This is a genomic window from Streptomyces sp. NPDC016845, from assembly GCF_044332585.1.
GTDB lineage: Bacteria > Actinomycetota > Actinomycetes > Streptomycetales > Streptomycetaceae > Streptomyces.
On the sequence record NZ_JBIRPI010000039.1, the window covers coordinates 1 to 41,397 of the forward strand.

General features: G+C 72.4%; 31 protein-coding genes and 1 pseudogene. 14 read left to right on the plus strand and 18 right to left on the minus strand.

Going from position 1 to position 41,397, the window contains the following annotated elements; genetic code table 11:
• Nucleotides 1-147: 147 nt before the first annotated feature.
• The 4 genes from ACH4RC_RS40310 to ACH4RC_RS40325 all read right to left on the minus strand — a co-directional run bounded on the left by ACH4RC_RS40310 (nt 148) and on the right by ACH4RC_RS40325 (nt 3,702).
• Nucleotides 148-522, minus strand: coding sequence for an RNA polymerase-binding protein RbpA (locus ACH4RC_RS40310; protein ID WP_003977404.1), 375 nt, complete (start codon nt 520-522; stop codon nt 148-150).
• 254 nt (nt 523-776) lie between these two features.
• Nucleotides 777-2,135: an MFS transporter gene (locus ACH4RC_RS40315; protein ID WP_398209674.1), complete on the minus strand. Its 1,359-nt coding sequence runs from the start codon at nt 2,133-2,135 to the stop codon at nt 777-779.
• Between the two features lie 47 nt (nt 2,136-2,182).
• A complete protein-coding gene (locus ACH4RC_RS40320; protein ID WP_398209676.1) occupies nt 2,183-2,950 on the minus strand; it encodes a glycerophosphodiester phosphodiesterase in 768 nt (255 codons plus the stop codon).
• Nucleotides 2,947-3,702 (minus strand): YitT family protein, encoded by a 756-nt coding sequence (locus ACH4RC_RS40325; RefSeq protein WP_398209677.1) that lies wholly within the window; start codon nt 3,700-3,702, stop codon nt 2,947-2,949. Before ACH4RC_RS40325 ends, ACH4RC_RS40320 begins: the two co-directional genes overlap by 4 nt.
• A 99-nt stretch (nt 3,703-3,801) precedes the next feature.
• On the opposite strand from ACH4RC_RS40325, the gene ACH4RC_RS40330 reads away from it, so the two are divergent.
• Nucleotides 3,802-5,301 (plus strand): PLP-dependent aminotransferase family protein, encoded by a 1,500-nt coding sequence (locus ACH4RC_RS40330; protein WP_398209679.1) that lies wholly within the window; start codon nt 3,802-3,804, stop codon nt 5,299-5,301.
• 336 nt (nt 5,302-5,637) lie between these two features.
• Here the strand turns inward: ACH4RC_RS40330 and ACH4RC_RS40335 are convergent, their stop codons facing one another.
• On the minus strand, nt 5,638-7,419 hold the full coding sequence (locus tag ACH4RC_RS40335) for a hypothetical protein (RefSeq protein WP_398209681.1): 1,782 nt from the start codon (nt 7,417-7,419) through the stop codon (nt 5,638-5,640).
• Between the two features lie 37 nt (nt 7,420-7,456).
• Nucleotides 7,457-7,651, minus strand: coding sequence for a hypothetical protein (locus ACH4RC_RS40340; protein WP_324767692.1), 195 nt, complete (start codon nt 7,649-7,651; stop codon nt 7,457-7,459).
• Between the two features lie 287 nt (nt 7,652-7,938).
• Between ACH4RC_RS40340 and ACH4RC_RS40345 the strand changes: the two genes are divergently transcribed.
• The gene (locus ACH4RC_RS40345; protein ID WP_398209682.1) at nt 7,939-8,331 is read left to right on the plus strand and encodes an ankyrin repeat domain-containing protein; all 393 of its coding nucleotides are present in this window, start codon (nt 7,939-7,941) and stop codon (nt 8,329-8,331) included.
• 278 nt (nt 8,332-8,609) lie between these two features.
• Nucleotides 8,610-10,016, plus strand: a complete 1,407-nt coding sequence (locus ACH4RC_RS40350; protein ID WP_398209684.1) for a HEAT repeat domain-containing protein — start codon at nt 8,610-8,612, stop codon at nt 10,014-10,016.
• Nucleotides 10,017-10,020: 4 nt separating this feature from the next.
• On the opposite strand, the gene ACH4RC_RS40355 is transcribed toward ACH4RC_RS40350, so the two are convergent.
• Both ACH4RC_RS40355 and ACH4RC_RS40360 read right to left on the minus strand, forming a co-directional pair.
• Complete coding sequence (locus tag ACH4RC_RS40355; protein WP_398209718.1) at nt 10,021-10,836, minus strand: putative hydro-lyase; 816 nt, start codon at nt 10,834-10,836, stop codon at nt 10,021-10,023.
• Nucleotides 10,837-11,003: 167 nt separating this feature from the next.
• Nucleotides 11,004-12,326 (minus strand): MFS transporter, encoded by a 1,323-nt coding sequence (locus ACH4RC_RS40360; RefSeq protein WP_398209686.1) that lies wholly within the window; start codon nt 12,324-12,326, stop codon nt 11,004-11,006.
• 167 nt (nt 12,327-12,493) lie between these two features.
• Between ACH4RC_RS40360 and ACH4RC_RS40365 the strand changes: the two genes are divergently transcribed.
• The 4 genes from ACH4RC_RS40365 (at nt 12,494) to ACH4RC_RS40380 (ending at nt 20,542) form a co-directional block, all read left to right on the plus strand.
• A complete protein-coding gene (locus ACH4RC_RS40365; RefSeq protein ID WP_398209687.1) occupies nt 12,494-13,192 on the plus strand; it encodes a GntR family transcriptional regulator in 699 nt (232 codons plus the stop codon).
• Nucleotides 13,193-13,260: 68 nt separating this feature from the next.
• Entirely contained in the window at nt 13,261-14,787 is a 1,527-nt protein-coding gene (locus tag ACH4RC_RS40370) for a hypothetical protein (protein ID WP_398209689.1), read from the plus strand.
• A 127-nt stretch (nt 14,788-14,914) separates the two neighbouring features.
• Complete coding sequence (locus ACH4RC_RS40375; RefSeq protein ID WP_398209691.1) at nt 14,915-15,820, plus strand: hypothetical protein; 906 nt, start codon at nt 14,915-14,917, stop codon at nt 15,818-15,820.
• A gap of 72 nt (nt 15,821-15,892) precedes the next feature.
• Nucleotides 15,893-20,542, plus strand: a complete 4,650-nt coding sequence (locus tag ACH4RC_RS40380) for a hypothetical protein (RefSeq protein WP_398209692.1) — start codon at nt 15,893-15,895, stop codon at nt 20,540-20,542.
• A 235-nt stretch (nt 20,543-20,777) separates the two neighbouring features.
• On the opposite strand, the pseudogene ACH4RC_RS40385 reads toward ACH4RC_RS40380, so the two are convergent.
• Together ACH4RC_RS40385 and ACH4RC_RS40390 are read right to left on the minus strand one after the other, a co-directional pair.
• A pseudogene (locus ACH4RC_RS40385) lies at nt 20,778-21,324 on the minus strand (glycine cleavage T C-terminal barrel domain-containing protein); the annotation flags it as partial.
• A gap of 140 nt (nt 21,325-21,464) precedes the next feature.
• The gene (locus ACH4RC_RS40390) at nt 21,465-21,887 is read right to left on the minus strand and encodes a hypothetical protein (RefSeq protein ID WP_398209719.1); all 423 of its coding nucleotides are present in this window, start codon (nt 21,885-21,887) and stop codon (nt 21,465-21,467) included.
• Between the two features lie 436 nt (nt 21,888-22,323).
• Here ACH4RC_RS40390 and ACH4RC_RS40395 point away from each other — a divergent pair, with 436 nt between their 5' ends.
• The 4 genes from ACH4RC_RS40395 to ACH4RC_RS40410 all read left to right on the plus strand — a co-directional run bounded on the left by ACH4RC_RS40395 (nt 22,324) and on the right by ACH4RC_RS40410 (nt 26,680).
• Nucleotides 22,324-25,086 (plus strand): nitrate- and nitrite sensing domain-containing protein, encoded by a 2,763-nt coding sequence (locus ACH4RC_RS40395; RefSeq protein ID WP_398209694.1) that lies wholly within the window; start codon nt 22,324-22,326, stop codon nt 25,084-25,086.
• On the plus strand, nt 25,083-25,520 hold the full coding sequence (locus tag ACH4RC_RS40400; protein ID WP_398209695.1) for a roadblock/LC7 domain-containing protein: 438 nt from the start codon (nt 25,083-25,085) through the stop codon (nt 25,518-25,520). The genes ACH4RC_RS40395 and ACH4RC_RS40400 overlap by 4 nt, the downstream gene beginning before the upstream one ends.
• Nucleotides 25,521-25,529: 9 nt before the next feature.
• Nucleotides 25,530-25,934, plus strand: coding sequence for a DUF742 domain-containing protein (locus ACH4RC_RS40405; RefSeq protein WP_398209697.1), 405 nt, complete (start codon nt 25,530-25,532; stop codon nt 25,932-25,934).
• Between the two features lie 140 nt (nt 25,935-26,074).
• Nucleotides 26,075-26,680 carry a GTP-binding protein gene (locus ACH4RC_RS40410; protein ID WP_398209699.1) on the plus strand — a complete coding sequence of 202 codons (606 nt, stop codon included), beginning with the start codon at nt 26,075-26,077 and terminating at the stop codon, nt 26,678-26,680.
• A gap of 131 nt (nt 26,681-26,811) precedes the next feature.
• On the opposite strand, the gene glpK is transcribed toward ACH4RC_RS40410, so the two are convergent.
• The 5 genes from glpK to ACH4RC_RS40435 all read right to left on the minus strand — a co-directional run bounded on the left by glpK (nt 26,812) and on the right by ACH4RC_RS40435 (nt 32,160).
• Nucleotides 26,812-28,341 carry a glycerol kinase GlpK gene (glpK, locus tag ACH4RC_RS40415; RefSeq protein ID WP_398209701.1) on the minus strand — a complete coding sequence of 510 codons (1,530 nt, stop codon included), beginning with the start codon at nt 28,339-28,341 and terminating at the stop codon, nt 26,812-26,814.
• Between the two features lie 47 nt (nt 28,342-28,388).
• Nucleotides 28,389-29,171, minus strand: coding sequence for an MIP/aquaporin family protein (locus ACH4RC_RS40420; protein ID WP_398209702.1), 783 nt, complete (start codon nt 29,169-29,171; stop codon nt 28,389-28,391).
• A 349-nt stretch (nt 29,172-29,520) separates the two neighbouring features.
• Nucleotides 29,521-30,711, minus strand: a complete 1,191-nt coding sequence (locus ACH4RC_RS40425) for a lipid-transfer protein (RefSeq protein WP_398209704.1) — start codon at nt 30,709-30,711, stop codon at nt 29,521-29,523.
• Nucleotides 30,712-30,727: 16 nt separating this feature from the next.
• The gene (locus ACH4RC_RS40430; RefSeq protein ID WP_398209706.1) at nt 30,728-31,186 is read right to left on the minus strand and encodes a Zn-ribbon domain-containing OB-fold protein; all 459 of its coding nucleotides are present in this window, start codon (nt 31,184-31,186) and stop codon (nt 30,728-30,730) included.
• A gap of 164 nt (nt 31,187-31,350) precedes the next feature.
• Nucleotides 31,351-32,160 (minus strand): M15 family metallopeptidase, encoded by an 810-nt coding sequence (locus ACH4RC_RS40435; RefSeq protein WP_398209708.1) that lies wholly within the window; start codon nt 32,158-32,160, stop codon nt 31,351-31,353.
• 93 nt (nt 32,161-32,253) lie between these two features.
• Here ACH4RC_RS40435 and ACH4RC_RS40440 point away from each other — a divergent pair, with 93 nt between their 5' ends.
• Nucleotides 32,254-32,778, plus strand: a complete 525-nt coding sequence (locus tag ACH4RC_RS40440) for an NUDIX domain-containing protein (protein WP_398209721.1) — start codon at nt 32,254-32,256, stop codon at nt 32,776-32,778.
• 414 nt (nt 32,779-33,192) lie between these two features.
• Here ACH4RC_RS40440 and ACH4RC_RS40445 read toward each other — a convergent pair whose 3' ends face one another.
• Nucleotides 33,193-35,409 (minus strand): glycoside hydrolase family 31 protein, encoded by a 2,217-nt coding sequence (locus ACH4RC_RS40445; RefSeq protein WP_398209710.1) that lies wholly within the window; start codon nt 35,407-35,409, stop codon nt 33,193-33,195.
• A 214-nt stretch (nt 35,410-35,623) separates the two neighbouring features.
• Here ACH4RC_RS40445 and ACH4RC_RS40450 point away from each other — a divergent pair, with 214 nt between their 5' ends.
• Together ACH4RC_RS40450 and ACH4RC_RS40455 are read left to right on the plus strand one after the other, a co-directional pair.
• Nucleotides 35,624-37,597: an acetoacetate--CoA ligase gene (locus ACH4RC_RS40450; RefSeq protein ID WP_398209712.1), complete on the plus strand. Its 1,974-nt coding sequence runs from the start codon at nt 35,624-35,626 to the stop codon at nt 37,595-37,597.
• Between the two features lie 103 nt (nt 37,598-37,700).
• Nucleotides 37,701-38,603, plus strand: a complete 903-nt coding sequence (locus ACH4RC_RS40455) for a hypothetical protein (RefSeq protein WP_398209713.1) — start codon at nt 37,701-37,703, stop codon at nt 38,601-38,603.
• Nucleotides 38,604-38,724: 121 nt separating this feature from the next.
• On the opposite strand, the gene ptsP is transcribed toward ACH4RC_RS40455, so the two are convergent.
• Both ptsP and ACH4RC_RS40465 read right to left on the minus strand, forming a co-directional pair.
• The gene (gene ptsP, locus ACH4RC_RS40460) at nt 38,725-40,395 is read right to left on the minus strand and encodes a phosphoenolpyruvate--protein phosphotransferase (protein ID WP_398209715.1); all 1,671 of its coding nucleotides are present in this window, start codon (nt 40,393-40,395) and stop codon (nt 38,725-38,727) included.
• 79 nt (nt 40,396-40,474) lie between these two features.
• Nucleotides 40,475-40,924: a PTS glucose transporter subunit IIA gene (locus ACH4RC_RS40465; protein WP_398209717.1), complete on the minus strand. Its 450-nt coding sequence runs from the start codon at nt 40,922-40,924 to the stop codon at nt 40,475-40,477.
• Nucleotides 40,925-41,397: the final 473 nt, after the last annotated feature.

Here is a 41,397-nt window from a genome sequence, read left to right on the forward strand (position 1 = left end):
GCACCGCCCCTGCCCCCAGCCGCGCCCCCCCCCCCCGGGGCCGACCCTGGCCCGCCCCTTATTCGGCCCGCACCCAAACGGGCGGGGGCCGGACACACGGTGTGTGTCCGGCCCCGGCCGTCTCACGTGTTGCCGTGGACCCTCGGGTCAGGCCGACTTGCGGCTGTCCCTCGGGTGGACCGCGATATTCATCGCGCCCGAACGCAGGACGGCCAGACGCTCCTCGAGAACCTCTTCGAGCTCCTCGCGGGTGCGCCGCTCCATCAGCATGTCCCAATGCGTACGGGCCGGCTTGGCCTTCTTCTCCTCAGGGCCGTCACCGTCCACGAGAAGTGCCTGGGCCCCGCAGACCTTGCACTCCCACTCCGGCGGAATTTCGGCCTCCACCGAGAAGGGCATCTCGAAGCGATGGCCCTTCTCGCATGCGTACTCCACGGCCTGGCGCGGAGCCAGGTCGATGCCGCGGTCCGTCTCGTAGCTCGTCACTACGAGACGCGTTCCGCGAAGAGCTCGCTCACTCATGAATCGTGCCTCCCGGGCTTGTCGCCCACAGGACAGGTGTCGCTGTCGTCGTCATCCGGTCAACGTCCGGTCGGCGGTAAAGATTCCCGTTCCGGGCAATGCGTCGCCGTCGTAGCCGCCCCTTGTTGTACCCACCAACGCCCGGTTTGTCACATCTGACACCAGATGTCACCTAGCGTCTGGCAATGTTGACGTGCAGTAACGGTACGCCTGGCAGGCCAACCGCGTACACTACCGGCCTTTGCCTTCAGGTGCTAAATCCGGGTCGGTACGGGATTGCCCGCGTCGCGCACCGCCTGCCGCACCGGAACGCGCGCGAGCAGGGCGAAACCGACCAGGAAGAACAGCACCAGGGACACGATCGCGTCCCGGTAATCCCCGGTCAGCTGGTACGCGAGGCCGAACACCAGGGGCCCCAGCCAGCTCATGCCGCGGTCGCTCATCTCGTACGCGGAGAAGTACTCCGCCTCCTTCCCGGCCGGCACGAGATGCGAGAACAGTGACCGTGACAGGGCCTGGGTACCCCCGAGCACGAGTCCGATGCCGACCGCGAGGGCGAAGAACCACACGGGTGACTTCGGCGGCAGGAAAAAGCCCGCCCCGATCGTCACCGTCCAGGCCACGAGCGAGCCCAGGATCGTGTACTTGGCGCCGTACGCGCGCGCGAAGCGGCCCATGGCGAGGGCTCCGGCCACCGCGAGGACCTGGACGAGCAGCACGGCCACGATGAGCGTCGACTGGCCGAGGCCGAGCTCCTCGGAGCCGTACACGGACGCCTGCGAGATCACCGTCTGGACGCCGTCGTTGTAGACGAGGTAGGCGAGCAGGAAGGAGAGCGTCAGCGGATAGCGGCGCATGTCCTTGACCGTGGCGGCGAAGTGGCGAAAGCCCGGCGCCGTACGGCCCGGGCCGGGTGCCGTACGCCGGTCGCGCAGGCGGCGTAGGGGCACCACGGTGAACGCACCCCACCACACACCGGCCGACGCGAGACAGATCCGCACCGCTGTCGACTCCGAGACACCGAAGGTGTCGTGTGCCGTGTACAGCCACAGGTTCGCCAGGAGGACCAGCGCGCCCGACGCGTAACCGAGGGCCCACCCGCGCGAGGAGACCGCGTCGCGCTCCTCCGGCGGCGCGATCTGCGGCAGGTAGCTGTTGTAGAGCACCATCGAGACGGCGAGCGACGCGTTCGCGATCACGAGCAGCGCCCCGCCGAGCAGGTAGCGGTCGCCGGACAGGAAGAACATGCCGGCCGTCGCCGCCGCGCCCACATAGGCCGAGGCGGCGAGCAGCGGCTTCTTGCGGCCCGTACGGTCGGCGGCCGCGCCCGCGAGCGGCATCACGAAGAGCGCGAGGATCACCGACAGGGAGACCGTGTAGGCGAAGAAGGACCCGGCGCGGACCGGGATGCCGAGCGGGTGCACGAAGCCGTCCGCGTCGGCCGCCGCCTTCGCGACCGAGGTGAGGTACGGCCCCAGGAACACGGTCAGGACGCTCGTCGAATAGACCGAGCAGGCCCAGTCGTAGACGTACCAGCCGCGCTGTTCGCGCCTGCGGTCGGTGAGGGCGCTACTGGCCCCGCTCGCCGTCTCCCGCACGGTGTCGGTGCCCACCCGTGTCCCCTTGCGTTCCCCGTGGTCCGGCGCCGCGCGGCCGGCCCTCAGGCCCAGGTGCCCCGGTCCTTGAGGACGTCGCGCAGCGTCTCGATGTGATCGGAAACTATGCCATCGACCCCGAGGTCGAGAAGCCGTCGCATCTCGTCCTCGTCGTTGACCGTCCAGACGTGGACCTGCATCCCGCGCGCGTGGGCGGCCCGCACGAAGCGGCGGTCGACGACCCGGACCCCGTACTGCCCGACGGGCACCTGTGCGCACACGGCAGTGCCGCGCAGCGGGAAGGGCAGCCCGTACGACCGCAGGCGCAGGCCCAGGACGCCCTTCGTGCCGAGCGATGTGGCGAGCCGCGGCCCCGCGAGAGCCTGGGCCCTGGCGACGCGCGCCTCCGAGAACGAGCCGACGCAGACGCGGTCCCACGCGCGCGTGCGCTCGATCAGACCGAGGAGGGGGAGCAGCGCGGGCTCCGCCTTGACGTCGACGTTCCAGCGCGCGTCGGGGAAGGTCGCCAGCAACTCCTCGAACAGCGGGACCGGTTCGCGGCCCGCCACGCGCGCGTGCCGTACGTCGTCCCAGGGCAGGTCGGCGATGAGTCCGTTGCCGTCGGTGATCCGGTCGAGCGTGGCGTCGTGGAACGCCACGAGCCGCCCGTCGGCCGTGGCGTGCACGTCCGTCTCGAGGTAGCGGTAGCCGAGGTCGATGGCGCGGCGGAACGCGGCGACGGTGTTCTCCAGGCCGTCCGCCGCCCCGCCGCGGTGCGCGAAGGGGAGCGGGCCAGGATGGTCGAGGTAGGGATGGCGTACGGGCTCGGTCACCGTCGCAGTATCGCCTTGCGCGACGAGGCGCGGGCCACCACGGTCGACTCGGCGCGCGGCCCCGCGGGTACGGCGAGGACCCGCAGGAAGAACTGGGCCAGCGGGCCGATCGCGAGCGCGTACACGACCGTGCCCGCGCCGATCGTGCCGCCCAGCAGGAAGCCCGTGGCGACGACCGCGACCTCGACGGCGGTGCGCATCAGGCGGATCGAGCGGCCCGTGCGGTGGTGCAGGCCGGTCATCAGCCCGTCGCGCGGTCCGGGGCCGAACCTTGCCGCGATGTAGAGGCCCGTCGCGACCCCGTTGAGCAGGATCGCCACCACCATCAGCGGGACGCGTACCGCGTAGGCGTGGATGTCCGGCACGACGGCCAGGGTGGCGTCCATGGCGAGGCCGACGACGAAGACGTTCGAGACCGTGCCCAGGCCGGGGCGCTGGCGCAGCGGGATCCACAGGAGCAGCACGATCGCGCCGACGATGATCGAAACGACACCGATGGAGATCCCGGTCCGCTCCGCCAGCCCTTGGTGCAGCACGCCCCAGGGCTCCAGGCCGAGCCCCGCCTCGACCAGGAGCGCCGAGCTGGCGCCGAAGAGGGCGAGTCCCGCGTAGAGCTGGACGAGGCGGCGGGGGAGGCGGCGGGAGCCGGGAGCGGGTGCGGGGGCGCACGGCGCGGACGGTGTGGAGGGTGTTGATGGCGCGGACGGTGTGGAGGGTGTTGATGGCGCGGACGGTGTGGATGGCGCGGACAAGAGGTCCCCCGGGTGGTCGTTGTGGCCTGCTACATGCCACTCTGTGGCTCCCAGGTGAAAGTGAACCATGGCCAATTGCGGAAAGGTGGACTGATTCGTATGGCTCAGTGGACTTCGGCGATCGGATCGGCCCAGCTCGCCCGGTTGCTCACCTCGCAACAACCGCGCCCGGCGGGGCCCGGCACCCGCCGCCCGCCCGCCTACCGCGCCCTCGCCGACGGCGTCCGGCTGCTCGTCCTGGAGGGCCGCGTCCCAGTCGCCGCGAGGCTGCCCGCCGAACGTGAACTGGCGCAGGCGCTCTCGGTGAGCCGCACCACGGTCGCTGCGGCCTACGAGGCGCTGCGCGGCGAGGGGTTCCTGGAGTCGCGCAGGGGCGCGGGCAGTTGGACGGCCGTCCCGGCGGGCAATCCGCTTCCGGCGCGCGGCCTCGAACCCCTGCCGCCCGAAGCGCTCGGCTCCATGATCGACCTCGGCACGGCGGCGCTGCCCGCGCCCGAACCGTGGCTGACCCGCGCCGTGCAGGGCGCCCTGGAGGAGCTGCCGCCGTACGCCCACACACACGGCGACTACCCTGCCGGGCTGCCCGCGCTGCGCACGATGATCGCCGAGCGGTACACGGCACACGGGATCCCGACCATGCCCGAGCAGATCATGGTCACCACCGGGGCGATGGGCGCCATCGACGCGATCTGCCACCTCTTCGCGGGCCGCGGCGAACGGGTCGCCGTCGAGTCGCCCAGCTACGCCAACATCCTCCAGCTCATGCGCGAGGCCGGCCTGCGGCTCGTCCCCGTCGCCATGGCGGACGGCCTCGACGGCTGGGACCTCGACCGGTGGCGGCAGGTGCTGCGCGACGCCGCGCCCCGGCTCGCGTACGTCGTCGCCGACTTCCACAACCCGACCGGCGCCCTCGCCGACGAGGCGCAGCGCCGCTCGCTGGTCGACGCCGCGCGCTCGGCCGGCACGGTGCTGGTCGTCGACGAGACGATGACGGAGCTGCGGCTCGACGCGGGCCGGGAGATGCCGCGCCGGGTCTGCGCGTTCGACCCCGCCGGCTCAACTGTGATCACCGTCGGCTCCGCGAGCAAGGCGTTCTGGGCCGGTATGCGGATCGGCTGGGTCCGGGCCGCGCCGGACGTCATCCGCAGCCTTGTCGCCGCGCGCGCGTACGCGGATCTGGGCACGCCCGTACTCGAACAGCTTGCCGTGAACTGGCTGCTCAGCACCGGTGGTTGGGAGGCGGCCGTACAACTGCGCCGCGACCAGGCGCGGGAGAACCGGGACGCGCTGGTCGCGGCGGTCCGCCGCGCGCTGCCCTCCTGGGAGTTCGACGTCCCCGACGGCGGTCTGACCCTGTGGGTCAAGGCGGGTGGCCTCTCCGGCTCGCGCCTCGCCGAGGTCGGCGAACGCGTGGGCGTCCGCGTCCCCTCGGGCCCCCGCTTCGGCGTCGACGGCGCCTTCGAGGGCTACGTACGCCTCCCGTTCACGGTGAGCGGCGCGCTGGCGGAGGAGGCGGCGCTCCGGCTGGCGACGGCGGCGCGGCTGGTCCGCGAGGGACGGGGGGCGGGCGGAGAGGTCCCACGGACCTTGATCGCGTGAGGGCGCGACCGGCTGATCGGGGGAGCGCGAGGTGGTGGCGAGGCGGCATCACCGGACGCCTGCCGCGCGGTGTGGCGACGGAACGGCATCACTGAGCGGCTGCCCCCGGGGTGGCGACGGAACGGCATCGCTGAGCGCCTGCCCCCGGGGTGGTCACCGGTCGTGCCGGTGGCCGGGCGTCCGGTCGCGGTCCCGGCCGTCCACCGTTCCGCCGTGCCTTCGGTTCTGCCGTGTCTACGGTTCTGCCGTGTCTACGGTTCTGCCGTGTCTACCGTTCCGCCGTGTCTACCGTTTCGCCGGGCCGACCGTTTCGCCGTGCCTACGGTTTCGCCGTGCCTACCGTTCGGCCAGCGCCTCGGCCTCTGCCGGGGTGTGCTCGGGTGGGCTCGGTTCGTCCTGGGCCGGGGTGCTCTGGACGATCTCGCCCCCGGGCGCCTCGGCCTGGATCGGGGTGTTCTGCTGCGGCTCGGCCTCGACCGGTGTCTTCCGAGGCGGCCCGGTCCGGGCCGCCTCGTGGGAGCTCGCGTCCTGCGGGAGCGCCTCGGCGGCGGAGCCCTCGGCCGGGGGCGCGGCCGCCGGTGCCGGGGCGGTGGGCGTCGCGTCCGCCGGGGTGACGCGGTCCGGGAGGAGGGCGATGACCGCCTGGCGGTGGGCCTCGCTGGTGGCGTCGTCGTTCGGGTCGGGGGTGGCCGGTACCTGGAGGCGGTGGACCTGGCCGTTGCCCAGGCGGGCGTAGCCGCGGCCGGGAGGGGCCTCGGCGGTCGGGGTGGTGAGCGGGAGGGCGCCGAGGACGTCCTGAAGCTCCGCAGGGGTGGCGGGGCCGAGCACCACGCGCGCGCGGGTGTGCGTGCCGATGTGTTCACCGAGGCCGCCGAGGCTGTCGAACTGCTCGGCGACGACCACCGTCACGCCCGCCGCGCGCCCGTGCCGCAGGGGGACCTGCAACAGGGACTGCGGGTCCTCGCGGCCGTCCGCCGCCGCGAGGTGGCCGAGCGCGCTGGGCCGGTCGAGCAGGATCCACAGGGGCCGCTTGATGTCGTCCGGCGCGGGGTGCCCGGCCTGCCGGGCACGGTTCGCGGAGATGAGCCGCCGCTCGGTCTCGTGCGCGGCCCATTCCAGGGTGGCGCGGGCGCCCGCGAGTCCGGACTCGACGGCGAGCACGCCGGCCCGCCCGATGAGGCTCGCGTAGTCGCCGGTCCCGCTGCCCTCGATGACGAGGACGTCCCCGTGCTGGAGCGCCTGGAGTGCGACCGAGCGCAGGAGGGAGGTCGTGCCGGTGCCCGGCTGGCCGACGACGAGCAGGTGGGGCTCGGTGGAGCGGATGCCGGTGCGCCAGATGACGGGCGGCACGTCGCGGTGCTCCTCGCCGTCCATGACGGGGAGTGTGCGCTGGACGCCGGTCCCGTCGGTGAAGCCGAGCACGGTCTCGCCGGGGGAGGTGACGAAGCGTTGGGCGGCGATGTCGGTGGGCAGTGGGCCGAGGACGGTGACGGTGAGCCGGTTGCCCTCCTCGTCCCACCCGAAGTGGTACTCACGGCCCCGGCCCAGCTTGGCGTTGAGCAGTTGTTCGATACGGGCCCGGGACTCGGGCTCCCCGTCGGTGAAGTAGGCCGGGTAGCGGAGGGAGAGGCTCTCGAAGCGGCCGTCGCCGTCGAACTCGTAGGACTCGAACGCGTCCTCCCAGTCGCCGCCGTGGGCGTACAGGGGACTGGGGTCCTCGGCGACGGAGAAGTACGGGACGAGCGCTTCGTAGAGCGAGGAGAGCCGCTGGACCTGCGACTCGTCGGGGCCGGTCGGCTCAGGCTGCTTGGGATCGCGGCCCTTCCAGGCGGCCACCGCCATGAGACAGACGAGGGCGAGCAGCGGCGCGTAGGGCAGGAACACCAGGACCAGGACCACCGCCCCCGCGAGGAACAGCAGCGGGCTGCGCCGTTCCTTCGGTGTCTCCACCCACTTGCGCCGTCCGGCGGCTGCCAGCCGGCGCAGGCCACGGGTGATCGTGATGAGGGGGTGGAGGACGTCGGTGGCGCCGTCGGCGGCCGTCCGTGCCATTTCCCGGCTCCGGGCGATCGAGGCGCTGCCGTTGCTCAGAATGCGGGGGAGAGGGCGCCTGGCCACGTCGGTCTCCTGGGGGTGTGTGCGGGTGGGTACGGCGTCAGAACTTGATCCCGCCGAGCAGGCTGGCGAGGCTCGCGCCGCCGGCCTTGATGCTCGGGGCGATGGCCGTGCCCGCCAGGTAGAAGCCGAGGAGGGCGCAGACCAGTGCGTGCGAGGCCTTGAGGCCGTCCTTGCGGAAGAACAAGAAGACGATGATGCCGAGCAGCACGACGCCCGAAATGGAGAGGATCATGAGGGTTCTCCTGGTTGATGGGGACAGTCACCATGAGTTCTTCCAGGCTCACAGCATGTATCTATACGACAAAAGGTGCAAATGGGTGGAATAGGCTTGAATTCACCCAATTGGCAGGTGGTTGGAGGGGTCCCTCGCCCCGTCGTGCCGTCGGACTCCCGTCCGCACTGGGGGTGATCTTTGCCTCGGCCGGGTCGGCTCATGTGCCTCCGCCGGGCAGTACTCTGTCGATTCACTCGTACGGTCGCACGGCCGTACCGGCACAGATGTGAAAGGCGGTCCGGCCGATGAGCGAAGCCCCCGACCCGGAGGTCGTGGAGCTGGCCACCAAGATCTTCGACCTCGCCCGGCGCGGCGAGAGCGAGGCGCTCGTGGAATATGTGGACGCGGGCGTTCCGGCCAACCTCACGAACGACCGCGGCGACACGCTCGTCATGCTGGCCGCCTACCACGGGCACGCGGACGCGGTCCGCGCCCTCCTCGCGCGCGGCGCCGATGCCAACCGCGCCAACGACAAGGGCCAGACCCCGCTCGCCGGAGCCGTCTTCAAGGGTGAGGAGGGCGTGATCCGCGCCCTCCTCGACGGTGGCGCGGATCCGGCTGCGGGCACCCCTTCGGCCGTCGACACGGCCCGGATGTTCGGCAAGGCGGAGCTCGTCGAGCTCTTCGGAGCTTCCTGACGCACAGCGTCTGACCAGGCAAAACGGGGGTGCGGGAAATGTGGTCGCGGCGGGCAGAACCGCTGGGTCATGATGACGACGTGATTTCCGGACGCGGCGGTAGGGCAGGTGATGCCCACGAACCGCGCGGGCTGTGAACGGCCCGGCCGGACCCAGGACGAGAGGCAGAGAAATGGTCTACAGCAAGCAAGAGACGGCGGGCGCTCCGACGTGTTGTCGCGTGGCCAGGTAGGTCCAGGTCCCCGGTTGCGTCGACGCTTGATGTGAGGCTGTTTCCCATGTTCGAACCGGTCATAGCGCCCAGCGGTACGCTGCTCGGCCTGTTGCAGCGGGGCCGCGGCGACGGCACGCTGCACGCGCTGACGGCCCCGAGGGCCGAGGCCCTCGCCGCCCTCGATCACTGTGTGCTGAGCGACCCCCGCCACGACTGGCAGGTGGAGAACCGCTCCCTCTACTACGCCCGCCTCTACCTCGACCTCCACGGCGAGCTCGGGGTGATCGAGCGGCACCTCTTCGGCCCCGACGACGTCCTGGACACGGACGAGAACCGCACCGGGCTCGCGCTCGCGGTCCTCGGCCATCTCGCCTCGTACGGCAGGCGGGACGCCCTTGAGCTGCTGCGCAGGTACGCGGCCTTCGGCTCGAACTGGGCCTGGGCCCTGGACGAGCTGGCCCTGCGCGACGACGACGCGGGCCTGCGCGCCCTGGGCGAGCCGGTCCTCGCCAGGTTCCCCGCGCAGGACGAGGCCGACCTCGTCGCCGCCGTCCGCGACGCCTACGAGCCGCGGCCCTGGCGGCTGTGGGCCGAGGATCCGCGCCCACACGTGGGCGCACGCGTGCGTGCCGCCCAGGAAGCCGGCTCGTTCGACCGCTGGCAGCGCCAGATGACGCCCTCGGGACCGCGCCCCGGGTGGAGCGTGCAGGCCGTCTTCGACTGGGCACAGGAAGGCTTCGAGCGCGGGGCCGTCCTGTACGTGCCCGCCGCCCGCTGCCTGACCGCCGTCGCCGGGCCCGAGGACCGCCCGCAGATCGTCCGGGCCGCCCAGGACGGCGACGACGGGGCGCGCTGCACCGCCCTTCGCTACCTCGCCGACGCGCACGATCCCGACGTCCTCGATCTCATCGAAGCTGCCGTCGAGTCACCCGCGCGCGTGGTGGTGGACGCCGCCCTCGACTCCTTCGAACGGATGCGCAGCGTCGCCGCTGTGGAGCGCGCCCGCCGCTGGGGGCGCCGGCCCGACGCGCTCGGCGCCGCCGCGGGCCGCATGCTCGCCTGCCGGGGCGGCGCCCAGGACAGCGACCTCGTGCTGTGGGCCCTGCGGGAGGCGGTGCGCGGCGACGGGGCCGACGCCCCCACCCTGTGGCCCCTCGTCGACGGGGCCGGCCGGCTCGGCATCCACTGCGCCGCCCCCGTACTGCGCCATATCTACCGTGAGACGGCCTCGTCCCATCTGCGCGGGCACGCCGCCCGCGCCCTCGCTGTCACCGACCCTTCCTTCGCCGCCGGGTTCGCCGTCGAGTGCCTGTGGGACTGCGAGGAGTCCACCCGCGAGGTCGCCGCCCGCCATGCCGAGACCGGCGACGCCCGCGTGGTCGACCAGCTCCGTCGCCTCGCCGCGGACCCGGCCGAGGAGGCCGAGGTGCAGACCGCCGTACGCGCCAGGATCGGCCCGGAGGCCGCCTGAGCGCCTACAGGACGCGGTGCTGTTCGTCCCGCGTGTCCGTGACGAACATGTGGCCCGGCGCGTGCGTGATCGCGAACGGGGGCCGCGACGCCACCACCGCCGCCTGCGGAGTCACTCCGCACGCCCAGAAGACGGGGATGTCCCCGGGCTCGCGGTCCACCCGGTCCCCGAAGTCGGGCGCGTCCAGATCCTCGATGCCGAGGGCGTCCGGCGGCCCCAGATGCACCGGGCCGCCGTGCACCGCGGGCATGAGGGAGCTCTCCCGTACGGCGGCCTCCAGGGCGTGCTGCGGTACCGGGCGCATCGACACCACCATCGGCCCGTGCAGCCGCCCGGCCGGGCGGCACGCGCGCGTGGTGACGTACATGGACACGTTCCTGCCCTGCTCGATGTGGCGCAGCGGCACCCCCGCCTCGGCGAGCCCCCATTCGAAGGTGAAGCTGCAGCCGATCAGGAACGACACCAGGTCCGCGCGCCAGACGTCGACGACATCGGTCGGCTCCGCCGCCAACTCGCCGTCCCGCCACACCCGGTAGCGCGGCAGGTCGGTGCGCAGGTCGGCGCCCGGCGCGAGCGGGGTCGTCCACGAGCCGGCGTCCGTGACGTCCAGGACGGGGCACGGCTTGGGGTTGCGCTGGCAGAACAGCAGCATGTCGTAGGCCCAGTCGGCCGGTACGGAGATGAGGTTGGCCTGGGCGTGGCCGCGCGCCCAGCCCGCGGTGGCCGCGCTGGCGCCCGCGCGGAAGTGGGCACGGGCCTGGCGCGGTGACCAGGTGGCGGTGCTCTCCTCCATGCGGTCCACGCGGTCCACGCGGTCCATGCGGTCCATGCGGTCCATGCGGTCCACGCGGTCCACGCGGTCCATGTGGTCCATGTGGTCCACGCGGTCCATGCGGTCCATGCGGTCCACGCGGTCCACGCGGTCCACGCGGTCCATGTGGTCCATGCGGTCCACGGGGTTCGCAGCGTTCGCAGAGTTCGCAGTGTTCACAGGAGTTCCCTTCCGCGTGTCTCCGGCAGTCCGAGCAGTGCCACGACCGCCAGGCCGTAGCCGATCGCCCCGAAGACCAGGGCGCCGCCCACCCCCCAACTGTCGGCGAGGAAGCCGACGAGGGTGGGGAAGACCGCGCCGATCGCGCGGCCCGTGTTGTACGTGAACCCTTGTCCCGTACCGCGTACGGCCGTCGGGTACAGCTCGCTGAGGAAGGAGCCGAAGCCGCTGAAGATGGCCGACATGCAGAAGCCGAGCGGGAAACCGAGCACCAGGAGCAGCGTGCCGGCGCCGTCCGGGATGTTCGTGTACGCCACGATGCACACCGCGGAGCAGACGGCGAACAGCACGATGTTGCGTTTCCTGCCGAGCCGGTCGGTGAGGTAACCGCCCGTCAGATAGCCGAGGAACGCGCCCGAGATGAGGAACGACAGGTAACCGCCGGTGCCGACCACGGTCAGGCCCCGGTCGTCCTTCAGGTAGGTGGGCACCCAGGTGGCGAGCGTGTAGTAGCCGCCCTGGACGCCGGTCGACAGGAGCACCGCGAAGAGCGTCGTACGCAGCAGGCCGGGCCGGAAGATCGCCGCGATCTGCGTGAGCGCGTTCTCGCGTGGTCTCGACTCGCGCTCCTGGGTCGCCTTCGGGGCGTCCTGGACGCGGCGGCGCAGCCACACGACCAGCAGGGCGGGCAGCGCGCCCGTCCAGAACATCACGCGCCAGGCGATGTCGGCGTCGAGGAACTGGAACACCAGCGTGTAGACGATCGCGGCCAGGGCCCAGCCCACCGCCCAGGAGCTCTGGACGGCGCCGAGCGTGCGGCCCCGGTGCTTGGCGGAGGCGTACTCGGCGACCAGGACCGCGCCGATCGCCCACTCACCGCCGAAACCGAGCCCTTGCAGGGCGCGGAAGACGAGCAGCGCCTCATAGGTGGGCGCGAAGCCGCAGGCCATGGTGGAGACCGCGTACGTGAGGACAGTGATCATCAGGGCTTTGACGCGGCCGATCCGGTCGGCGATGACGCCTGCCGCCGCGCCGCCGACCGCCGAGACGACCAGTGTGACGGTGGTGATGAGCCCGGTCTGGCCGCTGCTCAGGCCGAAGTAGGCGGCCAGCGCCACCATGCTCAGCGGCAGCGTGAAGTAGTCGTAGGAATCTAGGGCGTATCCCCCGAAAGCGCCTGCGAAGGCGCGGCGGCCGCGCGGGCCGAGTTCCCGCAGCCAGCCGAATGGGCCGCCGTCGGCGCCGGGTTGGCGGCCGGGATCCGACGTGGGCTGTCCGTCGGGGAGGGTCGCGCCTGGCGTCGGTGGAGTCGTGCTCATGAGCACCTCGCAGTGGATGTGTGTGCGTGGCGGTGCGTACCGGATGAGCGAAGAGCGCGAGAAAGGGCCCGGTCCCGGGTCCCCTCTGTTCGCCAAGGTAGAGGATCGTTGAACGATCCCTCAATACCCATGTTGTTTCGTTCCTGTATCTGCGCTTGAATTCGGCCGTGGCCACGGAAGAACTGAACGCACTCGCCGACGACCGCGCGCTGCTCGGGCGCACCAGCACCGCCGAGCGCGTCGCGGACATCCTCAGGAGCCGCATAGCGGACGGTTTCTTCCCGCCCGGCACCCGGCTGTCGGAGGACAGCATCGGCGGCGCCCTCGGCGTCTCGCGCAACACCCTGCGCGAGGCGTTCCGGCTGCTCACGCACGAGCGGCTGCTCGAACACCGGCTCAACCGCGGCGTCTTCGTGCGCGTCCTGAGCGTCGACGACGTCGAGGACATCTACCGGATCCGGCGCATGATCGAGTGCGCCGTCGTCCGCTCCCTCGGCGAACCCCCGTACGCGCTCGACGGGGTGGCCGCCGCCGTCGCCGAGGGGCAGCGCGCCGCCAAGGCCCGCGAGTGGAAGGGCGTCTCGACCGCCAACATCCACTTCCACCGCGAACTCGTCGCTCTCGCGCGCAGCGAGCGCACCGACGAACTCATGCGCAGCGTCCTGGCCGAACTCCGCCTCGCCTTCCACGTCGTGGACGATCCGCGCCGCCTCCACGAGCCCTATCTCGCCCGAAACGTCCAGATCGTCCAGACGCTCCAGGAGGGCCGCAGGGACGACGCCGAGGGGCTGCTCGCCGCCTACCTCGACGACTCCCGCGACGGCCTCGTCGAGGTGTACGGGCAGCGGGTGCCGGCGGACCGGTAGGGGCCCGGGGCCGGGTCGCATCTGCGTCGTTTCGACCGTTGTCAGACCCAGCGCCTAGTCTGTGCTCCGTGACTTCGCCTGCCACCACGGAATCCGTTCCGCCCCAGCTCAGCGCGGGGCCGCGCCCCGCACTCGGGCCGGCCGCCGACGAGGGGCTCGCGCGGCGGCTGCGCGCGCTCGCCTGCACCGCGCCGCTGCACGATCTCGACGTGCGCAAGGCCAACCTGGCGGGCGAGTACTCGACGTACGGCATGGCCGAGGTGGCGCTCAGCGCGATCGACCTCGTCACGCTCAACATGGACTTCGACACGGGCGCCGACCACGAGCAGATAGTGGCTCGCCTGGTGCCCCGCATCGCCGCCCAGGCGCCCCGGCGGCCCACCGCCGAGCACGAGCGCGTCGCCCGCTGGGTCCTGGAGAACCTGATCAATGTCGGCTCCGTGGACCGCGGTTTCCGCGCCGTGTACGGCACGTTCGCGACGGACGGCTCCTATGTGCGGCGCGACTACGACTTCAAGCTGATCGAGGAGGTCCCGGGCCCCGGCGGCAGCGTCTACCTCCGGACCACCGACGAGGCCGTCAATGTGCTCGTCGGCGCCCTCGACACCGATGTCACCAGCGCGCAGATCGCCGCCGAGGTGAAGCTGGAGGTGCTGATCAGCCGCGGCCGGCTCGCCGACGCCCAGCTCGCCGCCGAGCAGGCGCGGTACCGGACCGTCCAGTACTCCGAGACGCTGCGCAAGGCGCTCGACGCCACGCGCCGCAATGTGCGCGCCGTCGACTGGCTGAAAGCCGTGCCCGACATGATCGCCGAGGCGCTCGACCACGTCGCCGACCGCTACCGCCACGAGAACGCGATCCTGACGAACATCCGCAAAGCCCGCGACGAGTCCGAGGACCCCGAGCAGAAGCGCCGCGCCGCCGAGCTCGTCGACATCGTCAAGGACTGCATCCGCCGCCATACGCAGCTGCAGTCCCGCCTCCTGGAGGCCGGGCCGCTCTTCCGCGCCGAACAGGACCGGCAGGCGTTCGCGACGCCCTCCGCGCGCGCGGGCCTCGACCTGTACGGGCAGCTCGTCGCGCCCCTGCTGCCGCTCCCGGTGCAGGACGCCCGCCGGGTGACCGACGCGTTCTTCGCACGCGGCACCGGACTGCGCACCCCCGTCTCCGTACGCGTCGGCGACCTCGTCGACATACTGCTGACCCCGCCGCAGGAGCGGGAGCACCTCGGCGCCGAGATGCCCGAGCCCGACCTCATCGCCACCCCGGACGACAGCCGGTTCAGCGAGGAGCAGCTCGCGAGCGCCAAGGAGCTGCTCGACCTGCCGGCGGACGCGCCGCGCCGTCTGTCGGGCCTCCTCGCCGAAGCCCGTAAGCGCGATCCCGAACTGCCCTACCTCGTCGCCCTGTTGGCGGTCCACGCGGCGAGCCCGCCTGTCGGCACCGCCTACCGCCAGGGCGAGGGCAAGCTGCTCTTCGCCGTGGACGACGGCACCGAACTCGACGATCGGGAGTTCGGCGGCGCCGACCTCATAGTCGGCACGGCCCTGCTCGACGCGGCAGGCATGGCGGCCGACCGTACGGAGGCCGCGTGATGTGCCGGCTGTACGGCGGCCGCGTGACGTACCGACCGCACGGGGGCCGCGTGACGTACCGACCGCACGGAGGCCGCGTGACGTACCGAGACGTGACCTGCCGAGACACGACCAAGGAGCACCGCCCGTGACCGAGTACCCCGACGACCACGCCGAGTGGGGCGATCCCGAGTCCGCGGGCGCGGGTGCGGGCGCGGTCAAGGCCCCCGCGCCGGTCACGCCCGCCGACGCCGCCGACGCGGCCCGGCTCGTCTCCTTCGGCCTCCAGCCCAAGCTCCAGCCCGCCCGCGACCAGGAGTACGGCGAACTGCTGCGCCGCTACCGCGAGGACCCGCCGTTCGCGCGCCTCGCCGACGCCGTCGCCACCGGCCTGGGCCTCGTCGTCCTGGAGGTCTCCCCGCGCGCGGGGATGGCCGTGACCGCAGCCGAGGACTCGCTCTTCGCCGTCCGCATGGGCGACTACGCCCGTCGTACCGCCGCCGACTCCACCGACCGCTTCCTGCACGGTCTCGCCCACCTCGCGGTCGCCGCGCTCGCCTTCCCGCGCCCCGAGGACCTCGCCGACGACGGCTACATCGGCCGCGTCAGCGTCAACGGCGTGGACGCGTTCGTCCGCCAGGCCTGCCGCAAGCTGGAGGAGCGCGCCGACGAACAGGGCGAGAACACCGACCCGGCCACCGACGCGCCGGGCCTCGAAGCGGCCTGGCGGATCTGGGCGCGGCGCAGCTCCACCGGCGCCACCAAGGACGCGCGCCGCCTCGCGGGCTCCACGACCGGCATCGTCGCCAAGGCCGTCGCGTTCCTCACGGACTCCGGGTTCCTGCAGAGAACCGGCGACGACGGCGGCGGCACCTACCGCACCACGGCCCGCTACCAGTTGCAGGTCCGCGACATGGCGGGCACCGCCGCCATGGCCGAACTCCTGGAGCTCGGTGTGGTCGCCGTGACCGACGGCTCCGCGAGCCTGCTGCCGCCGATGGACGAGGACGCGGCGGAACTGGTCGCGGACGCGGGGCTGCCGTTCCACTCCTGACAGTCCGACACCGACCGCCGTTCCCACCCTGACCGCCCCTTCGAACGTCCGTACCTACCACGAGAGTCCGCCATGTACGAGCTGTCCCGGGTTCGCCTCTACTCCATCGGGCCGGCCGGTGCGCGCTACGCCGACACCGTGCTCGACCTGCGGGGCGTGGGCGCGCCCGTGCCCCACCCCGCGCCCACCCAGGCGGAGTTCTTCGAGGACGAGCCCGTGGGCCCGCCGCGCCGCCCCGCGCCGGCCGGTGTGCTCTTCCTGGAGAACGGCGGCGGCAAGTCGGTCCTGCTCAAGCTGATCTTCTCGGTGATGCTGCCCGGCCACCGCAACACCCTCGGCGGCGCCAGCTCCGGCGTGCTGCGCAAGTTCCTCCTGGCCGACGACTGCGGACACGTCGCTCTGGAGTGGCAGCACACCCTCACCGGCGAGTGCGTCGTGGTCGGCAAGGCGAGCGAGTGGCGCGGACGGCAGGTCTCCAACGACCCGCGCAAGTTCGCCGAGGCCTGGTACTCGTTCCGGCCCGGCCCGGGGCTGAGCCTCGACTCGCTGCCCGTCGCCGAGTCGACCGCGGTACGGGCCGCCGTCGAGGGCGCCTCGGGCGCGCGAGGACGGCGCCGCACCATGAAGGGGTTCCGGGACGCGCTGACCGAGGCCGGGAAGGCGTACCCACACCTTGAGGTGAACTGGGAAGAGGGCCACGACCGGTGGAACGAACACCTCGGTGACCTCGGCCTCGACCCCGAACTCTTCCGCTATCAGCGCGAGATGAACGCCGACGAGGGCGAGGCCGCGGGCCTCTTCGCCGTCAAGAAGGACTCCGACTTCACCGATCTGCTGCTGCGCGCCGTCACCGACACCCGCGACACGGACGGCCTCGCCGACCTGGTCAGCGGCTTCGGCAACAAGCTGGGGCGGCGCGCCGAGCTGATCGCCGAGCGCGACTTCACCGCGGGCTCCGTCGACCTGCTCACCCGCATCGTCGAGGCCGCCGACACCCGGGCACGCGCGCGTGACGTCCACGCCGCCGCCGAGCGCCGCACCCGCACGCTCGCCCGCCGCCTCTCCGCGCGCGCGGGTGTCGAGCGCGGACGCGCCGCCGACCTCGCCCAGCAGGTCACCGCCGCCGCGCACACCGTCACCGAGGCCGAGACCGCGCGCGAGCGCAGCGCCCTCATCGCCGCCGAACTGGCCTACCGGCACGCCTCCCTCGCGCTCGCCGGGGCCGAGAAGGCCGCCGCCGCACAGAAGCGCGAACTCGCCGACGCCCGCACCCTGCACTCCGCCTGGCAGGCCGCCGAGGCCGTCCTGCGCCACCGCGCCGCCGCCGACCGCTCCACGCGCGTGGCCGCAGCCATCCGCGAGGCCGAGCGGGACGCGGCCCCCGCGCTCGCCGCCCGCGCCAAGGCCGCCGCCGAACTCGTCCGGGCCCTGCACGGCGCCGCCGAGAAGGCCGAGAGCCATGCCAGCGAGGAGGAGGAGCGCTCCGCCGTCCTCCAGGAGGCGGGCGAGACCGCGCACCGCGACGCGACCGCCGCCGCCACCGACGCCCAGCGCGCCCGCAGCGAACTCGGCCACCTACGCCAGCGCCTCACCGAGGTCGAGCAGGAGACCGCCGAGGCCGTCCGCGCGGGCTGGCTCGACGACAGCGCGCCCGACGCCGACCCGGCGCGCGCCGCGCTCGCCGCCTCCGACGCCGAGAAGACGACCGTCGCCGCCTGGGACACCGCCCGCGAGGCCGCCCGCCGCGCCACGGAGCACGCGCGCGAGGCCGCCTCGGTCGAGGCCCGCGCCGAGCTGACCGCCGCCCGTGCCGCCGACGCCGCGAACGCCGCCGAGCAGGCGTACCAGGCCGAGGAGCGCGCCGCTGCCGCCCTGGCCGGGGAGGAGCGGCTCGCCGAACTCCTCGGCGTGGACGGCCCGTTGGGCGGCATGAAGACGGCAGCCGACGGGGACCGCGCCGCCGACGCGCCGCTCACCCCCGAGGACCTCGACCGCGCCGCCGACGACCTCACGACCCTCCTCGACGACTCCGTCTCCGCCGCCGAGCGTCAGCTCTTCGAGCTGCGCACGGCCGCCGCCGACGACTCCCGCATCCTCGGCGCCCTCGGTGACGGCGGCCTGCTCCCGCCCGGCCCGGACGTCCTGGCCACCGTCGAGTACCTCGGCGAGCACGGCATCCCCGCCCTGCCCGGCTGGCGCTACCTCGCCCAGTCCGTCGCCCCGGTCGACCACGCGCGCGTCCTCGCCGCCCGCCCCGAACTGGTCGACGGCGTCATCATCACCGACCCCGCCTCCCACGCACGCGCGCGTGACGCCCTCGCGGGCGCCGCGCTACTGCCCCGCTCCGCCGTCGCCGTCGGCACCTCCGCCGCGCTGCTCGCCCCGACCCCGAGCGAGACCGCGTCCGGCGACGGCGTCTTCCTCGTGCCGCCGAACCCGGCCATGCACGACGAGCACGCCGCCGACGAGGAGCGCCAGGCCCTGCGCGCGCGTGCCGCCCGGCGCGACGAGGAGATCCGCACCCTCGCCGGACGTCTCGCCAAGGACCGCGAACTGGCCGCCCGGCTCAGCTCCTGGCGCGCGGGCTGCCCGGCAGGACGTCTCATCGAGCTCGCCACGGCCGCGGAGCAGGCCCGTACGTTCGCCGGGGAGGCCGAGGCCGAGCTGGCCGAGGCCCGCACCGTGCGCGCCGAGGCCGACGAGGCCGCCGCCGAGGCGACCCGCGTGCGCGACGAGCGGCAGGAGGCGGCCCAGCGCGCCCGGCGCACCGCCGACGCCCTCGCCGGACTCGCCTACCGGCTGCGCGAGCGCGCCGCCTGGCAGGCCAAGGTCCGCGAACTCGCCGACGAGGCCGTCGAGTCGGAGGCCCGCGCCCAGGTCTGCCTGGAGGCCGCCCGCGCCGCCGACGAGGACCGGCGCTCCGCCCAGCGCTCCGCCGACGACACCCGCCGCACCGCCCGCGCGCTGCGCGCCGAGCGCGCCGAGATCGCGGGCGCCCCCGACGACGTGCCCGAGGGTGCGGCGCCCATGGCGTCGCTGCCCGCCCTGCGCGAGGCGTACCGCGCCGCGTCGCAGCTCTACGAGAAGGTCGGCGTCGGCGCCGATCTCCGCGCCGAGCAGGCCCGCGCCGAGAGCGACGAGTCCGCGGCCCTCACCGAGCTGGGCCGGCTCAGCAACAAGGTGCGCACCCGCGCCGCCGCCCTCCTCGAATCACCCGACGGCTCCGACGGCCCGTCCCGGCAGGCCGCGGCGGCCCGCGCCGAAGAGCTCGTCCAGCTCCTGGAGACCCGCGCCTCCACCGCCAGCGAACAGCTCGGCCGCCTGCGCGGCGAGGCCGAGCGGCACGCGCCGCAGGACGGCGAGGCCCACACCGAACTGCCCGAGGACCTCGTCCCGGCCGACGCCGAGCAGGCGGGCGCCCTGCTGCGCACCGTCACCACCGAACTGGCCGCGCGCACCGACTCGTTGAGCACCGCGCGCGCCGCCCACAGCGAACTCCTCGACGCCCACCGCGCCGCCGAGGACGGCACCGGCGGCTTCGACGAGACGGCCGCACTCCTGCGCGACCTCCTGCGCGACCACACCGACGGCGAGGACCAGGGCGAGCCGGAGCCCTACCCGGGCACCCTGGAGGAGGCCCGGACCGCCGCCGCCGAGACCCGCCGCTCGCTGCGTGGCTGCGCCGCCGACCTGTCCGCCGCCGAGACCGCCGTCCGCGAGGCGAGCGACATCCTCGTACGGCACGCGAACTCCACCCGCTACGAGCAGGTGCGCACGCCCGCGCGGCAGCAGATCCGGGAGCTGCCCGCGTCCGCGCTGCCCGAGCACGCGCAGCGCTGGGCGGACGCGTTCGCACCCAGGCTGCGCGTCCTGACCGACGAACTGGCGCAGCTGGAGCGCAACCGGGACTCGATCGTGGACCGGCTGCGCGGCCTCGTCGAGTCCTCGCTGGCCACCCTCCGCTCGGCGCAGCGCCTGTCCCGCCTCCCGGAGGGGCTCGGCGAGTGGTCGGGCCAGGAGTTCCTGCGGATCCGGTTCGAGGAGCCCGACCAGGCCACGCTCACCGAACGCCTCGGCGAGGTCATCGACGACGCCACGCGCGCGGCCGTGAAGAAGAACTCCGACATGCGGCGCGACGGCATGTCCCTGCTGCTGCGCGGCGTCGGCGCCGCCCTGGAGCCCAAGGGCGTCGCCGTCGAGATCCTCAAGCCCGACGCCGTGCTGCGCGCCGAGCGGGTGCCCGTCGGACAGATGGGCGACGTGTTCTCCGGCGGCCAGCTGCTCACCGCCGCCATCGCCCTGTACTGCACGATGGCCGCGCTGCGCTCGAACGACCGGGGCCGCGACAAGCACCGCCACGCGGGCACCCTGTTCCTCGACAACCCCATCGGCCGCGCCAACGCCACCTACCTCCTGGAGCTCCAGCGCGCCGTCTCCGACGCGCTCGGCGTCCAGCTCCTCTACACCACCGGCCTCTTCGACACGACCGCCCTCGCCGAGTTCCCGCTCGTCATCCGTCTGCGCAACGACGCGGACCTGCGGGCGGGCCTGAAGTACATCAGCGTCGAGGAGCACCTGCGTCCGGGGCTTCCGCAGCAAGGTCCGGAGGGGGAGACGGTGCACGGCGAGATCACGGCGACCCGGATGTTCAAGCGCCCGGAGGAACGCGCCGAACCCACGGTGCCCGCCGCCCGCGCCGAGCAGGCGACCCAGGAGGCGTGAACAATTACCAGGCGGCGGCGCCTAGTTGGTCCCTGACCCACTGGTGGAAGATCGGACCGGGTGATCAGGACCCGCTCGCGGCCGATCTGGGCCGTGCGAGTCCGGTCGGCCGATCATGACACCGCCGCACAGGATGGTGCGCGGCGGCGCTGCCCATGCCGCCGAGACCGATGACGATCACGTCGTGGGCGGGGGACAAGGGCGGGCCTCCGGGCGGTGCGAGCGAGGGCGGTCGCTTACGGATACGGGTCGTCTTCGGGTCGAAGAGCGGCTCGTCGTCGACGGTCGCGGGCAGCCGCTCGCCGAAGTACTCGATGTGCGCGGCGGTTCCGGCCGGGTGCGGTGCCGGTGTCTCCAGCCGGGCGTACGCGACGCAGCGGCCGAGGGTGTAGCCGTACGCGGCGCTCGTGACGTATCCCGACGGCGCACCGCGCACGAGAACCGGCTCCTTGCCGAGGACGACGGTGGACGGATCGTCGAGGAGGAGCGGCGTGAGGCGGCGGGCCGGGGCGGCGGGTGTTCCAGCGCCGCACGGCCGACGAAGTCACCGTGGCCCATCCGCACGGCGAGCCGAGCCCCGGCTCGTACGGCGAGCCGAGCCCCGGCTCGTACGGGGCGTGTTCCTCGGTCATGTCTACGCCCCAGGCGCGATACCCCTTCTCCAGGCGCAGACTGTTGAATGCCGAGCGGCCCGCCGCGACGACGCCGGACTCCCGCCCGGCCTCCCACAGCGTGTCCCAAAGGCGAAGGCCCAGGTAGGCGGTGGTGTACAGCTCCAAGCCGCCGCCCTCGAGGAAGTACGCGCCGAGTTCCCGCTGCCGTGCGTGGAAGGGGCTGACGCGCAACGGGCGCGGCCGGTCAATCAACCGGCGTGCCGACCGACTTGCCGGCTCGGCCTCGTGCCCACGTGTGCTTCACGTGCTCATGTGTGCTTCAGCTGACCGGCGCCACCGGTCCGCCGTATGCCCTCGGGCGCCCGCCGCCCCGCCCGCCGGGCCTGCCGCCGCTCCTTGCGCAGCTGGCGGGCCGTGCTGGCCGGGGCCGAGACGACGCCGTGGCGCTGGTACCAGACCTGGCGCGTGACCCAGACGTCGAGCACGCTCCACGTCGCCACGACCGTGCTGGCCACGCTGCTGAGCACCATGGGGAAGGCCAGCCAGGAGTCGGCGAGCGTGCACAGGAAGGCGACCATCGCCTGGATCAACGTCACCGAGCTGATGAGGACGGCCCGCACCGCCGCCGTACGGACCGGATCGGGCATCCGGCGCCGCTTCGCCGGCTCCTCGACCCACAACTCCCGCCGCTCCGCCGTCTCCGCCACCACGTCACTCCCCACCGCTCTCAGGCATTGCCTGTGACACCTCGCTCCGGTGCCCCCGCACCGGACGCCTGCACAGTGAGTGCCCGGACAGCTCCGCTTCACGCCACCTCCCGGTGTGCGCTTCGCGCCCCCGTACACCCCCCGTACATCCTGCAAGAAAGACGAACGGCCGCCCACAAAGATTCCCGTTCCGGACAACTGACCCGAAGTCGAAAGAGGAACCGAAGAATTCCGGCCAACTGCCTGTCACAGTCGTCCGACAGTCGAAGGCGCCGCCAAACGGAATCCCGGGATGCAATCTCCCCCAATGCCCGGACAACTCGGGGCGCCCGCGCCACATGGGGATCGGACAGCATTCGGACAGGCCTTCGAGTTGCTCGTGTCTCAGTAGTAGGCTCGCGCCGTTTGTTGACGCACATGTGTGCCCCTGACGAGCCATGGGGGCGATCTGGGGGAGGCCATGCGCTTTCGCGGGAAGTCCATCCGCCGGAAGATCGTGGCGTTGTTGCTGGTGCCGCTCCTGTCCCTCACCGCGATCTGGGCTTTCGCCTCGGTGATCACCGGACGCGCCGCCATGCAACTGCTCTCGGCGGGCAACGCCGCCGATGTCATCGGCTATCCGCTGGTCGACACCAGCCGAGCCCTCCAGGACGAACGCCGGCAGACCCTCGTCTACCTCGCCGACCCCCGCGCCTCCGAGGCCCAGTCCGAACTGCGGACCCGCCGCAGCGCCGCCGACGAGCGGATCTCCACGATCAAGCGCAAGGCCGACGACGCGGGTCTCCGCGACGATCTGAACGGTGACGCGCGCGGCGCCCTGGACGCCGCCGTCGAGGGCTTCGAAGGCATCGAGTCCCTGCGCAGGAACGTGGACGAAGGAACCGTCACGCGCGCGCAGGCGCTCGACTTCTACACCCGCCTGATCGAGCCGACGGACCGCTTCCTCCTCCACCTCACCGCTCTCGACGACTCCGAGGTGGAGAGCCAGGGACGCGCCGTCGCCGGTGTCATCGAGGCCCGCGAACTGCTGTCGCGCGAGGACGCGGTGGTCGGCTCCGGCCTGGTCGCCGGCCACCTCACCCAGCAGGAACTGCGCCAGGTCTCCGACCTCGTGGCGCAGCGCACGCTCCTGTACGACACCCACCTCGCCCTGCTGCCCGCCGACGAACGCGCCCGGTACCAGCGCTACTGGCGCAGCCCCGACACCAACCCGCTGCGCACCGCCGAGAACGCCCTCGTCACCGGGGCGCCCGGCACCCCGAGGGGCGTCACCTCCGCCACCTGGGACAAGGCCGCGAGCCAGGTCCTCGGCGAACTCACCGAGCGCGACACCGCCGCCGCGAAGCGCTACCAGGACCGCGCCGAACCGATCGCCGTCAAGGTCTTCGTCCGGGCCGGCCTCGCCGGGGTCCTCGGCCTCCTCGCCCTGCTCGTCTCCCTCTTCATGTCCGTCCGCGTCGGCCGTGGCCTCGTACGCGACCTGCGCCGTCTGCGCCTGGAGGCCCACGAGGCGTCCGGCGTCCGGCTGCCGGGCGTGATGCGCCGCCTCGCCGCGGGCGAGACCGTCGACGTGGAGACCGAGTCCCCGCGCCTGGAGTACGACAAGGACGAGATCGGCCAGGTCGGCCAGGCGCTCAACACACTGCAGCGCTCCGCCGTCGAGGCGGCCGTCAAGCAGGCCGAGTTGCGGCGCGGCGTCTCCGAGGTCTTCGTCAACCTCGCCCGCCGCAGCCAGGTCCTCCTCCACAAGCAGCTGACCCTGCTCGACGCCATGGAGCGCAGGACCGACGACACCGACGAGCTCGCCGACCTGTTCCGCCTCGACCACCTGACCACCCGCATGCGCCGCCACGCCGAGGGGCTCGTGATCCTCTCCGGCGCCGCGCCGTCCCGCCAGTGGCGCAAGCCCGTGCAGCTCATGGACATCGTGCGGGCCTCCGTCGCCGAGGTCGAGGACTACGAGCGCATCGAGGTACGGCGGCTGCCGCGGATCGCGGTGACCGGGCCCGCCGTCGCCGACCTCACCCACCTGGTGGCCGAACTCCTGGAGAACGCCACGGTGTTCTCGCCCCCGCACACCGCCGTCCAGGTCCTCGGTGAACGCGTCGCCAACGGCTTCACCCTGGAGATCCACGACCGCGGACTCGGCATGACCGCGGACGCCCTCCTCGACGCCAACCTGCGCCTCGCGGAGACCCCGGAGTTCGAACTCTCCGACACCGACCGGCTCGGCCTCTTCGTCGTCAGCCGCCTCGCCCAGCGGCAGAACGTCCGCGTCTCCCTGCAGCCGTCCCCGTACGGGGGCACCACCGCGGTCGTCTTCATCCCGGACGCGCTGCTCACGGACGCCCCCGACACCGAGGGCGCCGGGTTCCGCCTCGACCGGCCCGAGGGGACACGCCACGCGCCGCTGCCCGGCCTCGGCACCTCCGACGGTCTGCCCGGCCTTCCGGCCTCCGTGCTCGGCGGGCCCGTCGAGCTGGACAGCCCCATCACCCTGGAGGCGCCGCCGGTCACCTCCGACACGACCGTCTTCCCCGGCGCGCTCGGCGACGAGGACAGCGAACGCGGCGCCTTGTTCCGGCCCCGCCGCCCGGTCGCCGGTCTCCCCGGCGAACAGCACCAGCAGGCCGACGAGCCGACGGCCGCCGGGAGCGGCCGTGACGGCGGCCGTGACGCGCTCCCGGAGGGCCTGGTGCCCCTGCCGCGCCGCCGCGCCCCCAAGCTCGTCAGCTCGCACGGCAGGCCCGTCGCCCGGCCCCGGCCCGCCGCCCTCGACCGGGGCGGTGCCACGGAGCCGGGGGAGCGTCACGACCGGGACGGCGCCGACGGGCCGCGCGGCCTCGCACCGATGCCGCCTGCCGACCTCCCGCGCAGGCGCGCGCGTGCCGTCGAGGCCGGCGCGCAGACCGAAGCCGCCGGGGGCGCCGCGCCCGAGCGGCCCGACGCCACGCTCGGGGGCCTCCCCAAGCGCGTACGGCAGGCGAACCTGGCACCGCAGTTGAAGGACGGGCCCGACCTGCGCGCCGACCGCGCGAAGGCCCGCGACGAGACCGTCTCCGCATCGCCGGCCGACCGTGACGCCGACGAGGTACGCAGCCGGATGGCCTCGCTCCAGCGTGGCTGGCAGCGCGGCCGCGAAGAGAACGCAGAGAACGCCGGGAGCGCCGACCGCGCCGACGGCACAGCACAGGGAACGACTTCTGAGGGGGACGGTCGATGACCGCACCGAAGGCCACCGCGCAGACCACGAACGGTGGATCGAGGGAGCTCAACTGGCTCCTCGACGACCTGGTCGAGCGCGTCGCCAGCATCCGCAAGGCGCTCGTGCTCTCCGGGGACGGACTGCCGACAGGGGTCTCCAAAGACCTCAGCAGGGAGGACAGCGAACATCTCGCAGCCGTCGCCTCCGGTTTCCACAGCCTCGCCAAGGGCGTCGGACGCCACTTCGACGCGGGCGGCGTCCGCCAGACCGTCGTCGAGCTCGACGAGGCGTTCCTGTTCGTCACCGCCGCCGGTGACGGCAGCTGCCTCGCCGTCCTGTCCGACGCGGACTCCGATGTCGGCCTTGTCGCCTACGAGATGACTCTGCTGGTCAAGCGGGTGGGCGCACATCTGGGTACGGCTCCCCGCACGGACAAGACCGCTGGAGGGTAGTGGGTCGGCATGAGCGCAGACGGTGAGGAGACGCAGGAGACGCAGGCCTGGTTCGACGACGAGGCCGGGCCCGTCGTCCGTCCGTACGCCATGACACGCGGCCGCACCAGCAGCGCGGCCCAGCATCGTCTCGACCTGATCGCGGTCGTCGTCGCGGAGTCCCGTGACGACGACCCGGTCGCCGACCAGACCCTGTCGCCGGAGCACGTCGACATCGTCGGGCTCTGCCAGGACGCCCCGCAGTCGGTCGCCGAGCTCGCCGCGGAACTCGATCTGCCGGTCGGCGTGGTCCGCGTCCTCATCGGCGACCTCGTCGACGACGAACTGGTCCACGTCAGCCGTCCCGTGCCGCCCGCGGAGCTGCCCGACGAATCCATTCTGCGCGACGTCATCGACGGCCTCAGAGCCTTGTGAGGCCCTTGGCCCCTGTAGGACCTTGGCCCCTGTGAGGCCCTCGGCCCCTGTGAGGCCCTTGGCCCCTGAAGGCCCTCGGCCCTCTGGGACGGCGAGCACAGCACTCAGCGACATCAGTAGTGAGGCAGGAGAGACAACCCATGATCTTCGGGCGATCCGAGCGCGGCAGGGGCCCCGTCGAGCCCGTCACGCTCAAGATCCTGGTGGCCGGCGGCTTCGGCGTGGGCAAGACCACGCTGGTCGGCGCGGTCAGCGAGATCAGGCCCTTACGCACGGAAGAGATGCTGAGCGAGGCAGGGCGGCCCGTCGACGACATCCAGGGCGTGGAGGGCAAGCACACCACCACGGTCGCCATGGACTTCGGCCGCATCACGCTCCGACAGGACCTCGTCCTGTACCTCTTCGGCACCCCGGGACAGGACCGCTTCTGGTTCCTGTGGGACGAGCTGGCCACCGGGGCGCTCGGCGCCGTCGTCCTCGCGGACACCCGCCGCCTGGAGGACTGTTTCGCCGCCGTCGACTACTTCGAGCGGCGCTCCATCCCCTTCGTGATCGGCGTCAACTGCTTCGACGGGGCCGCCCGTTATCCCGCCGACTCGGTGCGGCAGGCGCTCGACCTGGACGACAGCGTCCCCGTCGTCCTGTGCGACGCCCGGGAGAAGGGCTCCGTGAAGGACGTCCTGGTCCGTGTCGTCGAGCACGCCGCCGACGCGGCCGCCCGACGCCGGCAGCCCGCGGTGACCTGATTCCTACGGTGCGGCACGCGCGCGTAGGACGTTTTCCGCCGCTACGCGCGCGTGCTTCTTCACCGGTGCCCGCTCCGTGCCCGCTCCGTGCCCGCTCCGCGCCTGCTCCGTGACTGCTGCCGTGCCCGCTCTCAGGCTTTGCCGGGGCCTTCCTCCTCGTGCCAGCCGAAGCTCTTCTCCACCGCCTTGCGCCAGTTGTGGTACTCGCCGTCCCGGGTCCGCTCGTCCATCGACGGGGTCCACTCGGCGTCACGCTGCCAGTGGGCCTTCAGCTGGTCCAGGTCGTTCCACACGCCCGTCGCCAGCCCGGCGGCGTACGCGGCGCCCAGGCACGTCGTCTCGGACACCCTGGGCCGGATCACGGGCACCCCGAGCACGTCCGCCTGGTGCTGCATCAGGAGGTTGTTCTTCGTCATGCCGCCGTCGACCTTCAGGGTGGTGATCCGCACCCCGGAGTCCTGGTACATGGCGTCGACGACCTCGCGGGTCTGCCAGCTCACCGCCTCCAGGACGGCGCGGGCCAGGTGCGCCTTGGTGACGTACCGGGTCAGGCCCGTGACGACACCGCGCGCGTCTGAGCGCCAGTACGGCGCGAACAGGCCGGAGAACGCCGGCACGATGTACGCCCCGCCGTTGTCGTCGACGCTCGCCGCCAGGGTCTCGATCTCGTCGGCGCTCTTGATGATGCCGAGCTGGTCACGGAACCACTGCACCAGGGCGCCGGTGATCGCGATGGCCCCCTCCAGGCAGTACACCGGCGCCTCGGAGCCGATCTTGTAGCCCATGGTGGTGAGCAGCCCGTTCTTCGAGGGGACCGGCCGGTTCCCCGTGTTGAGCAGCAGGAAGCTGCCCGTCCCGTACGTGTTCTTCGCCGTCCCCGTGTCGTAGCAGGCCTGCCCGAAGACGGCCGCCTGCTGATCGCCGAGCGCGGAGGCGACCGGCACCCCGGAGAGCTGCCCGACCGCCGTGCCGTAGACCTCGGCCGATGAACGGATCTCCGGAAGCACCGCCTCCGGCACGTTCATCGCCGACAGGATCGTCGGATCCCATTGCAGGGTCTCCAGGTTCATCAGCATGGTGCGCCCGGCATTGGTGACGTCCGTGACGTGGACGCCGCCGTCGGTGCCGCCCGTCAGGTTCCAGATCAGCCACGAGTCCATCGTGCCGAACGCGATCTCGCCGCGCTCCGCGCGCGCCCGCAGGCCCGGCACGTTGTCGAGCAGCCAGGCCGCTTTCGGCCCGGAGAAGTAGCTGGCCAGCGGGAGCCCCGTCTGCTCGCGGAACCGGTCCTGGCCGTCCGTGCCGCCCAGTTCCTTGCAGAGCGCCGAGGTCCGCGTGTCCTGCCACACGATCGCGTTGTGCACGGGCTTGCCGGTCGCCCGGTCCCACAGGACCGTCGTCTCACGCTGGTTGGTGATGCCGAGCGCGCTCAGCTGATCGGGGCGCAGGCTCGCCTTGGCGATCGCGCCCGCCACCACGGCCTGGACCTTGGACCAGATCTCGGTGGCGTCGTGCTCCACCCAGCCCGGCTTCGGGAAGATCTGACGGTGCTCGCGCTGGTCGACGGCGACGATCCCGCCGTCCTGGTCGAAGATGATGCAACGGCTCGACGTGGTGCCCTGGTCGATGGCGGCGACGTACTTCACGGAGTTGTCGGGCATGGCTACCCCTTCCTGAGAAGACGGCGTGCGTACGAGTGGTGACGTGCTCAGAACGCTGCGTTGTAGATGAGCCCCGCCAGCGCCCCGCCGATGAGCGGTCCGACCACCGGAACGAGGGCGTAACCCCAGTCGGAGGTGCCCTTGTTCGGAATGGGCAGGAACTGGTGGACGATGCGTGGCCCCAGGTCACGGGCCGGGTTGATCGCGTAGCCCGTGGGACCGCCGAGCGACAGGCCGATGCCGACGACGACCAGCGACACGAGCAGCACCGTCATGCCGGACTCGCCCAGGCCCTCGGTCAGACCGAACGCGAGGACGGGCAGGACCAGACCGATCGTGGCGATGATCTCCGTGATCAGGTTGGCGACCGGGTTCCGGATCTCGGGGATCGTGGAGAAGATTCCGAGCGTGGGCACCGGGCCGCCCGCGTCGGCGGCGGGGGCCGCCGATTCCTCCGTACTCGTCTCCGGTGTCCTCGCAGGGGCGCTCACATTGGCGTTGAACTGCGCGAGGTACACCAGGTACGCGAGGACGGCGCCCAGCATCGCCCCGACCATCTGGCCGCACAGATAGACCCAGACCTTGTCCCACTTGCCGGTGTCGACGGCGATGCCGAGGGTGACGGCGGGGTTGAGATGCCCGCCCGAGAGCGGCGCGGCCGTGTACGCCCCCGCGAGGACCCCGAAGCCCCAGCCGAACGCGATGACGATCCACCCGGACGCCTTCGCCTTGGAGTACTTGAGCGTGACGGCGGCGCAGACGCCCGCGCCGAACAGGATCAGGATGGCGGTGCCGATGACCTCGCCTACGAAGATGTCTCCATTGCTCATGGCGGCTCCTAGGCCCTCGCCCGGGGCCCTTGCCCCGGTCCTCCGTGCAGGGTGCGTATCCCATGGCTGGTTCCGGCGACTTCGGCCGACGGCGGAGCGTCCCGCGCCCCGCCCGGCGTCCGTGACAAGCGTGCCCGCACTGCCGCCGAGCGTGGGGGAGCGGCCCGTGGACGAAGGGCCGACATGCGGCGATGCCGACTGACACCGGAAGTGTTCACCGGCCGTACTGGAGCGTCAAGGTCGCGGACGGCAACGGTTGAGGGGAGGGCGGCACGCCTCAATTCCCGCCACACAAACGGAGTTTGAGGTACGAGGCGTTACGAGGACCAGAGCTGGAGCGCGCGGTGGATCAGCGGACGACGACGACCGCCGACCCGTGCCCGAACAACCCCTGGTTCGCGGTGATGCCGACCCGGGCCCCCGCCACCTGCCGCGCCCCGGCCTCCCCGCGCAACTGCCACGTCAGCTCGCAGACCTGCGCGATCGCCTGGGCCGGAACGGCCTCCCCGAAAGAGGCGAGACCACCGCTGACGTTCACCGGTATGCGGCCGCCGGGTGCCGTCGCGCCCTCGCGGAGCAGCTTGGCCCCCTCGCCCTCGCCGCACAGCCCGAGATCCTCGTACCACTGCAGTTCGAGCGCCGTGGACAGGTCGTAGACCTCGGCGAGCGACAGGTCACGGGGCCCGATCCCCGCCTCCTCGTAGGCGGCACGCGCGATGGAGGCCCGGAAGCCCGGCCCCTCCGGTGCGACGCCCGCCGCCGAGTCCGTGGCGATGTCGGGCAGGTCGAGCACGGTGGCCGGATACGTCGGCGTCACCGTGGAGACCGCCCGGACCCGGACCGGCGCCGTGACCCCGTGCCGGCGCGCGAACTCCATACTGGCCAGCACGAGGGCCGCGCCCCCGTCCGAGGTCGCGCAGATGTCGAGCAGACGCAGCGGATCGGCCACGACCGCGGACGCGGCGACCTCCTCGGCCGTGACCGCCGTGCGGTAGCGCGCGTGCGGATTGAGCGCACCACAGGCCGCGTTCTTCACCTTGACCTGCGCGAAGTCCTCCAGCGTGTCCCCGTGCACGGCCATGCGGCGCCGTGCGTAGAGCCCGAAGTACGTCGGGTTCGTCGCCCCGAGCACCCGGAAGCGCAGCCAGTCCGGGTCGTCGGGCCGCTCCCCGCCCGCCGGACGGAAGAAGCCCTTGGGCGCGGCGTCCGCCCCCACCACGAGGACGACCTCGGCGAGCCCCGCGAGAATCTGCGCCCGCGCCGCATCGACCGCCTGCGCCCCGGACGCGCACGCCGCGTACACGCTGGTGACCCGGGCACCCTGCCACCCGAGCGCCTTGGCGAACGTCGCCCCCGCCACATGGCCCGGATAACCGCCGCGCACGGTGTCCGCACCGACCACCGAATCCACGTCCCGCCACTCCACGCGCGCGTCGGCGAGAGCCGCCCGCGCCGCCGCCACCCCGTACTCGACGAAACTCCGCCCCCACTTGCCCCAGGGGTGCATGCCCGCGCCGAGCACCGCCACGTCCCCCGTCATCCCGCCACCACCCCCGTCATCCCGCCACGCCCGTCGGTCGCCAGTGCCACGTCGTGAACGCCGTACCCGTCTCGTCGTCCCCCTCCTCGCCGAGCACGCCCGGTACGAGCTCCACCTCCATGCCGACCTCCAGATCGGCCACAGAGACCCCCGGCGCCCCCTGACCGAGCACCACGAGTCGCTCTGCCGCGAGCTCCACAGCGATCAACGTGCAAGGCCGCCACGGAAGTTCCCGGTCCGAGACGTACGGTTCGGGCGGCCGGTACCGCGCATCGGTGTACGACCACACCCGGCCCCGCCGCGACAGCGGCACCTCGACCAGCTCACCGCCCGCGCACCGCGGGTTGCGGCACGCCGAGTCCTCACGCGGGAAGAACACCGAGGCACAGGCCGAGCACCGCGTGCCCAGCAGACAGAAGTCGCGTCCTTCCCCGGCGAACCAATCGGCGACGACAGGTGTACGCGCTCGCGTCACGGCGCCTCCCCGGCTGTGGATCTGACGGAACGTCAGAAGTGTGCCATGGTCGACCGAACGGCGTCAGGTGTGGCGCAGAACCATGTGCGCCTCCTGTGCGTCCGTCTATTCCGTGAGGGCGCGACCGGGATCCGACGGGGGTGTTTCCGGCCGCGCCCTCCGGTTCACCGCCCCGCGAGCGACCGCCGGGAGACCGGGAAGTCGAAGTAGGTGTCGGGGAAGGGCTCGGGCTTGTAGGTGTAGTGCCACCACTCCTCAGGCAGATTCACGAAGCCCTGCCCGGAGAGCGCGTTCCGCAGCAGATCCCGGTTGGCCCGCTGCACGCCCTTGATGCGCGGATCATCCGTGTGCGCGAGCGTGTCGAAGCAGTCGAACCCGGTACCCATGTCCACGGAGTTGTCGGGGAACCGCTCCGTCTCGGGCCCGTAACAGGCCGTGAGCGGCTCTCCGGGCACGTACGCGCGCGTGGGCCCGGCCGGCAGCTTCACGACCGTCAGATCGACGGTGGAGCCGCGGCTGTGCCCCGACTTCTCGGCGATGTAGCCGTCCGCGAACAGCCGCGTCTTGTCGACCCTCGGATAGAACTCCGCCTTCATCCGCTGGTCGTCCAGGTCCTTGGCCCACCGCACGAAGTGGTCGACGGCCCGCTGCGGCCGGTAACAGTCGTACACCTTCAGCGAGTACCCCTGCTTGCGGAGCTCGAGCTGCGCCTTGTGCAGGGCTTTCGCGGCGGGCCTCGTGAGGACGCACATCGGCTTCCTGTAGCCGTCGATCGGCTCGCCCACGAAGTCGTGCTCCGTGAAGTAGCGCATCTCCTGGATGATCGTGGGATCGACGTCGCTGAGCGCCACGAACTCCTTGGGAGCCTTCGGTTCGGGCGTCGCGTGCGCGGTCGCCGGGGCGGCGGCCACGCCCAGCAGCGCGGCGGCCGCCATGGCGGCGAATCTGCGAAGAACGGTGACGGTTGTGGTCATGGTCCTTGCATCTATCAGGAGCGACCCCCTCCGGGGAAGAGCGTCCCCAAGTGATCGGATACAGTCCGCGCCGTGTCCGCAGAAACCCATCCCATGGTCAACCCCGTTCCGGCTTCCCACTGTTCGAGCTGTGGGGCCGCTTACGGGGCCGAGGTGCACGGCTGGCCGCGCACCTGCCCGGCATGCGAAACCGTCGCCTACCGGAACCCGCTGCCCGTCGCCATCGCCCTGCAACCCGTGTACGACACGACAGGCACGGCGCTGGTCGTGATCACCCGCACCATCGCCCCCGCGCGCGGGGAGGCCGCTCTGCCGGGCGGCTTCATCGACGACCGCGAGGACTGGCGCCACGCCGTCGTCCGTGAACTGAAGGAGGAGACCGGCATCGACGCGGCCACCCGCGACGTACGCCTCGTGGACGCCATGAGCGCCCCCGACGGCCACCTCCTGCTGTTCGGCCTTCTACCCGAACGCCCGACGGCCCAGCTGCCCACCAGCACGGCGACGGACGAGACCGACGGCTGGCACCTCCTGCGCCACCCGGCCGAACTGGCCTTCCCGTTGCACACGGTGGCGGCGAAGGCATGGTTCGACGGCCGCTACGCGCGCCCTCTGTGAGGCTGCCGGGCCCTCGCTGAGCCGCCCCCTCGCCGGCTGAATATGGGTTACGGCGGCTTTCCGATGCCGCCGTAACCGCCAGCCCGTTCCACCCACTGATCGCGAAGGTCGGTCCGCGAAGCCGTTGCGCGCGCCCTTCGCGACGATGCCGGACCCGCGCTGAGACGCGCACTCGCCGCCCGCGCATGGGGTACGGCGGCCGTCCGCCGCCGTACCCGCTCGCGGAGGTCGGTCCGCACAGCCGTTGCGCGCGCCCTTTGCGACGATGCCGGACCCGCGCTGAGACGCGCTTTCGCCGGCCGCGCACCGGGTACGGCGGCCGTCCGCCGCCGTACCCGCTGTTCGCGGAGGTCGGTCCGCAAAGCCGTTGCGCGCGCCCTTCGCGACCTTCCAACACCCTGCTGAGACGCGCCCTCACAGGCCGCGCACGCGCACGGGATACGGCGGCCTCCCGCCGTCGCCGTCCCCCTCCACAACCACCCGCCCCTCGCTCCAGCGGACTTGGTACCGCTCGGCCGTCGGCTCCTCCCACCCGTCGCCCGTGTCCGGCAGGACCAGGCCACCGCCCGTGAGCCCCGCCTCCGGAGCCCACACCTCCAGCTCGGTCCCGCCGCCCTCGCCCCGTACGGGCACCACCGCGCCCGCGCGCGCGAGCACCGGAATCCGCGCCAGGGGAGCCTCGACCGTGACCGGACCAGGACCGTCGAACGCCGCGCCGGTCGCCGTGTCGTACCACCGGCCCTTCGGCAGCCGTACGCTCCTGTGCTGCACCCCGGGCTCCAGCACAGGAGCCACGATCAGACAGTCGCCCAGCAAGAAGGCGTCCCCGCAGTCCCGCAGACCACGGTCCTCCGGCGCTCCCCACCACAAGGGCCGCGCATACGGTGCACCCGTCTGCCGGGCCACGTGCGCGAGCGACATAAAGTACGGCGAAAGGCGCCACCGCGTCCGCAGCGCCACGCGCGCGTGGGCGAGGACATCGTCACCGAAGTCCCATGGCTCCCGCCCCGCCCGCGACTCGGCACGCGTCCGGAACAACGGCAGGTAGGCGCCCAATTGAATGCGGCGCAGGAAGAGTTCCGGAGAGGGGCCCCCGCCGAGGCAGTCCACGTCCGGTCCCGTGTACGGGACTCCGCACAGCCCGAGTCCGATCACCAGGGACAGCGCCGCGCGCAGCCCGGGCCAGCCGGCCGGCACGTCCTCTCCGCACCACGCCCCGCCGTAGCGCTGCATGCCCGCCCAGCCGCCCCGGGAGACCACGAACGGCCGCTCCTGCGGACGCAGCGCGCACAGCCCCTCGTACGCGGCCCGGGCCATGCCCAAGGCGTACACGTTGTGCGCCTCGCGAGGGTCGCTGCCTCGCCCTTCGAGCGCGTGCCGGGCCGAGCGGGGCAACGGCGCGGGCGCGCGCATGTCGTGCCAGACCCCGGAGAAGCCCTGCGCCAGCCACTCCTCGTAGAGATCGCCCCCCGCGCGACACCCCGACGCGTCGATCGCCCGCCCCCTGCCGAACACCGCATTGCCGTCCACGGCCTCCGCCTGTGGGATGACCCGGGCCACCAGCCGGACGGCGCCCTCCCGCAACCCCTCGGCGGGTCCGGGCATCGGACCCCGCCGCGTCCCGGGACGGCCGACCTCCACATGCACGGCCGCCAAGGGCAGACAGCGCTGTGCGAAGCCGGCGACGACCTGGCGCACTTCTTCCTCGCCGCCATCGAGATCCCCGCGCGCGTAGTGGTGGCCCAGGGCCCATGACGGCGGCACCGCGGGAGCCCCCGTCAGCCGCGTCCACGTATGGAGCACGCGCGCGGGCGTGCCCACCACCACCCAGCACCGCAACGGGCCGCCCATCCGCAGCTCGCTCGAGCCGGGCCGGTCGTGCCCCGACCCCGCGCCCTCGCGCCCCTCCCGCAGCTTCACCGTGCCGTCCCACGTGCTGTCGTGGAACACCAGATGCGTGCCCGCGTCCGCGACGACCAGTTGCACCGGCATCGTGACCGACGACGGATCGTCCCCCGGGCCGGGCCCACCGCCCAGGCCGCTGTTCCACAGGGCATACGTCCCGTCCCGCAGCCGTGGACCCGACGCACGCCCGCCGAGCCCGAAGAACTGCGCGTCCGCCGCCACCTCCGACCGCTGCACCCACCGCGCCTCGCCGCCACGCACCGGCTCCCACCACCGAGGCGGCAGCGCACGCCGCAACAGCACACCACCGGGCGTGCACACCGTGACGGCACCGTGCCGCGACACCACCACGGTCGCGCGCTCGGACACCACCCGCCAGCCGCCGTCCTTGTCCGGCTCCAGAACGGCGCGCGCGTCCGCCTCGGGGCACCGCCCCGCCACACCGTGGGACGGCGTCGGCTCGGCCCCGTCCCACCCCAGGAACACGGCACCGCTCACCGTCACCCTGATCAGCAGCCGGGACCGGTCGAACCGCACCACGCCACCGCCCGGCGCGGGTTCCGCCCCGGCCACGCTTCCCGGCACCCGCGCCCGCTCCGGACCCCGCCGCGCGAGCCCCGAGGAGTCCGACCGGCGCCGCCACACCGCCCCCACGGCACGCACCCCCTGGACCGGCCCCAGCATGGAGAACACCTTCACCGAGCGCACCAGGCCACCACCGTCCATGCCGCTCACCCTGCCACTCGCCGGTCGGCGGGCGGGCCGCGTTCAACTCCCGTTCACCCGTGGCCGCCCCACATCCTTACGAGCCGCACTGTGTGGCGGCCACCCTGGTGCCGCAATCGATCACATGGCATCGTCCTCTCAGCCGCGTCACGCGCACACCCCAGCCCGTGCGCGCACACGACGCACACGCCGCGTACCTTCCAGGAGCCGCACCATGACGACAGCGAACCCCTCGCCGCTCTGGCAGCCCGGACCGCAGCAGATCGCCGACGCGCGGATCACCCGGTTCCAGGCCTGGGCCGCCGACCGGTACGGAGCACCCGCGGAAGGCGGCTACGAGGCGCTGCACCGCTGGTCGGTCACCGAGCTCGACACCTTCTGGAAAGCCGTCACCGACTTCTTCGACGTGCGCTTCACCCACCCCTACGCGCGCGTACTGGGCAGCCGCGCCATGCCCGGCGCCGAATGGTTCCCCGGCGCCACCCTGAACTACGCCGCGCACGCACTGCGCACCGCCGACGACCCCGCGCGCGCGGACACGCCCGCCATCCTCCACGTGGACGAGGCGCACGAGCAGCGCCCGGTCACCTGGGCGGAGCTGCGCGGACAGGTCGGCTCGCTCGCCGCGGAACTGCGCGCTCTGGGTGTCCGCCCCGGCGACCGCGTCAGCGGTTACCTGCCCAACATCCCCGAAGCGGTCGTCGCCCTCCTGGCCAGCGCCGCCGTCGGCGCCGTCTGGACCTCGTGCGCGCCCGACTTCGGCGCCCGCAGCGTCCTCGACCGCTTCCAGCAGGTCGAGCCCGTCGTCCTGTTCACCGTCGACGGCTACCGCTACGGAGGCAAGGAGCACGACCGCCGCGACACCGTGGCGGAACTCCGCACCGAACTGCCCTCCTTGCGCGCGGTGGTGCACATCCCCCTCCTGGGCACCGAGGCCCCACAAGGCGCCCTGGAATGGTCGGCCCTCACCTCCGCCGACGTGGCGCCCGTCTACGAGGAAGTGCCCTTCGACCACCCCCTGTGGGTGCTCTACTCCTCAGGTACCACCGGCCTGCCCAAGGCCATCGTCCAGTCCCAGGGCGGCATCCTCGTCGAACACCTCAAGCAGCTCGGCCTGCACTGCGACCTCGGCCCCGACGACCGGTTCTTCTGGTACACGTCCACCGGCTGGATGATGTGGAACTTCCTCGTCTCCGGACTCCTGACGGGCACCACGATCGTCACGTACGACGGCAGCCCAGGCTTCCCCGACACCGGCGCGCAGTGGTCCGTCGCCGAACGCACCGGAGCGACTCTGTACGGCACCTCCGCCGCGTACGTCATGGCCTGCCGCAAGGCCGGCGTGCACCCTTCCCACGACTACGACCTCACGCGCGTGAAGTGCGTCGCCACCACCGGCTCCCCGCTCCCGCCCGACGGATTCCGCTGGCTCCACGACGAGGTCCGAGCCGACCTGTGGATCGCCTCCGTCAGCGGCGGCACCGACGTCTGCTCCTGCTTCGCGGGAGCCGTGCCCACCCTCCCCGTGCACACCGGCGAACTCCAGGCCCCCAGCCTCGGCACGGACCTGTGCGCCTGGGACCCCGAGGGCAACGCGCTCATCGACGAGGTCGGCGAACTCGTCGTCACCAACCCCATGCCGTCCATGCCGATCCGCTTCTGGAACGACCCCGACGGCAGCCGCTATCACGACAGCTACTTCGACACCTACCCCGGAGCCTGGCGCCACGGCGACTGGATCACGGTCACCTCCCGCGGCTCCGTCGTCATCCACGGCCGCTCCGACTCCACCCTCAACCGGCAGGGCGTCCGCATGGGCTCCGCCGACATCTACGAAGCCGTCGAACGCCTTCCCGAGATCCGCGAATCCCTCGTCATCGGCCTCGAACAGCCCGACGGCGGTTACTGGATGCCCCTCTTCGTCCATCTCTCCCCCGGCGCAGCCCTCGACGACGACCTGCGCGCCCGCATCAAGCGGACCATCCGCGAACAGCTCTCCCCGAGGCACGTCCCCGACGAGATCATCGAAGCCCCCGGCGTCCCGCACACCCTGACCGGCAAGCGCATCGAGGTCCCGGTCAAGCGCCTGCTCCAGGGCACCCCGCTGGAGAAAGCGGTCAACCCCGGCTCCATCGACAACCTCGAACTGCTCCGGTTCTACGAGGAGATCGCCCGCAAGCGCGCCTGACGGCCGACCGGCGTCCGGCCGGGCGGGGCCCGCCCCAGGGCCGTTGTCAGTGCCGACGATTACTCTGAGTGAGCATCGATCGACGAGCGTACTCGGGGGAATCATGACGGACACACAGCACGGCCGGACGACCAGCACGCGGACCATCCTGCGCCGCGAGATCGCGGGCACCATCGGCCTGCTGGCCGACGAACACGACTTCACGCGGATGCGGCGCTACCGCAGCTTCACCTTCGACGACCACACGGCGTACCTGCGGCAGGTCGAGTCCCTGCTCAAATCCCTGGCAGCGGCGGGCGGCCACACCACCGTCGCCCTCTTCGACCCCGACGAGTACGCCGAGTTCTGCGCGGGCGCGGGCCTCGAACCCGACACCCCGACCAGCCGCACCCGCTTCACCGCGGAACTGGCGTCGACGGGCCCCTCGCTCCCGTACGAGGGACAGCCTCTCGGCGACCTCGTCCCCCGGCTCGTCGAAGAGGCCGTACGCCAGGCGACCTGGGAGTACGCCTCCTCCGTCCTCGCCCGCACCGGACCCTGCCCGGCCTGCGGCGAGGACATCGGCCGAACCGCCTTCGCCCACGCCTCGTACCTGGTGGCGCGAGCCATCGACACCATCGGCGAAGGCCTCCACCACTGGGTGTGCAGCGTCCCGACCGGACAGCAGATGCTGCTCGCGGTGGTGCACATCGACGCCCGCACACCCGACACCGTCCGCCTCGACGAGACCTCGGCGATGGAGCTGACGACCGTACTGGCGCTCGCCCTCGTCAACGACAGCCCCTGCGCCCTGGTCGTCCGCACCACCACGGACACCAGCGACCGCGTCTACGGCTGGCGCCTGAAGAACAAGCGCCTCCAGCAGCTGACCGCCGCACAGGTCTTCGACGCGTACTGCACCGACGCGGCCTCGGGCGACCTGACCGCACCCGAGCCGGGCGTCGAGTACTGCACCGCACCCGAGGTGGAGGACCTAGCCGCCCCGGAGAGCCGCCACTGCCACTGACCGCAGGCGAGCACTGCGCCCGCAACGCCCGCAGACAGCGCTGAGGGCGCCTCACCCGAAGGTGAAGCGCCCTCAGAAGAGCCCAGATTCGAGAACCCGGTCCTGGGCCTCGGCTCGTCGCCTACTCGCCGGACAGCACGGCCTGCGCGGCTGCACGCGCCTCGTCGGCGGAGTCCGCGGCGCGGGCGGCGGCCGCCGCCCGCTCGCACTGCGCCAGCGTGTGCTTGCCGAGCGTCGCGCGGACGTACGGGATCGAGGCGGCACCCATGGAGAGGGAGGTGACACCCAGACCGGTCAGCACACAGGCGAGGAGCGGGTCGGACGCGGCCTCACCGCAGACGCCGCAGCTCTTGCCCTCGGCCCTCGCCGCCTCGGCGGACAGCGCGACCAGGTCGAGCAGCGCCGGCTGCCACGGGTCCTGCAGCCGCGACACGGCACCGACCTGACGATCGGCCGCGAAGGTGTACTGGGCCAGGTCGTTGGTGCCGAGCGACAGGAACTCGACCTCCTGCAAGACCGAGCGGGCACGCAGCGCGGCGGACGGAATCTCGACCATCGCGCCGAACTTGGCCTGCAGACCGGCTTCGCGGCAGGCGTCGGCGAACGCCTTGGCGTCGGCCCGGTCGGCCACCATCGGGGCCATGACCTCGAGGTAGACCGGCAGCCCCTCGGCGGCCTTCGCCAGCGCGGTCAGCTGCGTCCGCAGAACCTCGGGGTGGTCGAGGAGGGAGCGCAGACCACGCACGCCCAGCGCCGGGTTGGGCTCGTCGGCCGGGGTCAGGAAGTCCAGCGGCTTGTCGGCGCCGGCGTCGAGCACCCGCACGACGACCCGGCCCTCGGGGAACGCCTCAAGGACCTGGCGGTACGCCTCGACCTGCTTCTCCTCGGACGGCGCCTGCTCGCTGTCGTCCAGGAAGAGGAACTCGGTACGGAAGAGGCCGACGCCCTCGGCACCCGCCTCTACGGCGGCGGGAACGTCCGCCGGGCCACCGATGTTGGCGAGCAGCGGCACCTTGTGCCCGTCCGACGTGGCGCCGGGGCCGGTCGAAGCGGACAGCGCGGCCTTGCGCTCGGCGGCGGACGCCTCCAGGGCGGCCCGCTTCTCGGGGGTCGGGTCCACGAAGATCTCACCCGTGCTGCCGTCGACGGCGACGACGGTGCCTTCCGCCAGTTCACCCGCGCCGGGCAGCGCCACGACCGCGGGCACACCGAGAGCGCGAGCGAGGATGGCGCTGTGGCTGGTCGGCCCGCCTTCCTCGGTCACGAAGCCGAGCACGAGCGCGGGGTCGAGCAGCGCGGTGTCGGCGGGGGCCAGGTCGCGCGCGATGAGCACGTACGGCTTGTCGCTGTCCGGCACGCCGGGCATGGGAACCCCCAGCAGGCGGGCGACGATACGATTCCGCACATCGTCGAGGTCCGCCACTCGGCCCGCCATGTACTCGCCGGCGCCCGCGAGAAGCTCGCGGTAGTGCGAGAAGGCGTCGTAGATGCCCCGCTCCGCCGAGCTGCCGACCGTGATCCGACGATCGACGTCGGCGATCAGCTCCGGGTCCTGAGCGATCATGGCCTGGGCCTCGAGAACCATCTGCGCCTCGCCGCCGGCCAGATTGCCGCGGGCGATCAGGTCGGCCGCGACAGCCTCGACGGCCTGGCGGGCGCGCCCCTGTTCGCGCTCGGCCTCCTCCGCCGGAATCTGCTTGGCCGGCGGCTCAAGCACCGCGGTCCCCATGTGCCGGACCTCGCCGATGGCCACACCGTGGCTCACACCGACGCCGCGAAGCGTTGTCTCCATCTCACCGTCTCCGATAGTGCGGCGGGCCGAGCCGCCGCGTTGGTTGTGCTGCTGCCGGGCGTCCGCGAACGGACGTCCGTCACTTCCAGCCGAAGAGAGCGTCCCCAGCCGTGACGTCGCCATCCTTGACGACGTCCGACAGCGACTCGGCGGTGGCCTCCAGCGCGACGACCGGGCACACCGGCGACTTGCCGGCCTCCTCGACCGCGGCCGGGTTCCAGCGGACCACGGCCTGACCGCGCTGAACGGTGTCGCCCTTGTTGACGAGCAGCTCGAAGCCCTCGCCGTTGAGCTGGACGGTGTCGATACCCAGGTGCGTCAGCACACCGTGCCCCTGGTCGTCCACGACGACGAAGGCGTGCGGGTGCAGGGACACGACGATGCCGTCCACGGGGGCGACGGCCTCGGAGGGCTCACGGACGGGGTCGATGGCGGTGCCGGGGCCGACCATGGCGCCGGAGAACACCGGGTCGGGAACGGCGGAGAGCCCGATGGCGCGTCCATTGAGAGGGGACGACACACTGGTCATGGCAAGCCTCCAAGAGGGCGGAGATTCTTGAGCGCCGTCACTGTTGTGCTGGACGGCGTACTGTGCAGGGGCGTACTGTTCAGAAGCGTAAGTCATAAAAAGTCCCGGTTCCGCACCAGAGGTACCGGTTGGCTGACGTAGGGGCGTCCGGCAAATGATTTGCGCCGAACCCTGACCCCCATGTACGGTCGTACCCCTGCCTGGGGCAGACCGGCGCCTCCGAGCGTCCATCTGCCCGGCAGCTTCTATCGAGTCAACCTTAACTTTGCTCAGCTTTCGCATGTCTGCGGATGACTGGTCAGACGGCCGGAAAAACACTGATAGAGTTTCGACATCGCCGGGAGGGAAACCGCGAAAAGCGGAATTCCGAAAAGCGGGACAAGAAGTACCAGCAAGACCCCGAGGAAATCGGATCGGAAAGATCTGATAGAGTCGGAAACGCAAGACCGAAGGGAAGCGCCCGGAGGAAAGCC

Excerpts from the sequence above, each read along its gene's own strand:
- ACH4RC_RS40310 (WP_003977404.1), bottom strand. The coding sequence starts at position 522 with ATGAGTGAGCGAGCTCTTCGCGGAACGCGTCTCGTAGTGACGAGCTAC.
- ACH4RC_RS40330 (WP_398209679.1), top strand. The coding sequence starts at position 3,802 with ATGGCTCAGTGGACTTCGGCGATCGGATCGGCCCAGCTCGCCCGGTTG.
- ACH4RC_RS40340 (WP_324767692.1), bottom strand. The coding sequence starts at position 7,651 with ATGATCCTCTCCATTTCGGGCGTCGTGCTGCTCGGCATCATCGTCTTC.
- ACH4RC_RS40345 (WP_398209682.1), top strand. The coding sequence starts at position 7,939 with ATGAGCGAAGCCCCCGACCCGGAGGTCGTGGAGCTGGCCACCAAGATC.
- ACH4RC_RS40350 (WP_398209684.1), top strand. The coding sequence starts at position 8,610 with ATGTTCGAACCGGTCATAGCGCCCAGCGGTACGCTGCTCGGCCTGTTG.
- ACH4RC_RS40355 (WP_398209718.1), bottom strand. The coding sequence starts at position 10,836 with ATGGACCGCGTGGACCGCGTGGACCGCATGGAGGAGAGCACCGCCACC.
- ACH4RC_RS40360 (WP_398209686.1), bottom strand. The coding sequence starts at position 12,326 with ATGAGCACGACTCCACCGACGCCAGGCGCGACCCTCCCCGACGGACAG.
- ACH4RC_RS40380 (WP_398209692.1), top strand. The coding sequence starts at position 15,893 with ATGTACGAGCTGTCCCGGGTTCGCCTCTACTCCATCGGGCCGGCCGGT.
- ACH4RC_RS40395 (WP_398209694.1), top strand. The coding sequence starts at position 22,324 with ATGCGCTTTCGCGGGAAGTCCATCCGCCGGAAGATCGTGGCGTTGTTG.
- ACH4RC_RS40400 (WP_398209695.1), top strand. The coding sequence starts at position 25,083 with ATGACCGCACCGAAGGCCACCGCGCAGACCACGAACGGTGGATCGAGG.
- ACH4RC_RS40405 (WP_398209697.1), top strand. The coding sequence starts at position 25,530 with ATGAGCGCAGACGGTGAGGAGACGCAGGAGACGCAGGCCTGGTTCGAC.
- ACH4RC_RS40410 (WP_398209699.1), top strand. The coding sequence starts at position 26,075 with ATGATCTTCGGGCGATCCGAGCGCGGCAGGGGCCCCGTCGAGCCCGTC.
- glpK (WP_398209701.1), bottom strand. The coding sequence starts at position 28,341 with ATGCCCGACAACTCCGTGAAGTACGTCGCCGCCATCGACCAGGGCACC.
- ACH4RC_RS40420 (WP_398209702.1), bottom strand. The coding sequence starts at position 29,171 with ATGAGCAATGGAGACATCTTCGTAGGCGAGGTCATCGGCACCGCCATC.
- ACH4RC_RS40425 (WP_398209704.1), bottom strand. The coding sequence starts at position 30,711 with ATGACGGGGGACGTGGCGGTGCTCGGCGCGGGCATGCACCCCTGGGGC.
- ACH4RC_RS40435 (WP_398209708.1), bottom strand. The coding sequence starts at position 32,160 with ATGACCACAACCGTCACCGTTCTTCGCAGATTCGCCGCCATGGCGGCC.
- ACH4RC_RS40440 (WP_398209721.1), top strand. The coding sequence starts at position 32,254 with ATGGTCAACCCCGTTCCGGCTTCCCACTGTTCGAGCTGTGGGGCCGCT.
- ACH4RC_RS40445 (WP_398209710.1), bottom strand. The coding sequence starts at position 35,409 with ATGGACGGTGGTGGCCTGGTGCGCTCGGTGAAGGTGTTCTCCATGCTG.
- ACH4RC_RS40450 (WP_398209712.1), top strand. The coding sequence starts at position 35,624 with ATGACGACAGCGAACCCCTCGCCGCTCTGGCAGCCCGGACCGCAGCAG.
- ACH4RC_RS40455 (WP_398209713.1), top strand. The coding sequence starts at position 37,701 with ATGACGGACACACAGCACGGCCGGACGACCAGCACGCGGACCATCCTG.
- ptsP (WP_398209715.1), bottom strand. The coding sequence starts at position 40,395 with ATGGAGACAACGCTTCGCGGCGTCGGTGTGAGCCACGGTGTGGCCATC.
- ACH4RC_RS40465 (WP_398209717.1), bottom strand. The coding sequence starts at position 40,924 with ATGACCAGTGTGTCGTCCCCTCTCAATGGACGCGCCATCGGGCTCTCC.